This window comes from Pseudoxanthomonas sp. CF385 (genome assembly GCF_900104255.1).
GTDB lineage: Bacteria > Pseudomonadota > Gammaproteobacteria > Xanthomonadales > Xanthomonadaceae > Pseudoxanthomonas_A.
Window position 1 is genome coordinate 619462 of record NZ_FNKZ01000002.1, and the last position, 54038, is coordinate 673499.

A 54038-nucleotide genomic window follows, 5' to 3' on the forward strand; every position below is an offset into this window, starting at 1 on the left:
ACCCACGCCCGCGCCCTCGAAGCCGGCGATACCGAGCACGGCGCCAGCGTCCATTTCGTCGTCCCTGAACTCGATGCCGGCGCGGTCATCGGCCAGGTCCGCATCCCCGTCGTCGCCGGCGACACCCCGGAAACCCTCGCCGCTCGCCTGCTGCCGCGTGAACATGCCCTGCTGGTGGCCGCCCTGCGGCTGGCCGTCGCCGGGGAGTTAGCTGAACAGGGAGATACGGCGTACCGTCATGGTCAGGCGCTATTAAATCCCCTGTCTCTAGATTCAGCCGACCGTTTGGTTCCCTGACGCTTCGCCTCCCCCGGATGTCCCTCAACCTACGTCTCCCGATGCTTGGCCTGATCCTGGCCGGACTGGCAGCGCCCGCCCTGGCGCTGGAGCCGTTCGTCGCCAGCTATCAGGCTTACAACGAGGGAAAGCTCGCCGGCAGCGCGAGCATGAAGGTGGCGCCGCGGGGCGGGGAGCAGTGGCAGATCGACCTCAACGTGAAGGGCACGCGCGGCTTTGCCCGTCTGGCCGGCCTGAACATCGAACAGAGCACCGTCTTCGATGTGGAAGGCGACCTGCTCCGCCCGCGCAGCCAGGCTACCGTCCGGCACGCGCTGTTCATGGGCAAGAAGATGGTCGGTACTTACGACTGGAACTCCCATACGGCGCAGTGGCAGGGCGACATCAAGAAGAACAGGAAGGCTCCGCTTTCCCTGCAGACCGGCGACCTGAGCGCGCTGCTGATGAACCTGGCGGTCATCCGCGACGCGGCGCCGGGCCGCCAGCTCAGCTATCGCGTGGTCGACAACGGACGCGTGCGCGAATACGCGTACGCCGTATCCGCCGAACCGGAGACGGTCGAAGTGGATGAACTGAGCTACAGTGCCCTGCGCGTCAGCCGCATCAATGGCGGCAACGACGAAACCATTTTCTGGGTCGCCGACGGCGTCCCCACCCCCGTGCGCATCCTGCAGCGGGAAGACGGTCAGGACGGCATCGATCTGCGCCTGGTCGAATACCAAGGAGTGCCCTGAGCATGACGAAGAACGCCTTCCACACCCCGCGCCTGCTGCTGGCCGCCGCCCTGTTCGGCGCAGCGTCCGCACCGGCGCTCGCCGTCGAAGCCTTCACCGCGCAGTACAACGCCAGTGCTCTGGGCATGGTGGGCGAAGGCCAGATGGTCGTCGCGCCGCAACCGGGCAACCGCTGGCAGTACACGCTGACCGTGCGCAACCAGGCCGTCGACCTCAGCCAGAAGACCGTGTTCGACGAGCAGGACGGCCGCATGCGTCCGTTGAACAGCAGCGACAGCTCGCGCCTGCTGATCAAGAAAAAGAACGTCAACACCACCTACGACTGGTCGAAGGCCCAGGCCACCTGGACCGGCGACATCAAGCCCGATCGCGCCGGTCCGGTGAAGCTGCAGGCGGGCGACATGGACGCGCTGTTGGTCAACCTGGCCATCGTGCGCGACGTCGCCGCCGGCAAGCCGCTGACCTACCGCATGGTCGAGAACGGTCGCGCCAAGGCGATGACCTACCAGGTCGCCGGCAAGGAGCGCATCACCGTCGGCGGCAAGGCGCAGGACGCCACCAAGGTCGTGCGCACCGACGGCGACAAGCAGACCATCGTGTGGGTCGTGGCCGACGCGCCCGTGCCCGCGCGCATCCTGCAGCGCGAGAACGGCCAGGACACCATCGACCTGACGCTGAAATCCTGGCGCTGAAACACCGGTGGCCGCAAAGAAAAAGCCCGGCGATGCCGGGCTTTTTTCATTCCTTGGTCGCTGCCGCGTCGGCCTGGAACACCGTCTTGCAATCCATCCGGATCGTGCCGGCGCCGCTGCGCCAGGCAAAGGTGTTGCACTGCCGGTTGCCGTCCTGCTTCTGCTCGACGACGACCGAGAAGACCGCCTGCGCGATCTCGCCCTGCGTCACCGTGCCATCGCCGTTCCAGTCCATGTCCCGGGTGGTGATGCCATGGGTGGCGGCCGATCCGGTGTAGTGGAGCCCGGCCACCAACGCCAGCAGCGCGACGACGATGCCGAGCAGGATCTTGCGCCGCAGCGGGAACCGCGGACGGACGCCCGACAGCTTCGGGTCGTGCCGGCTCACGAGACGCGCCTGATCTTCGCGCCCAGCCCGCCGAGCTTCTCTTCGATGTTCTCGTAGCCGCGGTCGAGGTGGTAGATGCGGTCGATGGTGGTTTCGCCGTCGGCCACCAGGCCCGCGAGGATCAGCGAGGCCGATGCGCGCAGGTCGGTCGCCATCACCGGCGCGCCGCCCAACCGCTCCACGCCGCGCACGATGGCGGTGTGGCCCTCGACGCGGATGTCCGCGCCCAGGCGCAGCAGTTCGTTGACGTGCATGAAACGGTTTTCGAAGATCGTCTCGTTGATCACGCCCACGCCGTCGGCCACGCAGTTGAGCGCCATGAATTGCGCCTGCATGTCGGTGGGGAACGCGGGGTACGGCGCGGTCGTCAGGCTGACGGCCTTCGGACGCTTGCCCTGCATGTCCAGGGTGATGGTATCGGCCGTGGTCTCGATCTTCGCGCCGGCCTCGGTCAGCTTGTCGAGCACGGCTTCAAGGGTATCGGGGCGGGCGTTGCGGGCGATCACCTTCCCCCCCGTCATCGCGCCCGCGACGAGGAACGTGCCGGTCTCGATGCGGTCCGCCACCACCGAGTGGCGTCCGCCGCCCAGGCGTTCGACACCATGGATAACGATGCGCGAGGTGCCGGCGCCTTCGATCTTCGCCCCCAGCGCATTGAGGCATTCGGCCAGGTCGGTGACCTCCGGCTCCATCGCGGCGTTTTCCAGCACCGTGGTGCCTTCGGCCAGCGTGGCGGCGGCCATCACGTTCTCGGTGCCGGTCACGGTGACCATGTCGAACACGAAGCGGGCACCCTTCAAGCGTGCGGCGCGCGCCTTTATGTAGCCGTTCTCGACGGTGATTTCCGCACCGAGCGCCTGCAGGCCCTTGATGTGCTGGTCCACCGGACGCGAGCCGATCGCGCAGCCGCCCGGCAGCGACACCACCGCGGCGCCGTGGCGCGCGAGCAGCGGGCCCAGCACGAGGATGGAGGCGCGCATCGTCTTGACCAGTTCGTACGGCGCGACGAAGCGGCTGACCGTGGTCGGGTCGACGGTGATGCCGCGTCCCTTCGCCAGCGTGCCCTCGTCGATGGTGATGCCGGCGCCCAGCTCGCCCAACAGCTTCACGGTGGTCACCACGTCGTGCAGGTGCGGCACGTTGGTGATCTCCACCGGCGCATCCGCCAGCAGGGTCGCGCACAGGATGGGGAGCACGGCGTTCTTGGCGCCGGAGATGGTGACTTCGCCGTTGAGTGCGTTGCCACCGGTGACGATGATCTTCTGCATGGACGTCCGGAAGGAAAGGTCGGAAAGGGGAAGTGGGGACGGAAGGGCCGGGGCGTCAATGCGCCGCGGCGGCTTCCTCGGGCGTCAGCGTGCGCAGCTGCAGGGCGTGGATCTCCCCGCCCATGCGCTCGCCCAGGGTCGCGTACACCAGGCGGTGGCGGGCCAGCGGCAGCTTGCCGCGGAACGCATCGGCCACCACGGTGGCCTCGAAATGGACGCCATCGTCGCCCTGGACGTCGGCCTGGGCGCCCGGCAGGCCGGATTCGATCAGTTTACGGATGGTTTCGGCGTCCAACGGGCTTTCCTAATAAAATACCCGGCCATTCTAACCGTCGGCGCCCCGTCCGCATGTCCCAGCCGAACCCCCTGCCCCGGTCCGTTCCGCCCGCCAGCCTGGCGGCCAGCGGGCGTCGGGTCATCGAGATCGAGGCGCGCGCGCTGGACGCCCTGGCGGCCCGCATCGACGGTTCGTTCTCCGCCGCCTGCCAGGCGATCCTCGCCAGCCAGGGGCGCGTGGTCTGCACCGGCATGGGCAAGTCCGGCCATGTGGCGCGCAAGATCGCGGCCACGCTGGCGTCCACGGGAACGCCCGCCTTCTACGTCCATCCGGGCGAAGCCGGCCATGGCGACCTCGGCATGATCACCGACGCCGACGTGGTGCTGGCCCTGTCGTATTCCGGCGAGTCGGACGAAGTGCTGATGCTGCTGCCGGTGCTGAAGCGCCAGGGCAACACCGTCATCGCCATGACCGGCCGGCCGCAGTCGACGCTGGCCCGGGAAAGCGACCTGCACCTGGACGTCAGCGTCCCGGCCGAAGCCTGTCCGCTCGACCTCGCCCCGACCAGCAGCACCACCGCCTCGCTGGCGATGGGCGATGCGCTGGCCGTGGCCCTGCTCGATGCCCGCGGCTTCACCGCCGACGACTTCGCGCGCTCGCATCCGGCCGGCAGCCTCGGCCGCCGCCTGCTGCTGCACATCACCGACGTGATGCACGCCGGCGAGGACGTGCCCCGCGTGGACGTCGGCGCGACCCTCAGCGAAGCGCTTGTCGAAATGAGCCGCAAGCGCCTGGGCATGACCGCCGTGGTCGATGCGGACGGCCGCCTGGCAGGGCTCTTCACCGACGGTGACCTGCGCCGCACGCTCGACAATCCGGCCCTGGACCTGCGCAGCGCGCGCATCGCGGACGTGATGACGCGCCAGCCCAAGACCATCGGTGCCGACCAACTCGCCGCAGAAGCCGCGCGCCTGATGGAGACCCACAAGATCAGCGGCCTGCTGGTCGTGGACGATGAACAACGGCCCGTCGGTGCGCTCAACATTCACGACTTGTTGCGCGCCCGCGTGGTGTAACCGCGTATCGATCCGGCGGCCGGCTTGCCGTGCCCTCCTCCCCACCCCATCCTTTGCCCATGCCCCTGCGCCATCTCCATGACCTGACCGACGATGTGCTGGCCCGCGCCACGCGCATCCGTCTGGCGTGCTTCGACGTGGACGGGACGCTGACCGATGGCCGCATCTTTCTGGACGGCGAAGGCCGCGAGCAGAAGGCGTTCCACGTGCAGGACGGCCAGGGGCTGGTGCTGCTGAAGCGCGCCGGCATCGAGGTCGCCTTCATCACCGCCCGCGGCGGCACCGTCGCCATCGCCCGCGGACGCGAGCTCGGCGTGCAGGTCTTCACCGGCACCAAAGACAAGCTGGCCAAGGTGCGCGAGCTCTGCGCGACGCTGGCGATCGGGCTGGACGAAGTGGCATTCATGGGCGACGACCTGCCGGATGTGCCGCCGTTCGACGCCGTGGGCCTGGCCATCGCGCCGGCCGATGCGCATCCGTGGACCGCCCGCCGCGCGCACTGGCGGACCCGCCGGTCCGCCGGCCTCGGCGCCGCACGCGAGGCCTGCGACCTGCTGCTGGGGGCCCAGGGCCACGCACCGGTGTTCGAAGGAGGCATGGCATGAGCTGGCGCGCCGTCCTCGGCCTGGTCCTGCTGCTGGCCGCCATCGTCAGCGGCTGGTCGGCCTGGAAGAACCGCGACATCCCGCCGCCGAACCGCGTACTGGCGGACCGCTCCGACTACGTGATGCGCGACTTCGAGATGATCGCGCTCAATGGCGAAGGCAAGGAGGCGGTGGCGGTCCGCGCCCCGCTGATGACCCGCGATCCGCGCGACGAGACCTACACGATCACCACCCCGCTGTTCCTGCTGCCGGAGGAACAGGGCCGCTCGTGGGAGCTGCGCTCGAAGACCGGCTGGCTCAGCGCCAAGGGCGAGGAACTGCGCCTGCGCGGCGATGTGCACGGGACATCGCCGGCCGGCAGCGCGCGGCAGGCGGATTTCCGCACCGCATCGCTGAACGTCTTCCCCGACCGCGACCTCGCCCAGACCGACGACGAGGTGACGGTCACCCAGCCCGGCTCTAGACTGACCGGGCGTGGTTTCGAGACCAATCTCAAGACCAAGGCCTACGAATTCAAATCCCAGGTGAAATCCATCTATGAACCGCGTTCTGCTCGCTAGCGCCGCACTGCTGCTCCTGCTGCCTGCCGCAGGCGCGGCGGCCAAGTCCACGGACCGCAACCAGGCCATGGCGATCGATGCCGGTGGCCAGTCCGGCAATCTCGAAGGGGATGGCAAGACCGTGCTGTCGGGCGGGGTCGTTGTCACCCAGGGCTCGCTGGAAATCCGCTCGAGCGCGGCCGAGATCTACATGGCCGGCGGCGAGATCTCGCGTTCGGTGTTCACCGGCAAGCAGGTGAAGATGAAGCAGCAGATGGACAACGGCAGCTGGATGGATGCCCAGGCCGACCGTGTCGAGTACGACATGAAGACCGAGACCATCACCTTCATCGGCAACTACACCGTCAAGTCGGACCGCGGCTCCAACAGCGGCCAGCGCATGGTCTACAACACCAAGACCGGCAACGTGCAGGCGGGCGGCGACGGTTCGCGCATCAAGACCGTGATCCAGCCCAAGACCGCCGCACCGGCACAGGGCAAGAACTGATGTTGATCGCGAAGGGACTGCGCAAGCGCTACAAGCAACGCGAGGTCGTCGCCGACTTCGGCCTGACCCTGCAACCCGGCGAAGTGGTCGGCGTGCTGGGCCCGAACGGTGCCGGCAAGACCACCTGCTTCTACATGATCGTGGGCCTGGTGGCGGCCGACGCGGGCACTATCGAGCTCGACGGCAAGGACATCACCGCCGAGCCGATGTACCGCCGCGCCAAGCTCGGCGTGGGCTACCTGCCGCAGGAACCTTCGGTGTTCCGCAAGCTGTCGGTCGCCGACAACATCCGCTTGGTGCTGGAACTGCGCGAGGACCTGGACGCCGCCGGCATCGACCGCGAACTGGCCTCGCTGCTGGACGAGCTGCAGGTCACCCACGTGGCCGATCAGCTCGGCGCCAGCCTCTCCGGCGGCGAACGCCGCCGCGTGGAAATCGCACGCGCCCTGGCGGCCCGGCCGCGCCTGATGCTGCTCGACGAACCCTTCGCCGGCGTGGACCCCATCTCGGTCGGCGAGATCCAGCGCATCGTGAAACACCTCAAGGATCGCGGCATCGGCGTCCTCATCACCGACCACAACGTGCGCGAAACCTTGGGAATCTGCGACCGGGCGTATATCCTCAATGCCGGTAGCGTTCTGGCGCAGGGGGCCCCGGACGCATTGCTGGCCAATCCGGACGTACGCCGGGTCTATCTGGGCGAGACCTTCCGCCTGTGATCCCCGTCGGCGGCCCCTGGCCGCCACGGGTTTCCAAGGTCGGGAATGAAGCCACGCCTTCAGACATCGCTGGGACAGCATCTGGTCATGACGCCGCAGTTGCGTCAGGCCATCCGGCTGCTGCAGATGTCGACGACCGAACTCGAAGTCGAACTGACCGAGGCCGTCGAGACCAATCCTCTCCTCGACTGGGAGGAATCCGAGCAGGAACCCGGTGCGCCGGGCGGCAATGGCGACGACAGTCCGCCCGCCGAACGCACGCGCAACGAAGACGGCGATGGCGAGGGGGGCGACGCGCCCGATGACTGGTCCCCCGACGACGGACCGTGGACCTCCTCCGGCGGCGGCGGCTCTTTCGACGATGACGAGAACGGCAGCCCGGCCGAACGCGTGGTCGAAGCCGACACCCTGCACGGCCACCTGCTGTGGCAATTGCACCTGTCCCACCTGTCCCCCCGCGACCGCACGATCGGCGCGGCACTGATCGACGCGCTGGAAGACGACGGCTACCTGCGCGAGCCGCTCACCGGTATCGCCGAGGCGCTGCGCCCCGAGATCGAGGCGGCGGAAGACGACATCCTCGTCGTGCTGCACCAGGTGCAGCGCTTCGATCCCGTCGGCGTGGCTGCGCGTTCGCTGGGCGAATGCCTGCAGCTGCAGCTGGCGGTGCTCAGCGACGACACGCCGGGCAGGGCGCTGGCGATCAGGATCGCCGAGACCGCGCTGGAACGCCTGCCCCGCAGCGGCGTGGCGGGCATCGCCCAGGAAATGAAGCGGCCCGTCGCCGAGGTCGAGGAAGCCGTGCAGCTCCTGCGCACGCTCGATCCCAAGCCCGGCGCGCAGGTCGGCGACCTTTCGCACGACACCTACGTGGTGCCCGACTGCGTCGTCTGGCGCCAGCGCGGCGTCTGGCGCGCGGCGCTGGCCGGCAACACCCTGCCGCGCATCACGATCCATCGCGGTTACGAACAGATGATCCGCCAGTGCGGCGACAGCGACGCCGGCTATCTCAAGGCGCAGCTGCAGGAAGCGCGCTGGCTGTTGAAGAGCGTCGAGGCGCGCGGCGAGACGCTGCTCAAGGTGATGCGCTGCCTGCTGCACCAGCAGGCGGGCTTCCTGGAATTCGGCGAGCAGGCGTTGCGACCGCTCACCCTGCGCGACGTGGCCGAAGACGTCGGCCTGCACGAATCGACGGTATCGCGCGCCATCGCGCGCAAGTACGTGCGCACGCCGCGCGGCACCCTGGCGATGCGCGCGTTCTTCGCGTCGGGCATCGATACCGAAGGCGGGGGCGAGGCGTCCAGCACCGCCATCCAGGCCATGATCCGGCGACTGGTGGACGCGGAGAACCCGCGCAAGCCCCTTTCCGACGCCAAGCTCGCCGACCTCCTCAAGGCCTCCGGCATCCCGGTGGCGCGCCGCACCGTGGCCAAGTACCGCGAAGCCCTGAACATCCTGTCTTCACACGAACGCGTGCGCATCGGCTGAACCGTCGACCCGCGCAAGCCGTTTTCGTGACCGCGTCCCGGACGCGGAAAACACTTTTCTAACACCTCGTCACGCGCTGCGAAAAAAAGCACGTGGACGGTTGATAGTTGCCGCCAAGGGGTCCATCTTGTCCCTGAAGGCACCGCTTTCCATCGACCCCAGAAGGAGGATTTGCAGGAACCCCAGAACCGCCGCGTTGTCAGTTCCTCTGACACGCGTTCCGCGCAACCGCGCGGCTCTACAGACCCGAAGGAGGCACACATGCGTATCGAGACTTACGGCCATGAAATCGAAGTCACCCCCGCCTTGCGCGAATACGTCGAGACCAAGCTGAAGCGGCTGGAACGCCACTTCGATCAACCCTTCGAAGTCCGTACGCAACTGGGGACCCGCAAGCCCGATTACCTGGCCGAAGCCACGATCAACGTCGCCGGCCGCACCCTGCACGCCGATGCCGGCGCCCAGACGATGTATGCCGCCATCGACGTCCTGGCCGACAAGCTCGATCGCCTGCTGGTCAAGCACAAGGAAAAACGCGCCGACGTCCAGCGCACTCCCGCGCGCGGCGAACTGATCGGCTGATCCTGCACGCGGCAACGGCCGCGTGCGTCCGGGCCGCTCCGCGACGGAGCGGCCCTTCGCGGTCGCGGAGGCCGCACCGGCCCTTTACACTGGGCACCGCCGCTTCCGCCCATCCCGCCCCAGGCATCGCCCCGGGTGCCCGCGCGCGAACCGGCGCCCTCTTCCTGCCGGCCGCCTCCGCATGATGAATACCAGCATCACCGCCCGCGAACTGTTCGATCACCAGAAGGACAAGCTGGGCCTGCGCTGGCTGGCGGGCCAGAAGGGCGAGAAGCGGGTGCTGGAAGCCGGCGATACGCTGTCGCGCCGTCCGTCGCTGGCGGGCTATCTCAACGCGGTGTATCCGAACAAGGTGCAGATCCTCGGCACCGAGGAACTGACCTGGCTCGATTCGCTGGACTCGCGCCAGCGTTGGGAAACCATCGAGAAGATCGTGCAGGCCAAGCCGCTGGCGCTGGTCATCAGCAAGAACCAGTCCTGCCCCGAGGACCTGCGCGAAGCCGCCAACGAGAACGACACGCCGCTGTGGGGTTCGCCCAAGCGCGGCCATGAACTGCTCAACCACATTTCCTACCACCTTGCGCGCACGCTGGCGCCGCGGGTGACGCTGCATGGCGTCTTCATGGAGATCTACTCGATCGGCGTGCTGATCACCGGCGAGGCCGGTTCGGGCAAGAGCGAGCTCGCGCTGGAACTGCTCAGCCGCGGCCACCGCCTGGTCGCCGACGACGCGCCTGAGTTCACCCAGATCGCCCCTGACGTGCTGGACGGCACCTGTCCCGAACTGCTGCAGGACCTGCTGGAAGTGCGCGGACTCGGCGTGCTCAACGTGCGCGAGATGTTCGGCGACACCGCGGTGAAGAAGAACAAGTACCTACGCCTGATCGTCCACCTGACGCGCCCGATGACCGAGCCCAACCCGCATGGCTACGAGCGCCTGACCGGCGATTCGGGCACGCGCCACGTGCTCGACCTCGATGTGCCCCTGATCACCCTGCCGGTGATGCCCGGCCGCAACCTGGCCGTGCTGACCGAAGCGGCGACGCGCCTGCACATCCTGCGCACCAAGGGGATCGACCCCGCCGCGATGTTCATCGCGCGCCACAGCAACCTGCTCGAGCGCAGCACGCCATGACGGACCCGATCGCCCTGCAGGCCGATCCGGCGCACGAGGACAACGGCACGCCGGTTCCGTCGGCGCCGACGGTCGTCATCGTCAGCGGCCTGTCCGGCTCGGGGAAGTCGGTCGCCCTGAAGACCTTCGAGGACCTGGACTACTACTGCGTCGACAACCTGCCGGTCGACCTGCTGCCCTCGTTCGTGCGCAGCCTGATGCGCGAGGACGAACTGCCCCCGAAGATCGCCGTCGGCATCGACGTGCGCAGCCGCCAGAGCGACCTCACCCGCCTGGCCCAATGGCGCGCCGCCCTGGCGCAACTCGGCCTGGAAGGCCGGCTGATCTTCTTCGACGCCAGCGACGAGGTCCTGCTGCGGCGCTATTCCGATACCCGCCGCCGGCATCCGCTGGGCCACGGCGGCCTGTCGCTGCAGGAGGCGATCCGGCAGGAGCGCACCATCGTCGAAGCGCTGCGCGCGGAAGCGGACGTCATCATCGACACCAGCCAGCTCAACGTCCACCAGTTGCGGCGGCGGATCATCGCCGAGTTCGCCTTCAACAAAGGGGCGCAGCTCTCGCTGCTGTTCGAATCCTTCGCCTACAAACGTGGCGTGCCGGCGGACGCGGACTTCGTGTTCGACGCGCGCGTGCTGCCCAACCCGCACTGGAACCCGGACCTGCGTCCCTACGCCGGCCGCGACCCGAAGGTCCGGGCCTTCCTGGACGCGCAGCCGGAAGTCGCCGAGTACGTCGGCCAGGTGAGCGGCTTCCTGGACACCTGGCTGCCCCGCCTGCGCGGCGAAACCCGCAGTTACGTGACCATCGCCTTCGGCTGCACCGGCGGCAAGCATCGCTCCGTGTACCTGGCCGAGACCCTCGCCCGCCACGCGCGCGAGCAGGGCTGGGAGGAAGTGGCCACCTTCCATCGGGAACTGGACTGACGAAAGCGGGACTGACGAAATCGGGATTGACGAGCGCGGGACCTCCGCCCGTCCGGGGCGCCGCATCGTTCCATCCACGCCGCTTCCAGCGTGTCATGCCGGTCTGTTAACGTTCCGGCATGGCCTGTGGCATTCTTCTTGTGACTCATCCCGGCGTGGGTGCGGCGATCCTCGCCGTCGCCACGGCGCTGTTGCGGCAACTGCCCCTGAAGGCGGAGGCCTTCGAGGTACCGTTCGACGCCGACCTGGAGGCGCTGCTTCCGCAGGCTTCCGCCGCGCTACGGCGCGTGGACGATGGCGACGGCGTGCTGGTGCTGACCGACCTGTACGGCGCCAGCCCCAGCAACCTGGCGGGCAAGCTCGCCCGTCTGGGCACGCCGGTGCGGCGCGTCTCGGCGCTGAGCCTGCCGATGCTGCTGCGCGTGATGAATTATTCGGAACAGGGACTGGACGAACTGCCGGCGACTGCTGCCGCCGGCGCCCGCAATGGAGTCATTCACGACGATGCTTGAGCGCGAACTCACCATTTCCAACCGCCTGGGCCTGCACGCGCGCGCCACCGCCAAGCTCGTGCAGACGCTGGCCGGCTTCCGCTGCAACGCCACGCTGGCGGCCAAGGGCCGCGAGGTGAATGCCAAGAGCATCATGGGCGTCATGCTGCTGGCCGCCGGCCAGGGCACCCCGGTCATCGTCCGCATCGAGGGCGAGGACGAAGCCGCCGCGATGCAGGAAATCGTCTCGCTGTTCGAGCGACGATTCGACGAGGACGCCTGATGCGGGCGCTGCTGCCGGGCCACGGAGCGTCGCGCGGCAGCGCGCTGGGACGCGCCCGGGTCCGGCTGCCGCACGTCCTGGAGGTCGCCGAGCAGCACATCCGCCAGGACCAGATCGACGATGAACTGACCCGGCTGCACGAAGCCGTCGATGCCACCCGCCGCGAGATGCACAGCCTGCGTGCACGCCTGCACGGCGCGCTGGCGAAGGAGGTCGGCGAATTCCTCGACCTGCACGCCCTGCTGCTGGACGACCCCGAACTGCTGCACGGCCTGGACGAACTGATCCGCGCCGGCCGCTACACCGCCGACTACGCGCTGCGGTTGCAGCGCGACCGCCTCGCCGCGGTGTTCGACGGGATGGACGACGCGTATCTCAAGAGCCGCATGGACGATCTCGACCATGTGATCGGGCGCATCCACGCGCACCTGCACCAGCGCGCGGCCGATACGCCCGGCGTGGCCGGCGAGATCCTGGTCAGCGACAACGTCGCGCCGTCGGAACTGGCCGAGCTGCAGACCCAGGGCGTCGTGGCCGTGGTCACCGCGGCGGGCAGCGCGCTGTCGCACAGCGCCATCCTGGCGCGCAGCCTGCACCTGCCACTGGTGGTGGGCAATGCGCAGGCCCTGCAGCGCATCAACGACGGCGACGTGCTGCTGGTGGACGGCAGCACCGGCGAAGTCGTGGTCAATCCGGACCCGGACGACCTGCGCCGCTACCGCGAACGGCTGCGTGACGCCGCCCGCGAGCAGCGCGAACTCGGCCGCCTGCGCTCCAAGCCCAGCCGCACCCGCGACGGCGTCGACATCGCTCTGTGGGCCAATGCGGAATCCCTCGAGGACGTCGCCAACGCGCATGCGCTCGGTGCCGCCGGCGTCGGCCTGTACCGCACCGAGTTCCTGTTCCTGCAGCGCCGCGAACTGCCGAGCGAGGACGAACAGTTCCAGGTCTACCGCGACCTCACCCTGGGCATGAGCGGCCGCCCTGTGACGATCCGCACGCTCGACCTCGGCGCCGACAAGGCCGACCGCACCGGCCTGGTCGTCAGCGACGAGGACAACCCCGCGCTCGGCCTGCGTGGCGTGCGCTTGTCGCTCGCCCACGCGGATGTCTTCGATACCCAGCTGCGGGCGATCCTGCGCGCCTCGGCGTACGGCCCCGTGCGCATCCTCGTGCCGATGGTCAGCGGCCGCGAGGAGCTTCTGGAAGTCCGTCGCCGCCTGCGCCGCGTCGGCCTGCAGCTGCGCAAGCAGGGCCACGAATTCGCCGAGCGCGTCGAACTGGGCGCGATGATCGAAGTCCCCGCGGCGGCGATCGCGTTCCATGGCTTCGTGGACGTGGTGGACTTCGTGTCGATCGGCACCAACGACCTGGTCCAGTACCTGCTCGCGGCCGACCGCAACAACGAAGCGCTGGGCGAACTCTATTCGCCGCTGCACCCGGGCGTGCTGCGCCTGCTCCGCCATGTCATCAGCATCGGCGCGGAGCACAAGGTGCCGGTGGCGATGTGCGGGGAGATCGCCGGCGACGCCACCCTCGCACCGATGCTGCTGGCCCTGGGCCTGCGCGAGTTCAGCCTGCATCCGGCGACGTTGCTGGAAGTGCGCAAGGCGATCCGCGACAGCGACCACGCGGACCTGCAGGTCCGCACGACGAAACTGTTGCAGGCGCGCGACCGCACGGGCATCGAGCGCTGGTTGAAGGCGGCGGCCGGCCTCTGAGATAGCTCATGTGGGAGCGACGTAAGTCGCGATGAAGCTTTCCCGATAGCCCATCGCGACTTACGTCGCTCCCACAATCAACACCCTGGCGCCGGCATCCACCACTCCTGCCTATGCCGCTTCCCTAGGGTGTCCATAAATCGCAGACCGGGCGATAATGGCCGCATGAACGCCTGATGCCCCGGTCGCATCCGCCCGACGGATCGACCCCATTCCGGAGTACCGAATGGTCGAGACGATCCGCCACGACAAGACCGCACGCCAGTTGCGCCTGCTCTCCGACGCGCTCGACAGCGGTCGGCTGGGGCCCGTGCGCCGGCTGGTCAACACCTTGTCGCCCGCGGAGATCGGCAACCTGCTGGAATCGCTGCCGCCGGGCAAGCGCGAAGTCGTCTGGGGCCTGGTCGATCCGGAAGACGACGGCGAGGTGCTGGTGCACGTCGGCGACGAAGTGCGCGAAAGCCTGCTGGCGGACATGGACACCGACGAGATCGTCGCCGCGGTCGAAGACCTCGACATCGACGATCTCGCCGACCTGGTCGAGGACCTGCCCGACACCGTCATCGACGAAGTCCTCAAGTCGATGGACCGCGAGAACCGCGAGCGCCTGGAGCAGGTGCTGTCGTACGCGGAAGACACCGCCGGCCGCCTGATGAATCCGGACGTCGTCACCGTGCGCGCCGACGTCAACGTCGACGTGGTGCTGCGCTACCTGCGCCTGCGCGGCGAACTGCCGGACCATACCGACCACCTGTACGTGGTCAGCCGTCGCCACCAGTACCTCGGCCGCGTGCCGCTGGCCGCCCTGGTCACCCACGAGGACACTACGCCCATCAACCGGCTCATCGACGACGAGCAGCCGGCCATCGACGTGGGCGAAAGCGCGCAGGAAGTGGCGCGCCAGTTCTCGGACCACGACTGGGTGTCGGCGCCGGTCGTGGACGACAACAACATCCTGCTCGGCCGCATCACCATCGACGACGTGGTCGACATCATCCGCGAACAGGCCGAGCACCAGGCGCTGGGCGCCGCCGGCCTGGACGAGGACGAGGACCTGTTCTCGCCGGTCAAGCGCGCCGTGCGCGGCCGCGTGGTGTGGCTGGGCATCAACCTGTTCACCGCGTTCATGGCCGCCAGCGTGATCGGCCAGTTCGAGATGACGCTGGAGAAGATCGTGGCGCTCGCCGTGCTGATGCCGATCGTCGCCGGCATCGGCGGCAACGCGGCCGTGCAGGTGCTGACGCTGATGGTGCGTGGCCTGGCGCTGGGCCAGGTGGGCGCCAGCAATGCGCGCATCCTGCTCTGGAAGGAAATCCGCGTCGCGCTGATCAACGGCGTGCTGATCGGCGGCATCGTCGGCGTGATCGCCTTCGTCTGGTTCCGCAGTCCGCTGTTGTCGCTGGTGATCGCGATGGCGCTGGTGCTGAACTTCTGCGCGGCCGCCACCGCAGGCGTGCTGCTGCCGCTGCTGCTCAAGCGGATGAACATCGACCCCGCCGTCGCCGGCACCGTCGTCGTCACCGCGGTCACCGACGTGATGGGTTTCTTCTGCTTCCTGGGCCTGGCGACACTGATCCTGCTGCACTGAGCCCCCATGGAGCGACTGGGCAAGGTCAGCGAATGGAACGACGATCGCGGCTTCGGCTTCATCGTAACCGTCGATGGCGAGCCCGCGCGCGTGTTCTTCCACGTGCGCGACTATCGGCTCGACGGTCGTCGTCCCGAGCTCGGTGAGCTGGTGAAGTTCACCGCGCAGCGCCAGCCCGATGGCAAGTGGCGCGCGCAGGCGGTACAGCGGACGGTTCCCGTCTCGCGCCAAGCGAAGCCCGCCGCACGTGCCGCCGCAGCGCCGCGCCCCGCGTCCCCACTCACCGGGGCGACGACGGTGGTGCTGTACGCGCTCCTCATCGGCTGGGCGATCCGCGGCGACAGGCTTCCGTTCGAAGCGGTGTTCGTCGTGCTGGGGCTCTCCGCGATTACCTTCGTGGCATATGCGCTGGACAAACATGCGGCGCAGACAGGTCGCTGGCGCACGCCGGAATCCACCCTGCACCTGCTCGAGCTCGCCGGCGGCTGGCCTGGCGCATGGGTCGCGCAGCAGCTGCTCCGCCACAAGTCGCGCAAGCCCGCCTATCGCGTGGCGTTCTGGGCGATGGTGGTGCTGCATGGCACGGCGCTCACGGCATGGTTGTGGACGCGCGGGTGAGCGCGAGGCGGTATCCTGCCCGCGTCGTCGCCATCGGATCCCGCCCGCCATGCGTCTTGCCGTCCGTTTCGCTTTCGCGTCCCTGTTGCTGATCCTGTTGAGCGCCTGCCAGACCATGCCCACCTCGACCACCGGTGAATTCGTCTCGCGCGAGGTCGCGCTGGACGGCAAGACCTACCGCTACCAGGTCTTCGTTCCCGCATCGCGCTTCCGCACCGGTGAGGTGCCGACGGTGCTCTTCCTCAACGGCTCCGGCGAGCGCGGCAGCGACGGCGTGAAGCAGACCATGGCCGGGCTGGGGCCTTACCTGCGCCAGCACGCGGCGGACTTCCCGGCGCTGGTGGTGTTCCCGCAGGCGCCCGAAGACACGGAATGGACCGAGGACGCCGGCCCGATCGCGTTCGCCACGCTGGCTGCCGCGATGCGCGAGTTCAAGGGCGACCCGGCGCGCGTTTACCTGACCGGCATGTCGATGGGCGGCTACGGCACCTGGGAACTCGCGCTCCAGCAGCCGACCCGCTTCGCCGCGCTGGTGCCGATCTGCGGCGGCGTCACCGTCGACTGGACGGATGCGCGGCCCGGCCTGCGCGCCCACACCGTCGCCAACGCGGCCGATCCGTTCGCCGCCACCGCGCAACGGCTGAAGGACGTGCCGGTGTGGATCTTCCACGGCGGCAAGGACGACGTGGTCCCGCCGTCGCAGTCGCGCCGCATGGACGCCGCCCTGAAGGCCGTCGGCGCACACGATGCGCGCTACACCGAGTTCCCCGACGCCAACCACAACAGCTGGGACGCGACCTACGCGTACGCCCCGATGTGGGACTGGCTGTTCGTCCAGCGCCGGGGCCGCTGACCATGGCCGAGCTGGTCGAGGACTATTTCGCCGACGGCTGGCGCGAGCGCTCGCTGGGCTGTCCCTGCGGCTGGGAAGGCGACAGCCGCGGCATGGCGATGGAGCTGCACGACGCGGTCACCGACTACGCCTGCCCGAGTTGCGGCAACCTGCTGCTGATCGTCAGCCACCCGGACCTCGCGCGGGTGCGCCAGGCGGCGGCCGCCGGCAATGCGGAAGCCGCGGGCCAACTGGCCATCATCGAAGAGGCCCTGGCGCGCTTCCCCACGCCCGACTGAGGCGCAGCCTCCGTCACGCTTCGCCACCGCCGTGGGGCCGGACCTCCATCGCGCCCTCAACCGCCGCCGATCCCGGCCGATAACCCGGCATCCCCTGGTGGCTGACGGGCATCCGCCCATGGCCGTGCGAGCGACTTCCGATGGCTGACGTGGCCGACGACAACTCCGGAAATTCTGGCGGCTTGCGCCGGTTTTGGTCGCGCCGGCGCGAGGCCACCCCGTCCACGTCGCACGAACTCGCCACAACGGGCGCGGCCAGGTCGCGGCCGGCGATCAGCAGCGCGCAGCTGCAGGCGCTGTTCGCGCATGCAGAAGAACCCGCAGCGCTCCTCTCCGCCTTCGCCCACGGCGTCGCCGGCCTGCCCGGCGAACTCCAGGGCATGGGCGAGCGCCTGCAGTCCGCGCACGCGGACAGCGACTGGCCGCGCTACGGCCGCGCGATGCGCCAGCTCGTCGACAAGTACATCCGCACGATCCAGGACGAGCCGCTGTCCGGGGAAGCCGGGCAGTTGCGCGACCTGCTCCACCAGCTCCTCGTCGGCGGCATCGAACACCTGTTGCGCGACGACGCCGCCCTGTTGCCGCAGGCGCACGCGCTGGCCGACCGGGTGCGCCAGTGGCAGCCGGCGCAGCCGCTGGAGCCGCTGGGCGCGGAGCTGAAGGAGCTCTGCGTCCAGGTCGGCCTGCGCACGCATGAGGTCAACGACGCGCAGGAACTGATGCGCAGCCTGTTCGACCTGCTGTTGGAGAACGTCGGCGAACTGATCGAGGACGGCAGCTGGCTGCAGGACCAGATCGGCGCGGTACGCCAGCTGCTGGCCGGTCCGCTGGACCGCACGTCGCTGGAACAGACCCGCGCCGGCCTGCGCGAGGTGATCTACAAGCAGGGCCTGCTGAAGCAGGGGCTGGCCGAATCGAAGGCCTCGATGAAGGAAATGATGGTCACCTTCGTCGAGCGCCTGGACGGCATGGCCAACAGCACCGGCGAATTCCACGACCGCATCAGCTTCCATGCCCAGGCCGTGCGCGAGAGCCGCAGCATCGCCGAGCTCGGCAAGCGGATGGAGGACATCCTGCAGGACACCGCCGAGGTGCAGGCGCAGGCGTTGCGGTCGCGCGACAGCCTGATCGAGGCCCGCCGCGAAGTGGAAGCCGCCGAGCAGCGCGTGGCCGACCTGGAAGTCGAACTGCAATCGGTGTCCGAGCTGGTCCGCGTCGACCAGCTGACGGATGCGCTGAACCGCCGTGGCTTCGACGAACTGTTCAAGCGCGAGTCGGTGCGCGCACTGCGCAGCGGCCAGACCCTGAGCCTGGCGATGCTGGACCTGGACGACTTCCGCCACATCAACGCCGCGCACGGCCATCTGGGCGGCGACGCCGCGCTGTGCCACGTGGTGGTGATGGCACGCGCCACGCTGCGCGCGAGCGACGCCATCGCGCGCTTCGGCGGCGAGGAATTCGTGCTGCTGCTGCCGGAGACCAGTTTCCTGGAAGCCACCGGCACGCTGGAACGGCTGCGCGGCCGGCTGTCGCACAAGCCGCTGATCTACGAAGGGCGCGGCATCATGGTGACCTTCAGCGCCGGCGTGGCGCGCTGGCGTCCAGGCGAATCGCAGGACGACCTGCTCGCGCGCGCGGACCGCGCCATGTACCAGGCCAAGCAGGCGGGCAAGGACCGCATCGTCGCCGCCGAGGAGTGAGCCCGGCGGCGCAGCCTCAGGCCAGCAGCGTCTCGAGCACGGCCATGCGCACGGCCACGCCGTTGCTCACCTGGCGCAACACCAGCGACTGCGGACCGTCGGCGACCTCGTCGGTGATCTCCACGCCGCGGTTGATCGGGCCGGGATGCAGCACCACGGCGTCCTTCGCCGCACGCGTCAGGCGGGTCGCGTCGAGGCCGTAGTCGCGGTGGTAGTCCTCCAGCGAGGCCACCAGGCCCTCCTCCATGCGCTCGCGCTGCAGGCGCAGCATCATCACCGCATCCACGCCCTCGAGCATGGCGTCGAAATCCTGGCCGACCTCGCAGCCTGCCAGCGTGCCGTCGTCCGGCAGCAGCGACTGCGGGCCGCAGACGCGGATCTCGCCTGCGCCCAGCGTGCGCAGCGCGTGCAGGTCCGAGCGTGCCACGCGCGAGTGCTTCACGTCGCCGACGATCAGCACCTTCATCTTCGAGAAATCCGGCCCCTTCGCCTGGCGCAGGGTCAGTACGTCCAGCAGGCCCTGGGTCGGGTGCGCGCTGCGGCCGTCGCCCGCGTTGATCAGTGCGGTGCCCTCGCCCGCCTCGGCGGCCAGCGCGGCGACGGCACCGTCGTCCGCGTGCCGGATGACGAAGCCGCGCACGCCCATCGCCTCGAGGTTACGCAGGGTGTCGCGCGCCGTCTCGCCCTTGCGGGTGGACGAGGTGGACGCGTCGAAGTTCAACACGTCCGCGCCCAGCCGCTGTGCGGCGATGTGGAACGAACTGCGGGTGCGCGTGGACGGTTCGAAGAACAACGTGCAGACCGTGGTGCCATCGAGCACCGTGCGCCGCGGCGTACGCCCCAGCGCCGCGTCGCGGATCTGGCCGGCGCGGTCGATCAACCGGCACAGGGTTTCGCGGGGCAATCCTTCCAGCGTCAGCAGGTGCCGCAGGCGTCCATCCGAATCGAGTTGTGGGGTCATGGGGCGTCGTATGGGAAGAGTCAGGTCAGCTGGGTCGCGTCGTGCGGCGCGGCCAGCCAGCGTTCGATGATCACGGCGGCGGCGACGGCATCCAGGGCGGCGGCATCGCGGCGGCGCTTGCGCCCTTCGGCGCGGTCCTGCGCGAACCGCTGCGAAGCCTCCACCGAACTGGTGCGCTCGTCCACCAGCACTACCGGCAGGTTGTAGCGCACGCGCAGTTCGCGGGCGAAGGCATGGGCACGCTTGCGGATCGGCTGGTCGCCGCCATCGAGGGTCATGGGGTCGCCGACCACCAGCCCGTCGGGCTTCCATTCGGCATGCAGCCTGTCGATGGCCGGCCAGTCGGGCCCGTGGCCATGTACGTCGATCACCGCCAGCGCGCGTGCGCCGGTGCCGAAGGCGCTGCCCACCGCCACGCCGATGCGGCGGGCGCCCACGTCGAATCCCAGTACGGTGCCGTCCAGCTTCATGCCCACTGCCTCCGTTCGGACATACGCATCCCATCCTGCACCGGCGGCCGTGGAGAACGCGTCTTCGACCGTGCGCGCAGGTTCATGCGTGGCCGCTGTAGTCGGTCAGTCGCGTCATGTCCACGCCGATCCGCTGGCCCGCCGCCTGCCAGCGCCGCTCCAGCGGCAGCGCGAACAGCAACTCGGCGTCCGCGGGCGCGGTCAGCCAGCTGTTCTCGCCCAGTTCGTATTCGAGTTGCCCGGCGCCCCAGCCCGCGCACCCCAGTGCGACGATCGCATGCGCCGGGCCGTCGCCGGCCGCCATCGCTTCGAGGATGTCGCGGGACGTCGTCAGATAGAGTCCGTCGGCCACTTCCATCGTGGATTCCCAGGCGCGGGCGCCGTCGTGCAGCACGAAGCCGCGCTCCGGATGCACCGGGCCGCCGGCGAGCACCACCTGCTCGGCCAGGCGCGGGTCCTGCGCTTCCAGGTGCATCTGCCGCAGCACTTCGCCCAGCGTGTACTCGGAAGGCCGGTTCACCACCACGCCCATCGCGCCTTCATCGTCGTGCTGGCAGATCAGCGCCACGCTGCGGGCGAAGGTCGGATCCGACAGCGCCGGCGACGCGATCAGCAGCTGGTTGGCCAGGGGCGTGGCGGCGTCTTGCATGGCCGTCATTCTAGCCCGGCACGCGCGGGCGCGCGCCTGCGGACGGGAACGGTCCGCGATGCCGCCTAGAATGGGGCGTCCCCCTCTTTGCCTTTTCCCATGTCCGGTTACTGCGATGCCGCCCCCGGCCACCCGCTGCATGGCCCCTACCACGACCACGAATACGGCTTCCCGCAGCGCGAGGAGTCGGTGCTGTTCGAACGCCTGCTGCTGGAGATCAACCAGGCAGGGCTGAGCTGGGAAACCATGCTGCGCAAGCGCGACGGCTTCCGTGCCGCCTACGGCGGCTTCGACGTGGACAAGGTCGCCCGCTACGGCGAGAAGGACCGCGCCCGCCTGCTGGCCGACCCCGGCATCATCCGCAACCGCTTGAAAGTGGACGCGGCGATCCACAACGCCCAGGTCATCCAGACACTACGCCGGAGCCATGGCGGCTTCGCGGCCTGGCTTGACGCGCACCATCCGTTGCCGAAGGCGGACTGGGTGAAGCTGTTCAAGAAGACCTTCCGCTTCACCGGTGGCGAGATCACCAACGAATTCCTGATGAGCCTGGGCTACCTGCCGGGCGCGCACCGCGAGGATTGCCCCGCGTTCAAGCGCGCCGCCAGGCAGCGGCCGCCGTGGATGGCACGCGCGGGGCATTGATCCGCCGCAATTCCCGCGTGCCACGATGGTCGTATGCTGGCGCCCGACCCCGGGCAGGATAATGCCCGTTTCGCGCCCATCGCCCGCCGCCATGTCCGAAGACCGCATCCGCCACGCCGCCCTGCGCGCCCGCCTGACCACGCCGGAGGCCGCCGCAGCGCTGATCCAGCCCGGCGAGACCGTCGCGATGAGCGGCTTCACCGGCTCGGGCTACCCGAAGGCCGTGCCGCTCGCCCTGGCCGCGCGCATCGAACAGGCGCACGCTGCCGGCCTTCCGTTCCAGATCAAGCTGATGACGGGCGCCTCCACCGCGCCCGAGCTGGACGGCGCGCTGGCCAAGGCGGACGCCATCGCCCTGCGCATGCCGTTCCAGAGCGACCCGGACGCGCGCAAGCGGATCAACGACGGCACCCTGGACTACATCGACATCCACCTCAGCCACGTGGCGCAACACGTGTGGTTCGGGTTCTACGGCGCCATCGACACCGCGGTGGTCGAGGTCTCAGCGATCCGCGAAGACGGGAAGCTCGTGCCCTCGACCTCGGTCGGCAACAACAAGACCTGGCTGGATCTGGCGAAGAAGGTGATCGTCGAGGTCAACGACTGGCAGCCCGCCGACCTGGAGGGCATGCACGACATCTACTACGGCACCGCGCTGCCGCCGCATCGCAAGCCGATCCCGCTGGAGCATGTGCAGGACCGCATCGGCGACACCGCCCTGCACTGCGACCCGGACAAGATCGTCGCCATCGTGCGCACGCACGGCCCGGACCGCAACAGCCCGTTCACGCCCATCGACGCGACCAGCGAACGCATCGCCGGGCACCTGATCGAATTCCTCAAGCACGAAGTCGCGCAGGGCCGCCTGCCACCGAGCCTGCTGCCGCTGCAATCCGGCGTGGGCAACATCCCCAACGCGGTGCTGGCCGGCCTGGCGAAGAGCGGCTTCCGCGGCCTGACCGCGTTCACCGAGGTGATCCAGGACGGCATGCTCGACCTGCTGCGCGACGGCGTGCTCGATGTCGCCTCGTGCACCGGCTTCGCGCTGAGTCCGGAAGCGAACGAGGTGTTCAAGCGCGACATCGCCTTCTATCGCGAGCGCATCATCCTGCGCACGCAGGAAATGTCGAACCATCCCGAACTGGTGCGCCGCCTCGGCTGCATCGGCATGAACGGGATGATCGAGGCCGACCTCTACGGCAACGTCAATTCCACCCACGTGATGGGCAGCCGGATCCAGAACGGCATCGGCGGCTCGGGCGATTTCGCCCGCAACGGGTTCATGTCGGTCTTCCTCAGCCCCAGCACCGCCAAGGGCGGCAGCATCTCGGCGCTGGTGCCGATGGTCAGCCACGTCGACCACACCGAGCACGACGTGTCCGTCATCGTCACCGAGCAGGGCCTGGCCGACCTGCGCGGCCTCACCCCGAAGCAGCGCGCGCGCACGCTCATCGACAACTGCAGCCACCCCGACTACCGCGACGCGCTGCAAGACTACTTCGACCGCGCCCTGCACCACAGCTACGGCAAGCACACCCCGCACCTGCTGCCGGAAGCGCTGTCGTGGCACCAGCGGTGGTTGGATACGGGTAGCATGAAGGCATAACCCACGCCCCAGGATGGATACATGCGCGCACTGGAAGCCGAGCACTACGTCCTGGACGTGAAGCTGAAGCGCGACAAGGTCCCGTCCTTCGACAGCTACCCGTTCTCGCTCCCGGTCGTCCGTAACCTGGGTACGCTGGAGCTGCACCCGAAGGTCACCTTCATCGTAGGTGAGAATGGCAGTGGAAAGTCCACGTTGCTCGAAGGCATGGCGATCGCCTGGGGCTTCAATCCCGAAGGTGGCAGCAAGAACTTCAACTTCCAGACGCACGCATCGCACTCTTCATTGCACGAGTGCCTGTTGCTGGTGAAGAGCACCAAGCGGGCGCGCGGGGGATATTTCCTGCGGGCCGAGAGCTTCTTCAATGTCGCGAGCGAGATCGACAAGCTCGACATCGCGGAGTACTACGGCGGAAATTCGCTGCACGCGCAATCTCATGGAGAGTCCTTCTTCTCGCTGATGACCCACCGTTTCAGCGGCAACGGCTTCTACATCCTGGACGAACCCGAGGCCGCCCTGTCACCCACCCGCCAGCTGGCGACGCTGACCCGCCTACATCAGCTGGTGCAGGAAGGTTCGCAGTTCGTCATTGCGACGCACTCCCCGATCCTGATGGCATACCCGGATGCTTGGATCTATCAGATTGGGGAAGACGGCCTGCAGCGCATCGCATACGAGCACACCGAGCATTACCTGGTGACCCGGGACTTCCTCGTCAACCCGAAGCGCAGGCTTGCGGATTTGCTGGACCCATAGCTTCCCGGAACCCGCTTCCCTCAGGCACCACGCTCCACCAGCCGCTGCGGCTTCATCACCGCCAGCACTCGCAGCGCACGCGCCATGAACATTCCGCTGAAGAGCCCGTACGTACCGGCGACCACAACGACCGCGGTTGTCGTCCCGAGCACGCCCGGGTTAGTGGCATGGACCACGGCCACCGCGTACTTGAAGAAGAAGATGCCCATCATCAGCGCCAGCGGCACCCAGCTGCCGGGCACGGTGAACTGCTTTGTCGAGGCGTCGTAGGCCGCACGGCGTGACGGAGCGCGCACGCTCGCGCTGGCCACCACGGCCACCCACGCGCAGGCCCAGGCGGCCAGCGCCGTGAGATGGGCATCGAAGGTCGACCAGACCGAGTACAGCGACCAGGCCAGCATGGCGAGCGGCAGCACGACGAGGCGGCCGCGAGAAACCTGGCGCGTCCTGCTCTGCAGATACCCCAGGTAGACCAGGCCGAAGAACAGGCCGAAGACCCAGAGGGGGGTGTGGCTGAGGATCTGCATCATCGCGGTCGTGTCCTTGCATGCCGACGCCGTGTCGGTTCATGACCATCTTCGGATCCACTCGCCCTCCCGTGAGGTGCCGGAAGTCAACACTTCCGGGTGTCGGAGGTCGTGCAGTTTCCCCCTCGCGGTCCGGCTCCGCTGGCACGGCGATGAGGGTCGCCGTCCCCGTCGCGGGACTCCCCTGTGCCATGACGACGTCGTCGTGTTCGCTGGCACGATCTTCCGAGTGCAATGAAAAAGAACATTTCTTCGATGCACACCTTTATGGTGCGACACCGAAGGAAAAAGCGTTGCCATCGATGAGATTCTCATCGTTTGCCGGGTTTCCGGCGTCGGCAGCCGATCAGATCGCGCAGCCGCGGCGGCTCATCGAGGCCATGATCGTGTCGGCGCTGGAGGGGCTTCTGCGCATGGCACGGCGAAGTTCTTCGCAGGTCACGTCCTTGAGGAACTGCTGGTAGCGGCCGACAAACGTGCTGTCGTGGAGGGTCACGTTGAGCCGCGACGGCGCCTCGAACGCGTGCTTGTCCTGGCGGGTGAAGAGATCACGCTCGCCCGCGCGCAGCGGCGCAGCCGGCAGCGAGAGCACCAGCGGCCCTGTACCGTGCGCGGGTAGCGGCTGCGCGTCGCGCGGCGTGGTCTCGGGGCCCGCGGCTGGCGCGCGTGGCGCGGGACGCGGACGTGCAGGCAGCGACGAAAGGTCCGGGGGCGAGGCCGCGGTGCGTAGAACCACGTTCGGGCGCGCGATGAAGCGAAGACGCAGGCGGTGGCTGTCCTCCGACATCCGACCCTGCCCCGGCGGGCGAGGGGCCAGCAGCACAACACCGACGAACGCATGCACCAACACCACCACGACGACGGCGACGATCCTGTCCCTGCGCATGCGTTCCATCCTGAGCGGGTGTGCGAATGGCTCGCCACCCTACCTGCATGGCCACCGCGCCACGCATCGCGGCGCGAACACGTTCAGAACGAAGTCAGCCCCATGTAAGGGACGGGTTAAACGCGCACGAAAAAGGGGCGGTCGCCCGCCCCTTCCGTGTACCGCATGGCGTTCGGGATCAGCGGACTTCCGCGATCTCCACGCCATCCAGGCCCTGCGCCAGCGTGCGGGCGTCGCCGCCCTGGGCCAGCTTGATGCGCAGGCGCACTTCGTTCTGCGAATCGGCGTAGCGCAACGCGTCTTCGTAGCTGATCTCGCCGGCCTGGTACAGCTCGAACAGGGCCTGGTCGAAGGTCTTCATGCCGAGGTTGGTCGACTCCTTCATCAACTCCTTCAGCTTGTGCACTTCGCCGTCGCGGATGTAGTCCTGCACCAGCGGCGTGCCCAGCAGGATCTCCATCGCCACGCGCCGGCCTTTGCCGTCCGGGGTGGGGATCAGTTGCTGCGCGACCACGCCCTTGAGGTTCAGCGACAGGTCCATCAGCAGCTGGGTGCGGCGGTCTTCCGGGAAGAAGTTGATGATGCGGTCCATCGCCTGGTTGGCGTTGTTCGCGTGCAGCGTGCACAGCACCAGGTGGCCCGTTTCGGCGAAGGCGATGGCGTGGTCCATGCCCTCGCGGGTGCGCACCTCGCCGATCATGATCACGTCGGGCGCCTGGCGCAGGGTGTTCTTCAGCGCCGCGTCCCAGCTGTCGGTGTCGATGCCCACTTCGCGCTGCGTGATGATGCAGCCCTCGTGCTTGTGCACGAACTCGATCGGGTCTTCGATCGTGATGATGTGGCCGGTCGAGTTCTGGTTGCGGTAGCCGATCATCGCCGCCAGCGACGTGGACTTGCCCGTGCCCGTCGCGCCGACGAAGATGATGATGCCGCGCTTGGTCATGGCCAGCGTCTTGATGACCGGCGGCAGGTTCAGCTCTTCGATGGTCGGGATGCGCGTCTCGATGCGACGCAGCACCATGCCCACCTGGTTGCGCTGGTAGAAGCAGCTCACGCGGAAGCGGCCCACGCCTGCCACGCCGATGGCGAAGTTGCACTCGTGCGTCTTTTCGAACTCTTCGCGCTGGGCGGGCGTCATCACGTTCAACACCAGGTCGCGCGACTGCTGCGACGTCAGCGGCGTCTGCGTGATCGGCGAGATCTTGCCGTGCACCTTGATGGACGGCGGCATGCCGGACGTGATGAACAGGTCCGACGCCTTCTGGTGCGCCATCAGCTTGAGGAAGGAGGTGAAGTCGATGGTGCTCATGGGTCTGCTCCGTAGGAGAGGCGGCGGTCAGGCGGCGCGGCGCCGCACAGGTCGAGCCGTCATTCGAACAACCGCTTGTCCTTCGCGTATTCCTTGGCCTGCTGGCGGGTGATCAGGGCGCGCTTCACCAGGTCCTGCAGGTGCTGGTCCAGGGTCATCATGCCGTTCTGCTGGCCGGTCTGGATGGCGGAGTACATCTGCGCCACCTTGTCCTCGCGGATCAGGTTGCGGATGGCGGGCGTGCCCACCATGATTTCCCACGCCGCGGTACGGCCGCCGCCGATCTTCTTCAGCAGCGCCTGCGAGATCACCGCGCGCAGCGATTCGGACAGCATCGAGCGCACCATCGGCTTCTCGCCGGCGGGGAACACGTCGATCACGCGGTCGATGGTCTTGGCCGCCGAGCTCGTGTGCAGGGTGGCGAACACCAGGTGGCCCGTCTCCGCGGCGGTCAGCGCCAGGCGGATGGTTTCCAGGTCGCGCAACTCGCCGACCAGGATGTAGTCCGGGTCTTCGCGCAGCGCCGAGCGCAGCGCTTCGTTGAAGCCGTGCGTGTCGCGGTGCACTTCGCGCTGGTTGATCAGGCACTTCTGCGAGGTGTGCACGAACTCGATCGGGTCTTCGACGCTGAGGATGTGCCCGTACTCGTTCTTGTTGATGTGGTCGATCATCGCAGCCAGCGTGGTCGACTTGCCCGAACCGGTCGGGCCGGTGACCAGGATCAGGCCCTGCGGCTGCTGGATCAGTTCGCGGAACAGCGGCGGGCAGCCCAGGTCTTCCAGGGTCAGCACTTCCGACGGAATCGTACGGAAGACGGCGCCGGCGCCGCGGTTCTGGTTGAAGGCGTTGACGCGGAAGCGCGCCAGCGACGGGATCTCGAACGAGAAGTCGACCTCGAGGAATTCCTCGAAGTCGCGCCGCTGCTTGTCCGACATGATGTCGTACACCAGCGCGTGCACCTGCTTGTGGTCCAGCGCCGGGATGTTGATGCGGCGCACGTCGCCATCCACGCGGATCATCGGCGGCAAGCCGGCCGACAGGTGGAGGTCCGAGGCCTTGTTCTTTACCGAGAACGCCAGAAGTTCGGCGATATCCATGACGCTGCTTCCCCAAGTTGCTGCGAACTGGAACGTTGATTCCCCGAAGGGCAGTATAGCGCCCTTGCCGTTCCCGCCAATGGTTGGATGAACATGCTCGCCGACACCCTCAGCGAGACCCTGCAACACCTTGAAAACGCAGCGAAAGCCGCACATCGGCCAACCCCTGCGCTGCTGGCCGTGTCCAAGCTGCAACCGGCCTCTGCCGTCGCGGAACTCGCCCGCGCCGGACAACGCGCTTTCGGCGAAAACTACGTGCAGGAAGCCCAGGCGAAGATCGGCGAACTGGCCGGCATGGGCCTGGAATGGCATCTCATCGGCCATCTCCAGTCGAACAAGGCCGAACTTGCCGCGCAGGTGTTCGACTGGGTGCAGACGGTAGACCGTCACAAATTGATTGGCGCTCTGTCACGCAATCGACCTGCGGACCGCGCGCCGTTGAACGTGCTCGTGCAGGTGAACATCGATGACGAAACCAGCAAGCACGGCTGCCGGCCCGAAGAGGTCGCCGCCCTCGCCGACGCCATTGCGGCCGAACCGCGGCTGCGCCTGCGCGGACTGATGGCCATCCCCGCACCCCACCCCGACGCCACCCGGCGCATCGCGGCCTTCCGCCGCATGCAGTCCCTGCAGGATGCGGTAGCCGCGCACCACCCGGGCGTGGACACCTTGTCGATGGGCATGAGCGCGGACTACCCGCTCGCCGTCGCGAATGGGGCCACGATGGTCCGCATCGGCACCGCGCTGTTCGGCGCGCGACCGCCGCGACCCGCCTGAGTCCTTCCTTTCTTTCCGAGACCGATGCCATGACGCCCACCACCCATCGCATGCTGACCCACCCGCTGGCCTTCATCGGCGGCGGCAACATGGCGCGCAGCCTGATCGGCGGCCTGATCCAGCGTGGCGCGGACCGGTCGCGCATCCGGGTGGCGGAACCCGCCGAACCGCTGCGCGCCGCGCTCGCCGCGGACTTCGGCGTGCAGGTCTTCTCCGCGTCCGGCGAAGCCGCACACGGCGCCGACACCTGGGTGTTCGCGGTGAAGCCGCAGGTCATGCGCACGGTGTGCGAACAACTCGCGCCGCTCGCACAGGCGCAGCGCCCGCTGGCCGTCTCCATCGCGGCCGGCATCACCGTCGCGCAGATGCAGCGCTGGTTGGGCGGCGGCCTGCCGGTCGTGCGCAGCATGCCCAACACGCCCGCGCTGCTGGGCGCGGGCGTCACCGGCCTGCATGCCAGCGGGGAAGTCGACGCGGCCGGCCGCGAGCGCGCGGAACTGCTGCTCTCCGCCGCAGGCCCGACCGTGTGGATCGATGCCGAAACGAAAATGGACGCGGTCACCGGCGTCTCCGGCAGCGGCCCGGCCTATGTGTTCCTGCTGGCCGAGGCGATGGAGGCCGCGGCCGTGGCCGAAGGCCTGTCGGCCGAGGCCGCGCGCACGCTGGTACTGCAGACGGTGCTCGGCGCGGCGCGCATGCTGACCGAGAGCGGCGAGACGGCCACGGAACTGCGCCGCCGCGTGACCTCGCCCAACGGCACTACCCAGGCAGCGATCGAAACCTTCCAGGCCGGCGGCTTCGAAGCCCTGGTCGCCCGGGCCGTGCATGCGGCCACGGTGCGCGGCGGCGAATTGTCGGCCGCCAACGACTGACCTCCATCCCCGCGACGATCGCCACGATGAAAATCCGACTGCTGCCCGCCCTCTTCCTCGCCCTGCTGACCGCCTGCTCCGGGGGCGAAGCGCCTCGTACCGCCGAGTTCGTACCGCCCGCACCCGCCGAGACCGACTTCGGCAGCTTGCGCGTGCGTTACAACGCGCTGCCGACGCTGGCCCTGAGCGAGGCGGTCGCCAAACAGTACGGCGTGCCCCGCGATGCCGGCACCGCGCTGGTGCTGGTCGCCCTGCGCGAAATGAAGGGCACCGAGGAGGTCGACGCCGATGGCGAGGTCAGCGTCAGCGCGCACGACCTGTCCGGCGCGCGCCAGGCGATCACGCTGCGCAAGGTGGAGGCCGGCGAGTACACCGACCTGATCGGCACGGCGCGCATCTCGCCACGCGATTCGTACCGCTTCGAAATCGTGGTGAAGACCGGCGGACGCACGGAGGCGGTGAAGTTCCAGCGGAACTTCTGAGACGAAGAGCATCTGTGGGAGCGACGTAAGTCGCGATGAAGCACCGCGGCGGCCCATCGCGACTTACGTCGCTTCCACACGTGGATCCGCCATCGCTCCCGGTTCAGGCGCGCCGCGACGCCCACGCCTGCACGATGGCCGCGATCGCCCGCACGCCGTCTGTCAGCGCGGCCGGTCCCGGCTGCAGGATCAAGGGCGATTTGATCTCGTGCAGTTCGCCGTCGCGCACGGCGGGTATTGCGTCCCAGCCGGGGCGTGCCGCGACCCGCTCGGGCCGGAATTTCTTGCCGCACCACGAGCCGAGGATGATGTCCGGCGCGCGCCGCACCACCTCGCTGCCATCGGCGAGGATCCGGTGCTTCGCCAGCGGCTCGCACGCCATTTCGGGAAAGACATCGTCGCCGCCCGCGAGGCCGATCAGCTCGGACACCCATCGGATGCCGGTGATCTGGGGTTCGTCCCATTCCTCGAAGTAGACCGTCGGCCTGCGCGGCAGCCGTGCCGCCTGCGCGCGGACGTCGTCCAGGCCGCGTTCCAGCGCATCGGCGTAGTCGTTGGCGCGGGCCGCCACGCCGACCAGCGCACCCAGGCGCCGCACGTAGTCGACGATGCCCTCCACGCTGCGATGGTTGCTGATCCACACTTCCACGCCGTGCCGCACCAGCTCGGCCGCGATGTCGGCCTGGATGTCGGAGAAGCCGATGGCCAGATCGGGGCGCAGCTTCAGGATTTCGTCGATCTTCGCGCTGGTGAACGCACTGACCTTGGGCTTCTCCTTGCGCGCCTCCGGCGGCCGCACGGTGAACCCGCTGATGCCGACGATGCGGTCCTGCTCGCCGAGCGCGTACAGCGTCTCGGTCGGCTCTTCGGTCAGGCAGACGATGCGGCGCGGCCCCATCATGGCAACAGACGCCGTGTGGGAGCGACGCAAGTCGCGAGTTTCTTGCGAAGCGCCCACCGTTCGCGACTCGCATCGGTCCTACGATGGTTGCCGAAGTCGCTCAAGGAAACAGCATCCGCTTGCTCCACGCGCCCGCGGCGTCGCAGGCATAGCGCCAGCGCTCGTGCAGACGGAACTGCGCGCCGTACCAGAACTCGATGGCATCCGGCGCGACGCGGTAGCCGCTCCAGCCTTCGGGGCGCGGCACGTCGCCACCGGCGAAGCGCGCTTCGACGTCGGCCATGCGGCTTTCGAACGCTTCGCGCGAGTCCAGCGTCTCGGACTGGATCGATGCCCAGGCACCCAGCTGGCTCTGCCGCGGGCGGGACGCGAAATAGGCATCGGCCTCGGCATCGCTGACCGGGGTCACCGAACCTTCGACGCGCACCTGGATGCCTGCCTCGCGCAGGCTGCGCCAGAGGAACAGCAGCGCCGCGCGCGGGTTTTCGTGAAGTTCGCGGCCCTTCTGGCTGTGCGTATGGGTGTAGAAGACGAAGCCGCGTTCGTCGAACGCCTTCAGCAACACGGTACGCGCGGAAGGATGGCCGTCGGACGTCGCCGTCGCGACGGTCATCGCGTTGGGCTCGATTTCGGTGCCCGCGGTCTTCGCTTCACCGAACAGCGCGGCGAACGTGGCGAGGGCTTCGGCATACAGATCGGTCATGGCATCACGACGGCAGCGCCCGCGTTCCGGGCATGCGCTATTGTCGCGCGATGACGACGACACCGCATCAAGGCGGATTTCCCGACCGGCTGGTAGCCGACGCCCTGGCCGCGGCACGCGCGGTGCCGGTGGCCACGCCGGTGTTCGCGATCACCGGCCTGCAGGGCAGCGGCAAATCGACGCTGGCGGACCAGGTGGCGGCCCGGGCGCGCGATGAAGGCCTGCGCGTGGCCGTGCTGTCGCTGGACGACCTGTACCTGACGCGCGCGCAACGCCAACGGCTCGCGACCGACGTGCATCCGCTGCTCGCCACCCGCGGCCCGCCCGGCACGCACGATGTGGCGCTGGGCTGCGAGGTGCTGGATGCGCTGCGCGAAGGCCGGGACACGGTACTGCCGCGGTTCGACAAGCTGGCGGACGATCGCGCGCCGGACGCCGCGTGGTCGCGCATCGACGGACAGGTGGACCTGGTGCTGTTCGAGGGCTGGTGCCTGAAGGCCCAACCCGAGGACGATGCCGCGTTGGCCACCCCACTCAACACGCTCGAACGCGAGGACGACGCGGACGGTCGCTGGCGCCGGCATTGCAACGATGCGCTGCGCCGCGACTATCCCGCGCTGTGGTCGCGCATCGACGCGCTGTGGTTCCTGCAGCCGCCGGGCTTCGAGATCGTGCCCACCTGGCGATGGCAGCAGGAGCAGGCGATGGCGGCGCGCGATCCCTCGCGTACCGGCATGGACCGCGCGCAGTTGGACCGCTTCATCCAGCACTACGAACGCACCAGCCATCACCTGCTGGCGACACTGCCGGCGACCGCCGAGCGCGTGGTCAGGCTGGATGAGCAGCGCAGGCCCGTCACCACCTAGCGGCGGGTTGTGGGAGCGACGCAAGTCGCGATGATGACATGCGGGCGCTTCATCGCGACTTACGTCGCTCCCACGACAGGCATTCGTCCAGCTCAGCGCCCCTCAGGTCACCACGAAGCTGATCCGCAAATTCACGCGCCACTCGGTGACGTTGCCGCCATCGTCGGTGACGACCTTGATCTCGTTCACCCAGGCGCCCTTGATGTTCTTGACGGTTTCGGAGGTCTTCTTCAGGCCGACCTTCACGGCATCTTCCATGCTGGTCTTGGACGAAGCGTTGACCTCGATGATCTTGGCGACGGACATGGTGCGTTCCTCCACGGGGCCGGCCCAGTGCCGGGCGGACACCGTAGTCCCGCCGGTGTTAAGGCCACGCCACGCGCGGGGCGGTGCTAGCATCTGCCCATCATGAATCCGGCCCCCAACCTGATCCTCGTCGGCCCTACCGGCGCGGGCAAGACCTCCATCGGCAGGCGCGTCGCCGAGCGCTTCGGGCTGGTCTTCGTCGATGCGGACCAGGCCATCGTGGACCGCACCGGCGCGAGCATCGCGACGCTGTTCGAGCACCTGGGCGAGGCCGGCTTCCGCGAGCGCGAAAAAGCCAGCCTGCACGAACTGCTCGCCGGCCATGGCCAACTGGTCTCCACCGGCGGTGGTGCGGTGCTGGACGCCGACAACCGGGCGCTGATGAAGCAACGCGGTTACGTGGTCTACCTGCAGGTCAGCGTGGAGGCGCAGTTGAAGCGGCTTGGCCGCTGCACGAACCGTCCGCTGCTGCAGCGCCCGGACCGCGAGCAGGTGCTGCAGGACATGGCCACGCTGCGCGAACCGTTGTACCGCGAGGTCGCCGACCTGGCCCTGGACACCGACGGCCTGACGCCGCCGGAGGCCACCGCCCGCCTGACCCAGTTGCTGGCGCACCGCTGGCAGCCCATCGAAGAGAACGCATGAACCACGCACGCACCGTCGATGTCGGCGGCGAGATCCCCTACACCATCACCATCGGGCCGGGCCTGCTGGGCGACGGCGCCGCGCTCGCGCGCCATGTGCGCGGCCGGCATGTGCTGCTGGTCAGCGACTCGGTGGTCGCGCCGCTCTACGCCGGCGCCGTGCGCGAGGCGCTGCATGCCGCGCGCCCGGACCTGGCCATCGGTACCTTCATCCTGCCCGCGGGCGAGGAATCGAAGACGCTGGCCCACTTCGGCCACGCGATCGAGGCGCTGGCACAGCTCGGCGCCACCCGAGACGCCTGTGTGGTCGCGCTCGGCGGCGGTGTGGTGGGCGACCTGGCCGGCTTCGCGGCGGCCTGCTGGATGCGTGGCGTGGATTGCGTGCAGGTGCCGACGACGCTGTTGTCGATGGTGGATTCCTCCGTGGGCGGCAAGACCGCGGTGGACATCCCGCAGGGCAAGAACCTGGTGGGCGCCTTCCATCCGCCGCGCGCGGTGTTCGCCGATACCGCGGCGCTGGCCACGCTGCCCCCGCGCGAACTGCGCGCCGGACTGGCCGAAGTGATCAAGTACGGCGCGATCCGCGATGCGCGCTTCTTCCAATGGCTGGAACAGGAGCGCGACGCCCTGCTGGCGATGGACGGCGAAGCGCTGGCGCTGGCGATCGCCGCCAGTTGCGAACACAAGGCCGAGATCGTGGCCCGCGATCCCCTGGAAAAGGGCGAGCGCGCGCTGTTGAACTTCGGCCACACCTTCGGCCACGCGATCGAGACCGAACAGGGCTACGGCGGCCTGGGCAACGACAACCTCAACCATGGCGAGGCGGTGGCGGTGGGCATGGTGCTCGCGGCGCGGCTGTCCGCCGACCTGGGCCTGGCCCCCGCCGCCGATACCGACCGCCTCGAAGCGCTGCTGGCGGCCTACGGCCTGCCGGTCCGGATCCCGGCCGGGCTGGCGCCGGAGGCCCTGCTGGCCCGCATGCGTCTGGACAAGAAGAACCTCGCCGGCCGCCTGCGGCTGGTGCTGTGGCGGGGCCTGGGCCGGGCCGAGGTGGTGCCGGACGTGGACGAAAGCCGCGTGCTGGGCGTGCTGTCCGGCTAAAATGGCGCCATGCGCGTCTTCCTCCAGCAACGCCCCGATGCGGGCGAAGCGCCCCGCTACGTCCAACTGACTCTCCAGCCCGATCTGTTCGGGGGCTGGGAACTGTTGCGCGAAACCGGCCAGATCGGCGGCCGCGCGACGCTCAAGCGCGAGCAGTACCTGCTGCAGGACGAGGCGAATGCAGCCTTCGAGAAAGCCCGCGACAGCCACCTCAAGCGCGGCTTCCAGCTGATGTTCGCCCGCGGCGCCGACGCGCCCAAGTAACCCCCCTCCCCCGGATTCCTGATGACAGCCTTGAAGAATGATCCTGCTTCCAACAGCAGATTTCTGCGCGCCCTGCGCCGCGAACCCGTGGATTGCACGCCCGTCTGGCTGATGCGCCAGGCCGGCCGCTACCTGCCGGAGTACCGCGCCACCCGCAAGGCCGCCGGCAGTTTCCTCGCCATGGCCAAGAACCCGGAGATCGCCTGCGAGGTCACCCTGCAGCCGCTGCGCCGCTACGACCTGGACGCGGCGATCCTGTTCTCCGACATCCTGACCGTGCCGGACGCGATGGGCCTGGGCCTGTACTTCGTCGAAGGCGAGGGCCCGAAGTTCGAGCGCACCGTGCGCAGCGCCGCCGATGCGGCCAAGCTCGGCGTGCCGGACATGGAGACCGAGCTGCGCTACGTGATGGACGCGGTGAGGGTGATCCGCCGCGAACTGGACGGCAAGGTGCCGCTGATTGGCTTCTCCGGCAGCCCCTGGACGCTGGCCTGCTACATGGTGGAAGGCGGCGGCAGCAAGGACTACGCCCGGATCAAGGCGATGGCGCTGAACGAACCGGCCGCGCTGCACCGCCTGCTGTCGGTCAACACCGACGCCGTGATCGCCTACCTGGCCGCGCAGCGCGCCGCCGGTGCGCAGGCGCTGCAGGTGTTCGACACCTGGGGCGGCGTGCTGAGCCCGGCGATGTACCGCGAGTTCTCCCTGCCCTACCTGCAGCGCATCGCCCAGGAACTGCAGCGTGGCGACGTCGCCGAGCGCACTCCGCTGATCCTGTTCGGCAAGGGCACGGCGGCCTACCTGAAAGACCTGGCCGCCAGCGGCGCCGAAGGCGTCGGCGTGGACTGGCTGATCGAACTGGGCGACGCCGCCCGCCGCACCGGCGGCAAGGTCGCGCTGCAGGGCAATCTGGACCCGGCCACGCTGTACGGCTCGCCCGACGCGATCCGCGCGGAAGTGAAGCGCACGCTGGACAGCTACCGCGACGGCAACGGCGGTTCGCGCGAAGGCCATGTGTTCAACCTGGGCCACGGCATGTCGCCGGACATGGATCCGGAGCACGTTACCGTCCTGGTCGACGCGGTCCATACGTTCAGTAGGCGATGATTCCCGCGCGGCACCGCCGCGCCCCACCCGGAGTGACGCAATGGAATGCCGCCACCTGCTTGCCCCCGCCGCTGCCGGCCTGCTGCTGGTCGCAGGCGCGCGGGCGCGCGCCGACGACGCGGTCGGCACGCGCACGCTGCAGGTGGCTGGGGGCGACTTCCCCGCCCTGGTGATGGTGGTGCCAGGCGAGCAAGCCGGCTTTGGTCCTGACGTCCTGCCCGGCTGCGACCGCATCCGCGCACGCCGGCTGGACGAACTCGCGCCCGGCTGGCGCACGCGCGTCGCCCGCGTCGAACTGGATTGCGAAGACACCCTGGCCGACGACGCGCGCGATGCGCTCACCGCCGTCACCGCGCGGGCGATGGTGGTTCCGGATCGCGTGCAGATGGCGGGCCAACCCGTCGCCGAAGTGCGGTTGATGGATTCGCAGCGCTGGGGCGACCACCAGTACGTCGTCGATGCGCCCTACGCGACGGCGGCACCCGCGCTGCGGCGTTTCATCGAAGACACCTGCCGGCAGCGCACGCTGGCCCAGGAAATGCCGCCCGGCAGCTGCACGATGGTGGAAGCGGACGCCGGCTTCTACCTGCCGCGCGACGATGCGGGCGGCATCTGGATCCACGCCGACCCGGACGACGCGAACCGCACCCTGTACGTCGAAGCGTGGGCCGACTGAGCCGCGCGCAAACGCCTCAGCCCAACCCGGAGCGCGGGCTCCTCAGGCGCGGCGTCGTGCCGTCGCCGCCGTCGCCCGGCAGGCGGTACTCGAAGCGGATCTCGCGCATCCCGTCCGGCACCATGATCTCCATCCTCTCCGGCGACACGCAGCGGCCCCGCAGCACGTCGCGGATGGACTGGGCTTCGTTCCGGAGCCGCGCCGCGTCGGCTTCGCGCGCGATCACGGCCGGCCGCAGGTAGACGGCGGCGTCGGCGATCCACATTTCCTCGTCCTGGCCGTCATTCGTGCTGGCCAGGATCGCCGCCGGCCGCGGGCCGTCCGCGGGCATGGGACGCACCTGCAGCGTCTGCCAGCACGCACCGGTATTCGACATGCGGACATCCGCCGCGAAACCCGCCAACAGCATCTCGGCCTGCCGCTGCGCGTCCTCGTCGGACACCGCGTCGGCCTCCACGCTGTAGCGGATCTTGATGAAGTACAGGTCGCGCACCGTCATCGCCAGCACCGAGCGGTAACGCGCATCGCGCATCGGCATTTCCATGGCGAAGGAGCGGGCCTTCAGGGCGAGGTGGCCCAGCATCCGTTCGCCCGCGATCGGCGCCGTCGCGAATGTGCGCGTCTCGCCGAGGCGGACTTCGCCGGCATTGCGCTGCTGGGCGATCTGCACGATCTCATCGACGCTCTGCCGGAACGCCCGCTCGAACACCGGGTCGAACATCACGCCAGCCGGATACAGGTACAGGTCCATCCAGCGATCGGGCTTGCGGGTGTCCTGATAACGGACCGCTACGCCCAACTCGGGCTGTTCGAAGCGCTTCTCGCCGACCGACTCCCAGTCGCCGACGCGGAGCGGATAGAGCGCGCGCGTGTCGGTGATGTAGTCGCCCAGCAGCGCGGGTTCGGGCGAATCGGCCCGGCCCTGGAGCGCGACCACCACCAGCGACAGTACGCCGAGCCAGCGCCATGCCGCCGTCACGGCGCGTCTCCCGGCGTCGCGGGCGGACTGCGCGCCAGCAGGGAGGCGATCACCGCGGCCAGCATGTCGCCGGTGACCGGCTTGCGGATGAAATCGTCGAAGCCCGCCTGCCGCGCGAGCGGTTCGGCCTCGGCATCGGTACGTGCGGTCAATGCGACCAGCGGTGTCGCGATGCCGCGCATCCGCAATTGCTGCGCCAGCGCCATGCCATCCAGCCCGGGCAGATCGAGGTCCAGGAAGGCCACGTCGAAGGTCGTGGCGGCGACTTCGGTCAGTGCCGCCAGGCCGTGCGGCGCATGCGTGACGCGATGCCCGCGCGCGCGCAGCAGGCCGGCCACGACATCCGCGACGTTCGCGTCGTCTTCGACCAGGAGGATCGCCCGCGATCCGGGATCGCTATGCGCCTGCGGCGCCTCGAGCGGAGACGGCGCGGCGGCCGCCTCGGCGCTCGTCGCCTGCAGGCCGGGCAGGTCGACGAAGAAACGCGTCCCCTTGCCCGGTGCGCTGTCCACGGTGATGCGGCCGCCCATCGCGACGGCGAGCTCCTGGCAGATCGCCAGGCCCAGGCCGCTGCCGCCGTAGCGCGCGGTGGTCTGCGCGCCTTCAGCCTGCTCGAAGCGGCGGAACAACCGTTCCTGCTGCTCGGCGTTGATGCCCGGACCGGTGTCGCCGACTTCCAGGCGCACGCCCTGTCCCGCCATCGGCAGCGCACGCAGCGACACGTGCCCGGCCTCGGTGAACTTGATCGCATTGCCGAGCAGGTTCAGCAGGATCTGCCGCAGCCGCAGCGGGTCGCCCCGCACGGTGCGCGGCACGCCGGCGGCGATGCCGTCGTGGAAGGCGAGCCCGCGCTTGCCGGCCACCGGACCCATCAACGCGACCACATCGCTGATCAGCGCGTGCAGATCGAACGCGACCTGCTGCAGTTCCAGCTTGCCCGCCTCGATCTTGGCCAGGTCGAGCGCATCGTTCACCAGGCGCAGCAGGTGCATGCCGGCGCGCTGGATCGCATCGGTATACCCCCTCTGCCGAGTGTCCAGCGGCGTGGCCTGCAGCAGTTCGGTCATGCCCAGCACGCCGGTCATGGGCGTGCGGATCTCATGTCCCAGCGTGGCGAGGAAGCGCGTCTTCGCCAGCGACGCCTGTTCGGCCACTTCCCGCTTGTGTTCGGCCAACTGCCATGCGCTGCGGCGGCGTACGCGACGGCGGTAGGCCGCGCCGAGCGCGAGCAGCAGCAGCACGCCCAGCACCGCGAACAGGGCCAAGCCCCACGCGCTGCGCCACCACGGCGGCAGCACGTGCACCGCGAGCACCCGCTCGCGCGCGGCGTTGCCGGCGGCGTCGAAGGCCTGGATGCGCAGGCGGTAGCGCCCCGGCGTGAGCGCGGAGAACACGCGTTCGCCGCTGGCGCCCTGGTCGACCCAACCGCTGTCGAAGCCTTCCAGCAACGAGCGGTAGCGATTGCCGAGCGGATTCTCGTAGCTGAGCAGGCGCGTGCCGACGAGCAGTTCGTGGTCCTCGGGACGCAGCTCGATGCCCGCGCCCGCCGGCAGGTGCAGCATCGTGTCGCCACGACTGACCTGCAGGCTGTCGAGCACGAGGTTCGGCGTGACCGGGCGCGGGTCCGGCAGATGCGTATCCAGCAGCGCGACCGAACCGTCGGCGGCCGTCGTGACCAGCAGGCCTTCGGCCGTCATCAACAGGCCACGGTCGTTGAGTTCCTGGCTCAGCAGGCCTTCGCGCACGCCGAAGTTGCGCAGCAGCGCGCGCGAACCGCGCAGGTTCGCATCGATCCGGAACAGGCCGCGCCGCGTGCCCAGCCAGACGCGGCGTTGCGGGTCCACGGCCAGGCCGGTGGACTCCACCGCCGGCAAGCCGTCTGCCGCGCCGATCAGGCGTTCGCGCACCCAGGTGCCGCCGTCGCGTCGCCACGCTTCCACGCCCGACATGCGATGCAGCCACAGGCGGTCGGCGTGTTCGAACGCGAACGCGTACACCCGGTCGGCGCCCATCTCGGTCACTGCCGAAAAGCGTTCCGCCGTCGGGTCCCACTGCAGCATGCCCTGGGCACCCCCGACCCACGCGCGACCGTCCGGCGCGACGGCGATGCCCTCGATATCGGGCAGGCCGGTGCCGTCATCGGGATCCTTCACGATCGTGCGCAACACGTGCCCGTCGGCATCGCGCTGCTGCACGCTGCCCATCTGCGTCACCAGCCAGAGACCGCCGTCCTTGCCTTCCACCAGCCAATCGATCGAGGTGGAATCGGGCACCGCATCCGCGCCGTCGTGCGCCCACTGCACGAGGGCGCCCGTCGCCGGATCGGTACGGATCAATCCGTTGCGATGACCGATCCACAGCTGCCCGCGCCGGTCCTGCAGGACCGAGGTCAGGCGCAGTTCCGCCAGGGGCGCCGCGTGGTGCGCCAGCGGCACGACGTGCCCGTTGCGCGTATCCAGTCGTTCGACCTTGCCGGTGCTGCTGGCCATCCACAGGCCACCGGCTCCGGCCTGGGAGAGACCGCGATACAGGCCGCCACCGAGGCCCTGCGCCGTGGAGAACGCCGCGATGCGGCGCCAGTCCGAGCGCAGGTAAGCCAGGCCGCGGGTCGGCACCGGCACCCACAAACCGCCATCGGGCAGCGCCAACACCGTCTGCAACACGCGGCCGATGCCGACCCCCTGCGCGTCGTAATTCACCGGCGCCGGCGCGCGATCGCCCCCGGTCCGCCACAAACCACCCTGGCTGGCCAACCAGTACTCGCCCTGACCGTCGCTGGCCATCGCGATGACCGCGTTGGGCCGGGCGAACATCGGCGACCACGGCGGCGATACCCAGCGCCCGTCCGCGAGGCGCCGGTGCACGCCATCGGAGGCGCCTACCCACAGCGTGTCGCCGTCGGCGGACACCGAATAGATGATCAGGCCATCGCCGCCCGGCAAGGCGACCCGCTGCACGCGTCCGCCCTCGACCTTCGCCAGCCCCGACATCGTGCCCGCCCACAGCACGCCCTTCGCATCGAACGCGAGCGACAGCACGTTGTCCGACGGCAGGCCCTGCACGTCGGCGGCATCGGCGGCGAAGCGCGTGATGCGTCCGTCGGCGGCCAGCCGGTGCAGGCCGCCCCCGAAGGTGCCGAACCAGACATCGTCGCCGCGGCTGGCGATCGCGAAGACATCGTCGCTGCCCATCTGCGGATGGTCGGCCTGCCGGTAATGGCGGAAGCCGCTGCGGTCGGCGCCCATGACGCTGAGTCCGCCGTTCTCGGTCGCCACCCAGATCCTGTCCGCCGCATCGATGTGCAGCGCCTGCACCACGTTGCCGGGCAGCGACGCGGCATCGGCCGGATCGTGGCGCCACACCTTGAAGCCGACGCCGTCGTAGCGCGCCAGGCCATCCCAGGTGGCGACCCACAGATAGCCGGAACGGTCGCGCGCGAGCGCGGGGATCGTGGTGGACGGCAGGCCGTCGCCGGCGCCGAGCAGGCGGAAGCGCGGGATCTCGGGCACCGTCGCCTGCACGGATGCGCAGACCAGCCACAACAGCAACAGCCACCCCGCACGCATCGCCATTCCTGCCCGCCCCTCGTTCCCTGGTGACCCTTCCGGCATCGTCGCAACGGACCGTTGCACGCGCAAGCGGGGTATCTTCATGGACCGGCCCCTAGAATCCGCCCCATGTCCGGATCGTCCGCCCGCCGCCTGCTGCTGAACGCCCTGTGCCTGCTGGCCCTGCTGCCCGCCGTCGCCGGCGCGCGCGACGCGCGGGCCGACTACCGCCTCGATCCGGTGCACACGCGGGTGATGTTCGCGATCTCGCACGCCGGGTTCTCCCGGGCGATCGGCACCGTGTCCGGCAGCACCGGCACACTGACGTTCGATCCGACCGACTGGACCCGCGCGAAGGTCGACGTGCGCGTGCCGATCGCCCGCGCGGACCTCGGCGATGCCGACTGGAACAAGGCCACGCTGGCGAAATCGTTGCTCGATGCGGAAGACCATCCGGAAGCGCGCTTCGTCTCCACCCGGGTCGAGCCCGTCGATGCGACCCACGCCCGCGTGCACGGCGAACTCACCCTGCGGGGCGTGACGCGCGAGGTCGTCCTCGACGTGACTCTCAACGCGGCCAAGCGCCACCCGATGCCGCCATTCCGGCGCACGGTGGGTTTTTCCGCCACCAGCACGCTCAGCCGCGCCGACTTCGGCATCACCGCCTGGAAATCGATGATCGGCGATGACGTCGAACTGCGCATCGAAGCCGAGGCCACCTACGACGGCAAGGCCGACGACGACGCGCCGGCCGAAGACACCCCGCCTTCCCCACCCCTTCAGACGGAGCCGACGCCATGACCCTGAAGAACACCGACGCGCGCTGGGGCGCCGTCAGCCAACTGTTCCACTGGGTGATCGTGGTGCTGATCCTGGTGATGGCCTACCTCGGCCTGACCATGGGCGATCTGCCCAACGGACCGCGCAAGATCAACATCTACGCGCTGCACAAGTCGATCGGCCTGACCATCCTGGCGCTGGTCGTGCTGCGCGTGCTGTGGCGCGCGTATGCGGGCGCACCGGCGCCGGTGCCGGGCACGCCCACGTGGCAGCAACGCATCGCGTCGGTGACGCACGTGCTGCTGTACGCGCTGCTGTTCGCGATCCCGCTGTCCGGGTGGGTGCTGAACTCGTCGGCGGGCTATCCGCTGCAGTGGTTCAAGCTGTTCAACCTGCCGGCCATCACCGGGCGCAACGACGGCGTGCACGAAGCCGCCGAAGGCGCGCACGAACTGCTGTTCTGGGTGCTGGTGGTGCTGGTGGTGGCCCATGCCGCTGCCGCGCTGTACCACCATCTGTTCCAGGGCGACGCCACGCTGACCCGCATGCTGCCGGGCCGCCGCAACGCTGTCGCGCTTGCACCCGCCGCTGTCGCCGCGCCGAGCCCCACTTCCCCCACCCCGCAGGATTCCCCCGATGAAAACCTCTGATCGCGCGCGCCTCGCGCTCGCCTCCCTGTTGCTGGCCGCCGCGCCGGCCATGGCCGCCGACTATGTGCAGGCGCCGGGCTCCACGTTGGTGTTCGCGAGCAATTACCAGGGCGAGACCTTCACCGGCAAGTTCGGCAGCTTCGCCACGACGATGAGCTTCGATCCCAAGCAGCTGGCCACCAGCAAGCTGGACGTCGCCATCCAGCTGACCGGCACGCAGACCGGCAACAAGGACCGCGACGACACGCTCGTGTCGGGCGACTTCTTCAATGTCGGCAAGTTCGCGCAGGCCCGCTACACGGCGAGCAAGTTCCGCGCGCTGGGCGGCAACCAGTACGCCGCCGACGGCACGCTCACGCTGCGCGGCGCCAGCAAGCCGGTGACGCTGACGTTCACCTGGACGCCCGGCGCACAGCCTGTGCTGAGCGGCAAGGCCACGGTGAAGCGCCTGGACTTCGGCGTCGGTGGTGGCGAGTGGGCCGACACGTCGACGATCCCGAACGAGGTCGCGATCAGTACGAAGGTCGTGCTGAAGCCGCGCTGATGCCCATGGGCCGGCAGAAGCGGCGGTCGGCCGCGTCCGCCGGCACGGCGATGCGACCGAGCCCGTAGCTGAGGGCGCCCAGTACATCGCCCTCGCGACGGTCGCGATGGCACGCCAGGCAGTCAGGGCGGGCGCGAATGGCGCCCATCGCGCGCTCGCCGCCCGGGCCGTCATGTATGACGATGCCCGCGCCGGCCACCAGCGTGGCCACGGCATCGCGTTCCCACGCGTGCAGACGGCGGGTGGGCATCGGAGGCGCGGGAAGGACGGCATCGTCGTCGCGGTGCTGGAAGCCCATGAAGCTCGCGCCATGGACGACGGGCGGATCGTGCCGGGCGACCCCCACCAGCTCCACATCGAGCACGCATCGGCCGTCCTCGTCGACGCCCTCGAACTGGTAGTGGCGCATCTTCGCCATCATCGGCGTCACCCGTCGCCTGCCGAAGCCCTGGCTGTCGATGAAGGCGTCGACGAATTCGCCGTGCATCCGCAGGAGCGCGGCAGCCTCGTCGTCGGCACCTCCCCCGCGGGCGGCCGGCGCAGCGGCCAGGACCGCGATGCACGCCAGCAGCAGCCACCGTATCCAGCCCATCGCGCACTCCCCGCACAGGATGGTCGCCAGCCTAGCGCGGCGTTCTCACGACGGGACTAGCGGTCCGCTGCCCGTTCCGCGAACGGACAGCTTCATCGCTGCAGGAACGCATCCAACGCGCCGGCGTCGAACGGCCAGTCCAGTTCCGCGCCGGTGTCGCTGCGATGCAGCACGGGCACGCGGATGCCATAACGCGCTTCCAGCGTGTCGTCATCGTCGATGAAAACGCTTTCGAAATCGGGAATCCGTGCATTCGCCAGCACGTCGAGGGCCAGGTCGCACAGGTGGCAGTCGTCGCGCTGGAAGAGGATCAGGGGCATCGCGGGCACGGGGTGAAAGGCGAACGGTGCGTACCTGCTTAGAATAGCCGCCTTCTCCGCGGCGGTTCGCAACATGGCAGTCAGTACGTTCGACCTGTTCAAGATCGGCATCGGCCCCAGCTCCTCGCATACGGTCGGACCGATGCGCGCCGCCGCGCGCTTCGTCGCGCGCTGGCTGGTCGACGCAGGCCGCCTGCAGGACGTGGCGCGGATCCGCGCGGAAGTGTTCGGTTCGCTGGCGCTGACCGGCCGCGGGCACGGCACCGACAAGGCGGTGTTGATGGGCCTGGAAGGCCACTACCCCAACGAAATCGACCCGGACATCATTCCGCCTGCGCTGGAGCGCATCCGCACCGGCAAGCGCATCCTGCTGAGCGGCACCCACGAGGTCGCCTTCGACGAGAAGCGCGATCTGCTGATGAACAAGCGGCAGAAGCTGCCGTACCACACCAACGGCATGCGCTTCACCGCCTTCGATGCGAACGACGAGGTCATCGCCACGCGCGACTATTACTCGGTGGGCGGCGGCTTCGTCGTCAACCAGGACGACGCGGCGGTCGATCGCATCGTCGCCGACGAGACGCCGCTGCCGTACCCGTTCAAGAGCGGCGACGAGTTGCTCGCGCAGTGCCAGCGCAGCGGATTGAGCATCGCGGCAATGATGTTCGAGAACGAAAAGGCCTGGCGCAGCGAAGACGATATCCGCGACGGCTTGCGGGCGATCTGGAACGCGATGCAGTCGTGCATGGCGCGCGGCATCCGCGAAGAAGGCACGTTGCCGGGCGGCCTGCACGTCTCGCGTCGCGCGCCCGCGCTGCACCGCGAACTGTCGAGCAAGCCGGAAGCCGCCATGCGGGATCCGCTGACGGTGCTGGACTGGGTGAACCTGTACGCGCTTGCGGTGAACGAAGAGAACGCCGCCGGCGGCCGCGTCGTCACCGCACCCACCAACGGCGCGGCCGGCATCATCCCGGCGGTGCTGCACTACTACGATCGTTTCTGCCCGGGTAACAGCGAACAGCGCGTGTTCGACTTCCTGCTCACCGCCGCGGCCATCGGCATCCTGTACAAGGAGAACGCCAGCATCAGCGGCGCCGAAGTCGGCTGCCAGGGCGAAGTGGGCGTGGCCTGCTCGATGGCGGCCGGCGGTCTGGTCGCGGCCCTGGGAGGCAGCCCCAGCCAGATCGAGAACGCCGCCGAGATAGGCATGGAGCACAACCTCGGCCTGACCTGCGACCCGATCGGCGGACTGGTGCAGATCCCGTGCATCGAGCGCAACGCGATGGGCGCGGTGAAGGCGATCAACGCCAGCCGCATGGCCATGCGCGGCGACGGCAAGCACAAGGTCAGCCTGGACAAGGTCATCAAGACCATGCGCGACACCGGCCGCGACATGCAGGACAAGTACAAGGAAACCAGCCGCGGCGGGCTGGCCGTCAACGTCATCGAGTGCTGACGAAGCCGTCGTCGGAGCGTTGGTTCGACAGGTCGCCACTAAGCAGGCAGCGCGAGAGTAGCCCGGGTAGAGCGCAGCGAAACCCGGGGAACCGACACGCCGGCGCTTCCCCGGGTGCGTCCGTTGGCATACCCGGGCTACGGCCTTCCCCATGAAGATTGCTACCCTTTAGACACGGGCTTGCGGGCCGATACGGTAGAGGTAAACAGACTTACCGGAGACGCGTCCTGTTCCAGCCCGTGGACAAGACCCGCCGCGGCTGGCCCTCCTGGCGACGCCGACTGGCGGTTTGGTGCCTGCCCTTGCTGGGCGGCATGGCGGCGCTGTGCCCGTCCGCCCACGCCCTGGACCCGTCCAAGTCGTTCCATCACTACGTCCGCAACCACTGGAGCCTGGAACAGGGCCTGCCGCAGCTCAGCGTGCTGGCGATCGCCCAGGACAAGCCGGGCTATCTCTGGTTCGGCACGCAGGCGGGCCTGAGCCGGTTCGATGGCGTGCGTTTCACCAACTTCGACCTGGACAACACGCCCGAGCTGCCCAGCACCTGGATCCAGGCATTGCGCACCGACCGCGAAGGCCGTCTGTGGATCGGCACGCCGCAGGGGCTGGCGGTGCGCGAAGGCAACCGCATCCGCGCCGTGCCGCTGGCGCCGGGCGAGCCGCCCGGTGTGGTGGACGTGTTCGCCCTGTCGTCCGATGCGGCGGGCCGCCTGCTGGTGGCCACCAGTCGCGGGGTCATGGTCGTCGCCGACGGCCGCCTGAAGCTGCTTCACGCGATCCCGGACGGCGGTGCGCTGGCATTGCACGTCGATGAGGACGGCACCCTGTGGGTGGGCGGTCGCGGACGCGTCCATCTGTTCGATGGCGGCGGCGAGCGCGCCCTGCCCTTGCCCGCCGCCGCCTCGCTGTCCACGATCACGTCGCTGGCGCGCCACGACGGCCGCGTATGGGCCGGCAGCGATGCCGGTCTGTTCGTCCTGATGGGCCGCCAGTGGCACCGCCATGGCGACCTCGCCACCGCCGGCAGCGGCATCCTCGCCCTGCACAACGACCGCGACGGCATCCTCTGGGCGAGCACCCGCGATACGGTCTACCGCCTGCGCGCGGGGCGCCTGCTGGAGCGCATCCGCGGCGACGGTCCGCTGGCCGAAGTCCGCGCGTTCTACGAAGACCGCGAATCCAACCTCTGGCTCGGCAGCAACAACGAAGGCGTCAGTCGCGCCTGGAACGGATGGACGCGCCGCTACAGCCGGGCCGAGGGCTTGCTGCAGCCGTTGCTCTGGGCGACGGCACAGGGCCCCGACGGCCGCATCTGGGTGGGCAGCGATGATGGTGTGAGCGTGCTCGAACACGGCCGCTTCCGCCTGCAGGTTCCCGGCCCCGCCCTGCCCCATCCCGCTGCGTACAGCCTGCTGCCGGAGAACGGGCAGACCTGGATCGGCACGCGCGACGGCGCGGCGCTCTATCGCGACGGTCGCCTGCAGCGGCCTCGCGCGCTCGCGGCGATGGATGCGGCGCAGGTGAACGGCATCGTGCGCGACAGGCAGGGGCGGCTGTGGTTCGCCACCAGTACGGGGCTGTACCGCTGGGACGGCGGCGACCGCATGCGTCGCTACGCGACGGACGCCGGCCTGCGCGACGTGCGCGTCCGCGTCCTGCTGGAAACCCGCGATGGCCGCTTGCTGGTGGGCACGCAGAGCGGTCTGTACGAGTTCGTCGACGAACATCTGGTACCGATCCCGCTCACCGGCACCGGCGTGGAGGCGCCGCACATCGTCGCCCTGCATGAGCTGGCCGGCGGCCAGTGGCTCGCCGGCGCGCTGTCGGAAGAAGTGATGCTGGTGTTCGACGGCCAGCGCTGGACGCGCCTGGACAAGGCGCGCGGCATTCCCGCGAACGCGCCGTTCTTCTTCGGCGAGGACGAGACCGGCTTCCTCTGGGTCGGAGGACTGCGTGGCATCTACCGGGTAGCCGTGGCCGACATCCTCACCGCCACGCAGGATCCCGCCTTCCGCGTCACGACCCGCACGCTGCTCAACGAACGCGGCGACCGCCACGGCGGCCAGAAGGGCGACTGCTGCAATGGCGCCGGCAACAGCCGCGGCTTCATGGTCGACAACGCGCTGTGGCTGCCGACCCGCGACGGCGTGGTGGTGATGGCGACCGACCAGCCGCTGGACAACGCATACGTTCCCGAGTCGGTGATCGAACGCGTGCAGGTCCAGGGCCGGTGGCGGCCCGCGGACGCGGCCGCGATATGGTCGCTGCCCAACGCCGCGCGCGACCTGCGTTTCGAGTTCACCACGCTCAGCTTCCAGGCCTCGGACCACATCGACATCCGCTACCGGCTGAAAGGCTACGACGAGGAATGGAAGCTGCTGGACGATCCGCACCAGCGCAGCGCGACCTACACCAACCTGCCGGCCGGGCACTACGTGTTCGAGGTGCTCGGCACCAACAACAGCGGGGTCTCCGGGCGCGCGGCCGCGACCCAGGCGTTCACCATCGCACCGTACTTCTACGAGAACCCCTGGTTCTACGTACTGCTGGCGATGGCCCTCGGCGTGCTGGTGCTGCTCTCCAACCGGTGGGTGCTGAGGCGGCACAACAACCGGAGCGCTGCGCTGGAGCGCCTGGTGCAGCAGCGCACGCTGGACCTGCAGCAGGCCAACCGCCAGTTGGAAGCGATCAGCCTCACCGACCCACTGACGGGGCTGCACAACCGACGCTATCTGACCCGGCAGCTGCCCGCCGACATCGCCTACTACGAACGCATGCCGAAGTTCGCCACGGGCGCGGACGTGCTGGCCTTCGTGTTGCTCGACATCGATCACTTCAAGTCGATCAACGACGGCCACGGCCACCAGGCGGGCGACCACGTGCTGCAGACGGTCGCGCACCGCCTGCGCACCCTGTCCCGCGACGGCGACTACGTGATCCGCTGGGGCGGCGAAGAGTTCCTGATGGTGTTCCGGCCGATGCCGCGACACGACCTGCACGCGCTCGGCCGCCGCATCTGCACCGCCATCGCGGCCGAACCCGTGGAGGTCGCCGGCACGCGCCTGCAGGTGACGGCCTCGCTCGGCGTGATCGGGTATCCGCCTTTCCCCGACGCGCCCAACCTGCTGGGCTGGGAACAACTCGTTTCGCTTGCCGATCGCGCGCTTTACGAGGTCAAGGCGCACGGGCGCAATGGCTGGGCGCTGTACGAAGCGACGTCGCCGTCTTCGCCGTTGCCCGATGCCGAGCATGTGCGTCGCGATCCCGGCGAACTGATCCGCCAGGGCCACTTGGTCCTGCGCGGCCCGCACCACCCCGCATCGCCGACGCCATCGGATTGACGGCATCGCAACATGTCCGCGTTACGCTGGCGCCCCACGTTGCGGATCCTTCCATGAAGATCGTGTCCCCGATGCTCGCCTTCGCGGCGATGGCTGTCGCCAGTGCGTCGATTGCCCAGCCCGCGCCCGCTGCCCGCTACGGCGCGCGGCTCGAAGGCTTCGACTATCCGCATCCGGTGCGGACCTTCGCGTTCGCCTCGCAGGACCAGCCGCTCGAGATGGCCTATCTCGATGTCGCCCCCGCCAGACCGAACGGCCGAACCGTCGTGCTGCTGCACGGCAAGAACTTCTGCGCGGCCACCTGGGGCGCGACGATCGCCGCGCTGGCCGGGGCGGGTTACCGGGTGATCGCACCGGACCAGATCGGCTTCTGCAAGTCGAGCAAGCCGCCGCGCTACCAGTACTCCTTCGCCCAGCTCGCCGGCAATACCCATGCCTTGCTCGAGCAGCTTGGCATCGAGCGCGCAACGATCGTCGGCCACTCGATGGGCGGCATGCTGGCGGCGCGCTATGCGCTGCAGTATCCGCAGGCGACCGAACGCCTGCTGCTGGTCAACCCGATCGGCCTGGAAGACTGGAACGCCGAAGGCGTGCCATGGCGGAGCCTGGACGCCTGGCATGCACGCGAGCAGAAAACGACGTTCGACAGCCTTCGCGACTACCAGCGCATCGTGTACTACGGCGGCGACTGGAAGCCGGCGTACGAGCAGTGGGTGCAGATGCTGGGCGGCATGTACGCCGGCGACGGCGGCACGGCCGTGGCCTGGAGCCAGGCACTGACCTCGGACATGGTGTTCAACCAGCCGGTGATCTACGAATTCCCGCGCATCACCGCACCGACCACATTGCTCATCGGCCAGAAGGACCGCACCGCCATCGGCAAGGACCTGGCGCCGCCGGACGTCGCGAAGCGCCTGGGCGACTATCCGGCGCTGGGCAAGCGCGCGGCGGCGGCGATACCGGGCGCGACGCTGGTGGAGTTCGAAGACCTGGGGCACTCGCCCCAGGTGGAAGCGCCGGCACGCTTCAACGCCGCGCTGGTGTCCGCGCTGGAGTAGGCGCGATCAGCGCGCCGCCGCGATGGCCAGCACGTCGTCCAGCAACGCGGCTGCGGTGATGCCGGCACCGGCCCCCGGACCCTGCACGACCAGCGGCTGTTCGTCGTAGCGGTCGCTGTAGATCGCCACGCGGTTGTCGGTGCCGCTACCGCCGCACAGCGGATGGTCCGCCGGCAGCACCTGCAACCCGACGCTCGCGCGTTCGGTATCGAAGCGGCCGACGAAACGCAGACGGCCGCCGTTGCGGTAGGCGTCCTTGAAGCGCACGGCCAGCGGCGCATCCAACTGGCCGAGGGCGGCGTCCACGCCCTCCAGCGGAAGCGCAGCGAGTTCGGCCGGCACCAGTGATTCCACGCGCACGTCCGACTGCTCCAGCGGCAGGCCCGCGGCGCGCGCGAGGATCAGCAGCTTGCGGCGCACGTCTTCGCCGGACAGGTCGATGCGCGGGTCGGGTTCGGTGTACCCGGCCTGCCGCGCCTGCCGCACGAAATTGGAGAACGGACGCATGCCGTCGTAGTGGTTGAACAACCAGGCCAGCGAACCGGAGAGCACGCCTTCCACGCGATGGATGCGGTCGCCACCGGCCACCAGCGCGCGCAGGCTGCGCAGCAGCGGCAGTCCCGCACCGACGGTGGCCGCCTCGCCATAGCGCGCACCGGCGTCCGCAGCGGCCTGCGCAATGGCCTGCGCACGCGACAACGTGCTGCCGGCGCCGAGTTTGTTGGCCGTCACGACGTGCACGCCGCGCGACAGCCACTCGGCATGCCAGCCCGCAACCGCATCGCTGGCGGTGGCATCGACGACGATGTCGCCGGCGTGCAGCGCCTCGGCCTCCGCCCACGGCGGCAGATCATCGGTCCGCGCCGCCGCGCGATTGGCGTCGTCCAGTGCGCGCTGCGGCGAGCCCGCGCAGTCGTGCAAGGCGCGCGAATTCGCCAGCCAGGCCAGCGATGGCAATGGACGCTCGGCAGCCTGCAGGCGCTCGTAGCGCGTGACGAGTGCACTGCCCACCACGCCGGTGCCGAGCAGCGCGAGCCGCGGTGCGCGACGCGCCGGTGTACGCAGCGGGACGACCGTGCTCATGCGTCGGCGAGCCTGCGTTTGGAGTCGGCCACCACCGCTTCGGCGCGTGCCAGGGCGGCACCGATGTCGGCCAACAGGTCGTCGGTGGCTTCGATGCCGACCGACAGGCGCAGCAGGCCATCGGAGATGCCGGCCTTGGCGCGCGCTTCCGGCGTCATGGCCGCGTGCGTCATCGTCGCCGGGTGCGCGACCAGGCTTTCCACGCCGCCCAGCGATTCGGCCAGGGTGAAGTAGCGCAGGCCCTCGACGAAGGCACGCACCGCCTCTTCGCCCCCCTCGAGTTCAACGCTCAGCATCGCGCCGAAGCCCTTCTGCTGGCGCGCGGCCACCGCGTGACCGGGGTGCGCCGCCAGGCCGGGGAAGTAGACCTTCGACACCGCCGGATGCGCGTCCAGCAGCGCGGCGATGGCATCGGCATTCTCCTGGTGCACGCGCAGGCGCGCGTCCAGCGTGCGCAGCCCGCGGAGGGTCAGGAAGCTGTCGAACGGCGAGCCGGTCAGGCCCAGCGCATTCGCCCACCACACCAGCTGCTGGTGGGTATCCGCATCGCGCGCCACCACGGCGCCACCGACCACGTCGCTGTGGCCGTTGATGTACTTCGTGGTGGAGTGCAGCACGACGTCGGCGCCGAAGGCGATCGGTGTCTGCAGGGCCGGCGACAGGAAGGTGTTGTCCACCACGGTGCGGGCGCCGGCCTTGTGCGCGGCTTCGATGACGAAGCGCAGGTCGGTGATGCGCAGCAGCGGATTCGACGGCGTCTCGATCAGCACCAGCTTGGGCGACTGCGCCAGCGCGTCGGCCAGCGAGCGCGGATCGGTGAGGTCGGCGGTGATCAGTTCGAAGTGGCCCTTCCTGGCCAGCGCGTTGAACAGGCGCCAGCTGCCGCCGTACGCGTCGTGCGGCACCACCAGGCGGTCGCCCGGCTCCAGCAGTGCGTTCAGCACCAGGGTGATGGCGCCCATGCCGGTCGCGGTGACGACGGCGCCGGCGCCGCCCTCGAGCTCGGCCAATGCCTCGCCCAAGAGGTCGCGCGTGGGATTGCCGCTGCGGGTGTAGTCGTACTCGCGCTTCTGCGCGAAGCCGGCGAAGCTGAAATTCGACGACAGCACGATCGGCGGCGTCACCGCGCCGTAGGCGGTGTCGCGGTCGATCCCGGCGCGCACGGCGGCGGTGGCAGGACGACAGGGCGCGTCGGCGTCGGTGGGGGTGTAGCTGCTCATGCGGAATCTCCGGCGGCGCGCAGGGCCGAGGTGAGGATGGAATCGATGCGGTCGGTTTCTTTCAGGAAGGCGTCGTGGCCGTAGGGCGAGCGCAGCACGCGCAGCTGGCCCAGTGTGCCGAGGCCTTCCACCAGCGCCACGGAATCGGACAACGGCACCAGGCGGTCGCCTTCCACGGCGACCACCAGGGTGGGCACGCGGACGTCGGCGGGATCGACGCGGTGCAGGTCGATGGATTCGGACAGGCGCACATAGGCGTTCACCGGCGTGCGCGCCACATACTGCGCGCCGGCGGCGTCCAGGTAGTCCTCGGCGGCCACGCGCACGCGGCCATTGACGATCTCCGGTGCCGTGTCGAAACGCTCGCCGAATTCCTCCGGCGTGCGGTAGCTCAGCATCGCGAACTGGCGCGCCAGCGACAGCCCTTGCGCGTCGGCGCACTGGAGCTGGCCCAGCGTCACCGCGCGGCGCTGCAGCGCGCGCCAGGCGGCGGCATAGGGATGGGCGCGGTGCGCACCGCTGACGGCGATCAGCTTCTCGACGCGTTCCGGATGGCGCACCGCGAACTGCAGGCCGACCAGCGCGCCGTAGGAATAGCCGACGAAGGCGTGCAGGCGCGCGATGCCCAGCGCGGACAGCAGCTTGGCGATGGCGTCGGCCTGGTCGGCGGTATCGATCGGGGCGTCGAGGCGGCCATCGGCGCCGACGAAGTCGAAGGCGAGCAATTGCCTGCGCGCAGGGTCCAGCGCGCGGTCCGCGCCGACCAGCTCATTGAGCCAACCGGCCTCGGCGAAGACCTCGCCGGCGGCGAGGTGGCGATGCGCCGAAATGCCGCCAGCCACGAACACCACCGGCGCGCCCACCACGCCCTGCAGCTCGTAGCGCAGCGTCACCGCACGGGTGCCGGCGTGGCGCATCTGCAGCTCGACCACGACCTCGCCCCGTACGGCGCGCGGCACGTCATCCTGGAACGAGGGAATCGCGACGCCGTCGATGGACGACGGTTCGACGAGGCGGTTCAGTGCGGGACTGGCGTAACTCATGGCGGCTTCCGGTGGGCATCCCTCGCGGGACGGGACTGCACCACCGAGCTTCGCGGAGCTCGCGTTCGCCGTGCGAGGCACGGTACGAACCATCTTCCGGCAGACGCTGAGGTCCCCGCAGGATTTGGCACCACCACGGCGCTTGCGCGTCGCTGGCTGCCCCGGCTTCTTCGGGCCTGTCCCTCTGCCGGTCTCGATGGTGAGAGTACTTTGCCCCGCCCCTGGACGGATGTCAATCGCTTTATTCGGATGAAGCGATGAACTTTGAAGCCGGTCACCCTGCCCGGCATCCGCGGGTATCCCGCATAATTCGCGCCATGATCCGGAAATGCCTCATCGGCGGTCTCTGCGCGGTGCTCCTGGCCGCCTGCTCCACCGCCCCCCTGCACACCTCCACCCCCCCTGCGCCCGCCCCCAAGACCGCGGCCGACGCCATCGTCCCGGAGGCCTGGGTCTCCGAACCGGTGCCCGGCGACGAACTCGACTCCCTGGTCGCCTGGCCGACCGAGGACGGCACGGTCTGGCTGATCGCCACCGCCAAGGCCACCCACCACCTGGCCCTGTACGACGCCGACACCGGCCAGCGCCTGCGCACCGTCGGCGGTCCCGGCACGGCCGTGGGCCAGTTCAACCGCCCCAACGGCATCGCCGTGTTCGGCGACCTGCTGTTCGTCGCCGAACGCGACAACCATCGCGTCCAGGCGTTCCGCCTGCCCGAATTCGCGCCGCTGGGCGCGTTCGGCGCCGACGTGCTGCGTGCGCCCTATGGCCTCTGGGTGCACGAAACCGCGCCCGGCGAACTGGAGCTGCTGGTGACGGACAGCTTCATGGCCGATTTCCGCACGATGACCCTGCCGCCGATGGCCGAACTTGCCGGGCGCGTGAAGCGCTTCCGCGTCAGCGTGGAGGACGGCGGCAAGCTGGAGGCTTCGCTGCTCGGCCAGTTCGGCGACACCGGTCCGGCCGGCGCGTTGCGCATGGTGGAGTCGATCGCCGGCGACCCCGTGCACGCGCGCCTGCTGATCGCCGAGGAAGACCGCCGCGTGGGTTCGACGC

Annotated in this window: 58 protein-coding genes, 1 pseudogene and 1 riboswitch (2 of these 60 only partly in view); of the genes and pseudogenes, 39 read left to right on the forward strand and 20 right to left on the reverse strand. The window is 69.2% G+C overall.

All coding sequences use genetic code 11. The features are described 5' to 3' along the window. The 3 genes in view from purN to BLT45_RS13120 are tightly spaced (at most 41 nt apart) and all read left to right on the forward strand, a layout consistent with a single transcriptional unit that may run on beyond the window. Window positions 1–297, forward strand: the end of a protein-coding gene (gene purN / locus BLT45_RS13110) for a phosphoribosylglycinamide formyltransferase (protein WP_093300756.1). The gene continues 357 nt to the left of window position 1, outside the view; 297 of the gene's 654 nt are visible here — the last part of the coding sequence; its start codon lies off the left edge, out of view; the stop codon is at window positions 295–297. 41 nt (window positions 298–338) lie between these two features. Then, window positions 339–1031 carry a DUF3108 domain-containing protein gene (locus BLT45_RS13115; protein WP_254771885.1) on the forward strand — a complete coding sequence of 231 codons (693 nt, stop codon included), beginning with the start codon at window positions 339–341 and terminating at the stop codon, window positions 1029–1031. A 2-nt stretch (window positions 1032–1033) separates the two neighbouring features. Beyond that, window positions 1034–1723 (forward strand): DUF3108 domain-containing protein, encoded by a 690-nt coding sequence (locus tag BLT45_RS13120; protein WP_093300762.1) that lies wholly within the window; start codon window positions 1034–1036, stop codon window positions 1721–1723. A 46-nt stretch (window positions 1724–1769) separates the two neighbouring features. Here the strand turns inward: BLT45_RS13120 and BLT45_RS13125 are convergent, their stop codons facing one another. The 3 genes from BLT45_RS13125 to BLT45_RS13135 are packed head-to-tail and all read right to left on the reverse strand — an operon-like array spanning window position 1770 to window position 3674. Beyond that, window positions 1770–2111 (reverse strand): EF-hand domain-containing protein, encoded by a 342-nt coding sequence (locus BLT45_RS13125; protein WP_254771886.1) that lies wholly within the window; start codon window positions 2109–2111, stop codon window positions 1770–1772. After that, entirely contained in the window at window positions 2108–3379 is a 1272-nt protein-coding gene (murA, locus tag BLT45_RS13130) for a UDP-N-acetylglucosamine 1-carboxyvinyltransferase (protein WP_093300765.1), read from the reverse strand. Before murA ends, BLT45_RS13125 begins: the two co-directional genes overlap by 4 nt. Before the next feature lie 55 nt (window positions 3380–3434). Continuing rightward, on the reverse strand, window positions 3435–3674 hold the full coding sequence (locus tag BLT45_RS13135) for a BolA family protein (RefSeq protein WP_093300768.1): 240 nt from the start codon (window positions 3672–3674) through the stop codon (window positions 3435–3437). Between the two features lie 53 nt (window positions 3675–3727). Here BLT45_RS13135 and BLT45_RS13140 point away from each other — a divergent pair, with 53 nt between their 5' ends. The 17 genes from BLT45_RS13140 (at window position 3728) to BLT45_RS13220 (ending at window position 18763) form a co-directional block, all read left to right on the forward strand. Beyond that, on the forward strand, window positions 3728–4732 hold the full coding sequence (locus BLT45_RS13140; protein WP_093300771.1) for a KpsF/GutQ family sugar-phosphate isomerase: 1005 nt from the start codon (window positions 3728–3730) through the stop codon (window positions 4730–4732). A 59-nt stretch (window positions 4733–4791) separates the two neighbouring features. Then, window positions 4792–5337 carry a KdsC family phosphatase gene (locus BLT45_RS13145; RefSeq protein ID WP_093300774.1) on the forward strand — a complete coding sequence of 182 codons (546 nt, stop codon included), beginning with the start codon at window positions 4792–4794 and terminating at the stop codon, window positions 5335–5337. After that, window positions 5334–5897 carry an LPS export ABC transporter periplasmic protein LptC gene (gene lptC / locus BLT45_RS13150; protein ID WP_093300777.1) on the forward strand — a complete coding sequence of 188 codons (564 nt, stop codon included), beginning with the start codon at window positions 5334–5336 and terminating at the stop codon, window positions 5895–5897. The genes BLT45_RS13145 and lptC overlap by 4 nt, the downstream gene beginning before the upstream one ends. Next, a complete protein-coding gene (lptA, locus tag BLT45_RS13155; protein ID WP_093300780.1) occupies window positions 5875–6384 on the forward strand; it encodes a lipopolysaccharide transport periplasmic protein LptA in 510 nt (169 codons plus the stop codon). Before lptC ends, lptA begins: the two co-directional genes overlap by 23 nt. After that, window positions 6384–7103 (forward strand): LPS export ABC transporter ATP-binding protein, encoded by a 720-nt coding sequence (gene lptB / locus BLT45_RS13160; RefSeq protein WP_093300783.1) that lies wholly within the window; start codon window positions 6384–6386, stop codon window positions 7101–7103. Before lptA ends, lptB begins: the two co-directional genes overlap by 1 nt. A gap of 45 nt (window positions 7104–7148) precedes the next feature. Next, window positions 7149–8591 carry an RNA polymerase factor sigma-54 gene (locus BLT45_RS13165; protein WP_093300786.1) on the forward strand — a complete coding sequence of 481 codons (1443 nt, stop codon included), beginning with the start codon at window positions 7149–7151 and terminating at the stop codon, window positions 8589–8591. Window positions 8592–8852: 261 nt separating this feature from the next. Continuing rightward, on the forward strand, window positions 8853–9173 hold the full coding sequence (raiA, locus tag BLT45_RS13170) for a ribosome hibernation-promoting factor, HPF/YfiA family (protein WP_093300789.1): 321 nt from the start codon (window positions 8853–8855) through the stop codon (window positions 9171–9173). 184 nt (window positions 9174–9357) lie between these two features. Next, on the forward strand, window positions 9358–10308 hold the full coding sequence (gene hprK / locus BLT45_RS13175) for an HPr(Ser) kinase/phosphatase (RefSeq protein WP_093302053.1): 951 nt from the start codon (window positions 9358–9360) through the stop codon (window positions 10306–10308). Further along, the gene (rapZ, locus tag BLT45_RS13180; protein WP_093300792.1) at window positions 10305–11231 is read left to right on the forward strand and encodes an RNase adapter RapZ; all 927 of its coding nucleotides are present in this window, start codon (window positions 10305–10307) and stop codon (window positions 11229–11231) included. The genes hprK and rapZ overlap by 4 nt, the downstream gene beginning before the upstream one ends. A gap of 119 nt (window positions 11232–11350) precedes the next feature. Then, the gene (locus BLT45_RS13185; RefSeq protein ID WP_093300794.1) at window positions 11351–11743 is read left to right on the forward strand and encodes a PTS sugar transporter subunit IIA; all 393 of its coding nucleotides are present in this window, start codon (window positions 11351–11353) and stop codon (window positions 11741–11743) included. Next, the gene (locus BLT45_RS13190) at window positions 11736–12005 is read left to right on the forward strand and encodes an HPr family phosphocarrier protein (protein ID WP_093300796.1); all 270 of its coding nucleotides are present in this window, start codon (window positions 11736–11738) and stop codon (window positions 12003–12005) included. The genes BLT45_RS13185 and BLT45_RS13190 overlap by 8 nt, the downstream gene beginning before the upstream one ends. Next, a complete protein-coding gene (gene ptsP / locus BLT45_RS13195) occupies window positions 12005–13726 on the forward strand; it encodes a phosphoenolpyruvate--protein phosphotransferase (RefSeq protein ID WP_093300798.1) in 1722 nt (573 codons plus the stop codon). The genes BLT45_RS13190 and ptsP overlap by 1 nt, the downstream gene beginning before the upstream one ends. Before the next feature lie 226 nt (window positions 13727–13952). Beyond that, on the forward strand, window positions 13953–15314 hold the full coding sequence (gene mgtE / locus BLT45_RS13200; protein ID WP_093300800.1) for a magnesium transporter: 1362 nt from the start codon (window positions 13953–13955) through the stop codon (window positions 15312–15314). A gap of 6 nt (window positions 15315–15320) precedes the next feature. Further along, complete coding sequence (locus tag BLT45_RS13205; RefSeq protein ID WP_093300803.1) at window positions 15321–15932, forward strand: DUF1294 domain-containing protein; 612 nt, start codon at window positions 15321–15323, stop codon at window positions 15930–15932. Window positions 15933–15981: 49 nt separating this feature from the next. After that, entirely contained in the window at window positions 15982–16785 is an 804-nt protein-coding gene (locus BLT45_RS13210) for a carboxylesterase family protein (RefSeq protein WP_093300806.1), read from the forward strand. 2 nt (window positions 16786–16787) lie between these two features. Beyond that, on the forward strand, window positions 16788–17063 hold the full coding sequence (locus BLT45_RS13215; protein WP_093300809.1) for a hypothetical protein: 276 nt from the start codon (window positions 16788–16790) through the stop codon (window positions 17061–17063). Window positions 17064–17203: 140 nt separating this feature from the next. Beyond that, a complete protein-coding gene (locus BLT45_RS13220) occupies window positions 17204–18763 on the forward strand; it encodes a GGDEF domain-containing protein (RefSeq protein ID WP_093300812.1) in 1560 nt (519 codons plus the stop codon). A 16-nt stretch (window positions 18764–18779) separates the two neighbouring features. Here BLT45_RS13220 and BLT45_RS13225 read toward each other — a convergent pair whose 3' ends face one another. From BLT45_RS13225 to BLT45_RS13235, 3 genes are all read right to left on the reverse strand, one after another. Then, window positions 18780–19724: an aspartate carbamoyltransferase catalytic subunit gene (locus BLT45_RS13225; RefSeq protein WP_093300815.1), complete on the reverse strand. Its 945-nt coding sequence runs from the start codon at window positions 19722–19724 to the stop codon at window positions 18780–18782. A 20-nt stretch (window positions 19725–19744) separates the two neighbouring features. Then, complete coding sequence (gene ruvX, locus BLT45_RS13230; protein WP_093300818.1) at window positions 19745–20194, reverse strand: Holliday junction resolvase RuvX; 450 nt, start codon at window positions 20192–20194, stop codon at window positions 19745–19747. 82 nt (window positions 20195–20276) lie between these two features. Then, window positions 20277–20843: a YqgE/AlgH family protein gene (locus BLT45_RS13235; protein ID WP_093300821.1), complete on the reverse strand. Its 567-nt coding sequence runs from the start codon at window positions 20841–20843 to the stop codon at window positions 20277–20279. 99 nt (window positions 20844–20942) lie between these two features. On the opposite strand from BLT45_RS13235, the gene BLT45_RS13240 reads away from it, so the two are divergent. The 3 genes from BLT45_RS13240 (at window position 20943) to BLT45_RS13250 (ending at window position 23850) form a co-directional block, all read left to right on the forward strand. Then, window positions 20943–21488, forward strand: coding sequence for a DNA-3-methyladenine glycosylase I (locus BLT45_RS13240; protein WP_093300825.1), 546 nt, complete (start codon window positions 20943–20945; stop codon window positions 21486–21488). A 91-nt stretch (window positions 21489–21579) separates the two neighbouring features. Continuing rightward, window positions 21580–23094, forward strand: coding sequence for an acetyl-CoA hydrolase/transferase family protein (locus tag BLT45_RS13245; protein WP_093300828.1), 1515 nt, complete (start codon window positions 21580–21582; stop codon window positions 23092–23094). A 21-nt stretch (window positions 23095–23115) separates the two neighbouring features. Next, window positions 23116–23850: an AAA family ATPase gene (locus BLT45_RS13250; protein ID WP_217629565.1), complete on the forward strand. Its 735-nt coding sequence runs from the start codon at window positions 23116–23118 to the stop codon at window positions 23848–23850. Window positions 23851–23870: 20 nt separating this feature from the next. On the opposite strand, the pseudogene BLT45_RS13255 reads toward BLT45_RS13250, so the two are convergent. The 4 genes and pseudogenes from BLT45_RS13255 to BLT45_RS13270 form a co-directional block, all read right to left on the reverse strand. Continuing rightward, window positions 23871–24383, reverse strand: a pseudogene (locus tag BLT45_RS13255) (DUF6622 family protein); the annotation flags it as partial. A 340-nt stretch (window positions 24384–24723) separates the two neighbouring features. Next, window positions 24724–25263 carry a hypothetical protein gene (locus BLT45_RS13260; protein WP_139188017.1) on the reverse strand — a complete coding sequence of 180 codons (540 nt, stop codon included), beginning with the start codon at window positions 25261–25263 and terminating at the stop codon, window positions 24724–24726. A 178-nt stretch (window positions 25264–25441) separates the two neighbouring features. Next, a complete protein-coding gene (locus tag BLT45_RS13265; protein ID WP_093300837.1) occupies window positions 25442–26572 on the reverse strand; it encodes a PilT/PilU family type 4a pilus ATPase in 1131 nt (376 codons plus the stop codon). Window positions 26573–26631: 59 nt separating this feature from the next. Further along, a complete protein-coding gene (locus tag BLT45_RS13270) occupies window positions 26632–27669 on the reverse strand; it encodes a type IV pilus twitching motility protein PilT (protein ID WP_093300840.1) in 1038 nt (345 codons plus the stop codon). A 93-nt stretch (window positions 27670–27762) separates the two neighbouring features. Between BLT45_RS13270 and BLT45_RS13275 the strand changes: the two genes are divergently transcribed. Genes BLT45_RS13275 through BLT45_RS13285 form a run of 3 tightly spaced genes read left to right on the forward strand, consistent with a single transcriptional unit; the run spans window position 27763 to window position 29800 of the window. After that, window positions 27763–28446, forward strand: coding sequence for a YggS family pyridoxal phosphate-dependent enzyme (locus BLT45_RS13275; RefSeq protein WP_093302061.1), 684 nt, complete (start codon window positions 27763–27765; stop codon window positions 28444–28446). A gap of 29 nt (window positions 28447–28475) precedes the next feature. Then, entirely contained in the window at window positions 28476–29318 is an 843-nt protein-coding gene (gene proC, locus BLT45_RS13280) for a pyrroline-5-carboxylate reductase (protein ID WP_093300843.1), read from the forward strand. Window positions 29319–29344: 26 nt separating this feature from the next. Further along, window positions 29345–29800, forward strand: coding sequence for a DUF4426 domain-containing protein (locus BLT45_RS13285; RefSeq protein WP_254771887.1), 456 nt, complete (start codon window positions 29345–29347; stop codon window positions 29798–29800). 103 nt (window positions 29801–29903) lie between these two features. Here the strand turns inward: BLT45_RS13285 and BLT45_RS13290 are convergent, their stop codons facing one another. Both BLT45_RS13290 and pdxH read right to left on the reverse strand, forming a co-directional pair. Further along, complete coding sequence (locus BLT45_RS13290) at window positions 29904–30698, reverse strand: cobalamin-binding protein (protein ID WP_093302070.1); 795 nt, start codon at window positions 30696–30698, stop codon at window positions 29904–29906. Window positions 30699–30801: 103 nt separating this feature from the next. Beyond that, entirely contained in the window at window positions 30802–31404 is a 603-nt protein-coding gene (gene pdxH, locus BLT45_RS13295) for a pyridoxamine 5'-phosphate oxidase (RefSeq protein ID WP_093300846.1), read from the reverse strand. Window positions 31405–31436: 32 nt separating this feature from the next. Between pdxH and BLT45_RS13300 the strand changes: the two genes are divergently transcribed. Then, window positions 31437–32270, forward strand: a complete 834-nt coding sequence (locus BLT45_RS13300) for a kinase (RefSeq protein WP_254771888.1) — start codon at window positions 31437–31439, stop codon at window positions 32268–32270. Between the two features lie 102 nt (window positions 32271–32372). Here the strand turns inward: BLT45_RS13300 and BLT45_RS13305 are convergent, their stop codons facing one another. After that, window positions 32373–32576 (reverse strand): dodecin family protein, encoded by a 204-nt coding sequence (locus BLT45_RS13305; RefSeq protein WP_056878080.1) that lies wholly within the window; start codon window positions 32574–32576, stop codon window positions 32373–32375. A gap of 102 nt (window positions 32577–32678) precedes the next feature. Between BLT45_RS13305 and BLT45_RS13310 the strand changes: the two genes are divergently transcribed. The 5 genes from BLT45_RS13310 to BLT45_RS13330 are packed head-to-tail and all read left to right on the forward strand — an operon-like array spanning window position 32679 to window position 36368. Continuing rightward, entirely contained in the window at window positions 32679–33221 is a 543-nt protein-coding gene (locus BLT45_RS13310; RefSeq protein WP_093300851.1) for a shikimate kinase, read from the forward strand. Next, on the forward strand, window positions 33218–34321 hold the full coding sequence (gene aroB, locus BLT45_RS13315; protein WP_093300853.1) for a 3-dehydroquinate synthase: 1104 nt from the start codon (window positions 33218–33220) through the stop codon (window positions 34319–34321). Before BLT45_RS13310 ends, aroB begins: the two co-directional genes overlap by 4 nt. A gap of 9 nt (window positions 34322–34330) precedes the next feature. After that, window positions 34331–34585 carry a WGR domain-containing protein gene (locus BLT45_RS13320; RefSeq protein WP_093300856.1) on the forward strand — a complete coding sequence of 85 codons (255 nt, stop codon included), beginning with the start codon at window positions 34331–34333 and terminating at the stop codon, window positions 34583–34585. Window positions 34586–34606: 21 nt separating this feature from the next. Beyond that, window positions 34607–35692, forward strand: coding sequence for a uroporphyrinogen decarboxylase (gene hemE, locus BLT45_RS13325; protein ID WP_093300859.1), 1086 nt, complete (start codon window positions 34607–34609; stop codon window positions 35690–35692). A 40-nt stretch (window positions 35693–35732) separates the two neighbouring features. Continuing rightward, a complete protein-coding gene (locus tag BLT45_RS13330; RefSeq protein WP_093300861.1) occupies window positions 35733–36368 on the forward strand; it encodes a hypothetical protein in 636 nt (211 codons plus the stop codon). 16 nt (window positions 36369–36384) lie between these two features. Here BLT45_RS13330 and BLT45_RS13335 read toward each other — a convergent pair whose 3' ends face one another. Further along, complete coding sequence (locus tag BLT45_RS13335) at window positions 36385–37347, reverse strand: hypothetical protein (protein ID WP_093300864.1); 963 nt, start codon at window positions 37345–37347, stop codon at window positions 36385–36387. Continuing rightward, entirely contained in the window at window positions 37344–40913 is a 3570-nt protein-coding gene (locus BLT45_RS13340) for a hybrid sensor histidine kinase/response regulator (protein WP_093302074.1), read from the reverse strand. The genes BLT45_RS13335 and BLT45_RS13340 overlap by 4 nt, the downstream gene beginning before the upstream one ends. A 111-nt stretch (window positions 40914–41024) precedes the next feature. Here BLT45_RS13340 and BLT45_RS13345 point away from each other — a divergent pair, with 111 nt between their 5' ends. From BLT45_RS13345 to BLT45_RS13355, 3 genes are read left to right on the forward strand one after another with little or no spacing between them, the layout of a single operon-like run. Then, window positions 41025–41696, forward strand: coding sequence for a YceI family protein (locus tag BLT45_RS13345; protein WP_093300866.1), 672 nt, complete (start codon window positions 41025–41027; stop codon window positions 41694–41696). Continuing rightward, a complete protein-coding gene (locus BLT45_RS13350; RefSeq protein WP_093300869.1) occupies window positions 41693–42325 on the forward strand; it encodes a cytochrome b in 633 nt (210 codons plus the stop codon). Before BLT45_RS13345 ends, BLT45_RS13350 begins: the two co-directional genes overlap by 4 nt. Next, on the forward strand, window positions 42312–42869 hold the full coding sequence (locus tag BLT45_RS13355; protein ID WP_093300872.1) for a YceI family protein: 558 nt from the start codon (window positions 42312–42314) through the stop codon (window positions 42867–42869). Before BLT45_RS13350 ends, BLT45_RS13355 begins: the two co-directional genes overlap by 14 nt. Here the strand turns inward: BLT45_RS13355 and BLT45_RS13360 are convergent. Beyond that, a complete protein-coding gene (locus BLT45_RS13360; protein ID WP_093300874.1) occupies window positions 42838–43461 on the reverse strand; it encodes a hypothetical protein in 624 nt (207 codons plus the stop codon). The two genes, BLT45_RS13355 and BLT45_RS13360, sit on opposite strands and share 32 nt — an antisense overlap. A gap of 92 nt (window positions 43462–43553) precedes the next feature. Next, entirely contained in the window at window positions 43554–43781 is a 228-nt protein-coding gene (locus BLT45_RS13365; RefSeq protein WP_093300877.1) for a glutaredoxin family protein, read from the reverse strand. A 73-nt stretch (window positions 43782–43854) separates the two neighbouring features. Between BLT45_RS13365 and BLT45_RS13370 the strand changes: the two genes are divergently transcribed. From BLT45_RS13370 to BLT45_RS13380, 3 genes are all read left to right on the forward strand, one after another. Continuing rightward, window positions 43855–45237, forward strand: coding sequence for an L-serine ammonia-lyase (locus BLT45_RS13370; RefSeq protein ID WP_093300879.1), 1383 nt, complete (start codon window positions 43855–43857; stop codon window positions 45235–45237). 239 nt (window positions 45238–45476) lie between these two features. Further along, complete coding sequence (locus BLT45_RS13375) at window positions 45477–48578, forward strand: ligand-binding sensor domain-containing diguanylate cyclase (RefSeq protein ID WP_139188018.1); 3102 nt, start codon at window positions 45477–45479, stop codon at window positions 48576–48578. Window positions 48579–48667: 89 nt separating this feature from the next. Next, window positions 48668–49636 (forward strand): alpha/beta fold hydrolase, encoded by a 969-nt coding sequence (locus tag BLT45_RS13380; RefSeq protein WP_254771912.1) that lies wholly within the window; start codon window positions 48668–48670, stop codon window positions 49634–49636. A 6-nt stretch (window positions 49637–49642) separates the two neighbouring features. Here the strand turns inward: BLT45_RS13380 and BLT45_RS13385 are convergent, their stop codons facing one another. From BLT45_RS13385 to BLT45_RS13395, 3 genes are read right to left on the reverse strand one after another with little or no spacing between them, the layout of a single operon-like run. After that, complete coding sequence (locus BLT45_RS13385) at window positions 49643–50719, reverse strand: homoserine dehydrogenase family protein (protein ID WP_093300887.1); 1077 nt, start codon at window positions 50717–50719, stop codon at window positions 49643–49645. Next, a complete protein-coding gene (locus BLT45_RS13390) occupies window positions 50716–51939 on the reverse strand; it encodes an O-succinylhomoserine (thiol)-lyase (RefSeq protein ID WP_093300889.1) in 1224 nt (407 codons plus the stop codon). The genes BLT45_RS13385 and BLT45_RS13390 overlap by 4 nt, the downstream gene beginning before the upstream one ends. After that, window positions 51936–52982 carry a homoserine O-succinyltransferase MetX gene (locus BLT45_RS13395; protein WP_093300892.1) on the reverse strand — a complete coding sequence of 349 codons (1047 nt, stop codon included), beginning with the start codon at window positions 52980–52982 and terminating at the stop codon, window positions 51936–51938. The genes BLT45_RS13390 and BLT45_RS13395 overlap by 4 nt, the downstream gene beginning before the upstream one ends. A gap of 86 nt (window positions 52983–53068) precedes the next feature. Then, window positions 53069–53185, reverse strand: a riboswitch (SAM riboswitch). 114 nt (window positions 53186–53299) lie between these two features. On the opposite strand from BLT45_RS13395, the gene BLT45_RS13400 reads away from it, so the two are divergent. Further along, window positions 53300–54038: the 5' portion of an NHL repeat-containing protein gene (locus BLT45_RS13400; RefSeq protein WP_175455848.1), read on the forward strand. The gene runs 353 nt beyond the window's last position; only the first 739 of its 1092 coding nucleotides appear in the window; its start codon is at window positions 53300–53302; the stop codon falls past the right edge of the window.

What these genes read in the sequence shown, in the direction of transcription:
- BLT45_RS13115 (WP_254771885.1), top strand. Translation starts at nt 339, where the DNA reads ATGCTTGGCCTGATCCTGGCCGGACTGGCAGCGCCCGCCCTGGCGCTG.
- BLT45_RS13120 (WP_093300762.1), top strand. Translation starts at nt 1,034, where the DNA reads ATGACGAAGAACGCCTTCCACACCCCGCGCCTGCTGCTGGCCGCCGCC.
- murA (WP_093300765.1), bottom strand. Translation starts at nt 3,379, where the DNA reads ATGCAGAAGATCATCGTCACCGGTGGCAACGCACTCAACGGCGAAGTC.
- BLT45_RS13140 (WP_093300771.1), top strand. Translation starts at nt 3,728, where the DNA reads ATGTCCCAGCCGAACCCCCTGCCCCGGTCCGTTCCGCCCGCCAGCCTG.
- BLT45_RS13145 (WP_093300774.1), top strand. Translation starts at nt 4,792, where the DNA reads ATGCCCCTGCGCCATCTCCATGACCTGACCGACGATGTGCTGGCCCGC.
- lptC (WP_093300777.1), top strand. Translation starts at nt 5,334, where the DNA reads ATGAGCTGGCGCGCCGTCCTCGGCCTGGTCCTGCTGCTGGCCGCCATC.
- lptA (WP_093300780.1), top strand. Translation starts at nt 5,875, where the DNA reads ATGAACCGCGTTCTGCTCGCTAGCGCCGCACTGCTGCTCCTGCTGCCT.
- lptB (WP_093300783.1), top strand. Translation starts at nt 6,384, where the DNA reads ATGTTGATCGCGAAGGGACTGCGCAAGCGCTACAAGCAACGCGAGGTC.
- BLT45_RS13165 (WP_093300786.1), top strand. Translation starts at nt 7,149, where the DNA reads ATGAAGCCACGCCTTCAGACATCGCTGGGACAGCATCTGGTCATGACG.
- raiA (WP_093300789.1), top strand. Translation starts at nt 8,853, where the DNA reads ATGCGTATCGAGACTTACGGCCATGAAATCGAAGTCACCCCCGCCTTG.
- hprK (WP_093302053.1), top strand. Translation starts at nt 9,358, where the DNA reads ATGAATACCAGCATCACCGCCCGCGAACTGTTCGATCACCAGAAGGAC.
- rapZ (WP_093300792.1), top strand. Translation starts at nt 10,305, where the DNA reads ATGACGGACCCGATCGCCCTGCAGGCCGATCCGGCGCACGAGGACAAC.
- BLT45_RS13185 (WP_093300794.1), top strand. Translation starts at nt 11,351, where the DNA reads ATGGCCTGTGGCATTCTTCTTGTGACTCATCCCGGCGTGGGTGCGGCG.
- BLT45_RS13190 (WP_093300796.1), top strand. Translation starts at nt 11,736, where the DNA reads ATGCTTGAGCGCGAACTCACCATTTCCAACCGCCTGGGCCTGCACGCG.
- ptsP (WP_093300798.1), top strand. Translation starts at nt 12,005, where the DNA reads ATGCGGGCGCTGCTGCCGGGCCACGGAGCGTCGCGCGGCAGCGCGCTG.
- mgtE (WP_093300800.1), top strand. Translation starts at nt 13,953, where the DNA reads ATGGTCGAGACGATCCGCCACGACAAGACCGCACGCCAGTTGCGCCTG.
- BLT45_RS13205 (WP_093300803.1), top strand. Translation starts at nt 15,321, where the DNA reads ATGGAGCGACTGGGCAAGGTCAGCGAATGGAACGACGATCGCGGCTTC.
- BLT45_RS13210 (WP_093300806.1), top strand. Translation starts at nt 15,982, where the DNA reads ATGCGTCTTGCCGTCCGTTTCGCTTTCGCGTCCCTGTTGCTGATCCTG.
- BLT45_RS13215 (WP_093300809.1), top strand. Translation starts at nt 16,788, where the DNA reads ATGGCCGAGCTGGTCGAGGACTATTTCGCCGACGGCTGGCGCGAGCGC.
- BLT45_RS13220 (WP_093300812.1), top strand. Translation starts at nt 17,204, where the DNA reads ATGGCTGACGTGGCCGACGACAACTCCGGAAATTCTGGCGGCTTGCGC.
- BLT45_RS13225 (WP_093300815.1), bottom strand. Translation starts at nt 19,724, where the DNA reads ATGACCCCACAACTCGATTCGGATGGACGCCTGCGGCACCTGCTGACG.
- ruvX (WP_093300818.1), bottom strand. Translation starts at nt 20,194, where the DNA reads ATGAAGCTGGACGGCACCGTACTGGGATTCGACGTGGGCGCCCGCCGC.
- BLT45_RS13235 (WP_093300821.1), bottom strand. Translation starts at nt 20,843, where the DNA reads ATGCAAGACGCCGCCACGCCCCTGGCCAACCAGCTGCTGATCGCGTCG.
- BLT45_RS13240 (WP_093300825.1), top strand. Translation starts at nt 20,943, where the DNA reads ATGTCCGGTTACTGCGATGCCGCCCCCGGCCACCCGCTGCATGGCCCC.
- BLT45_RS13245 (WP_093300828.1), top strand. Translation starts at nt 21,580, where the DNA reads ATGTCCGAAGACCGCATCCGCCACGCCGCCCTGCGCGCCCGCCTGACC.
- BLT45_RS13250 (WP_217629565.1), top strand. Translation starts at nt 23,116, where the DNA reads ATGCGCGCACTGGAAGCCGAGCACTACGTCCTGGACGTGAAGCTGAAG.
- BLT45_RS13260 (WP_139188017.1), bottom strand. Translation starts at nt 25,263, where the DNA reads ATGCGCAGGGACAGGATCGTCGCCGTCGTCGTGGTGGTGTTGGTGCAT.
- BLT45_RS13265 (WP_093300837.1), bottom strand. Translation starts at nt 26,572, where the DNA reads ATGAGCACCATCGACTTCACCTCCTTCCTCAAGCTGATGGCGCACCAG.
- BLT45_RS13270 (WP_093300840.1), bottom strand. Translation starts at nt 27,669, where the DNA reads ATGGATATCGCCGAACTTCTGGCGTTCTCGGTAAAGAACAAGGCCTCG.
- BLT45_RS13275 (WP_093302061.1), top strand. Translation starts at nt 27,763, where the DNA reads ATGCTCGCCGACACCCTCAGCGAGACCCTGCAACACCTTGAAAACGCA.
- proC (WP_093300843.1), top strand. Translation starts at nt 28,476, where the DNA reads ATGACGCCCACCACCCATCGCATGCTGACCCACCCGCTGGCCTTCATC.
- BLT45_RS13285 (WP_254771887.1), top strand. Translation starts at nt 29,345, where the DNA reads ATGAAAATCCGACTGCTGCCCGCCCTCTTCCTCGCCCTGCTGACCGCC.
- BLT45_RS13290 (WP_093302070.1), bottom strand. Translation starts at nt 30,698, where the DNA reads ATGGGGCCGCGCCGCATCGTCTGCCTGACCGAAGAGCCGACCGAGACG.
- pdxH (WP_093300846.1), bottom strand. Translation starts at nt 31,404, where the DNA reads ATGACCGATCTGTATGCCGAAGCCCTCGCCACGTTCGCCGCGCTGTTC.
- BLT45_RS13300 (WP_254771888.1), top strand. Translation starts at nt 31,437, where the DNA reads ATGCGCTATTGTCGCGCGATGACGACGACACCGCATCAAGGCGGATTT.
- BLT45_RS13305 (WP_056878080.1), bottom strand. Translation starts at nt 32,576, where the DNA reads ATGTCCGTCGCCAAGATCATCGAGGTCAACGCTTCGTCCAAGACCAGC.
- BLT45_RS13310 (WP_093300851.1), top strand. Translation starts at nt 32,679, where the DNA reads ATGAATCCGGCCCCCAACCTGATCCTCGTCGGCCCTACCGGCGCGGGC.
- aroB (WP_093300853.1), top strand. Translation starts at nt 33,218, where the DNA reads ATGAACCACGCACGCACCGTCGATGTCGGCGGCGAGATCCCCTACACC.
- BLT45_RS13320 (WP_093300856.1), top strand. Translation starts at nt 34,331, where the DNA reads ATGCGCGTCTTCCTCCAGCAACGCCCCGATGCGGGCGAAGCGCCCCGC.
- hemE (WP_093300859.1), top strand. Translation starts at nt 34,607, where the DNA reads ATGACAGCCTTGAAGAATGATCCTGCTTCCAACAGCAGATTTCTGCGC.
- BLT45_RS13330 (WP_093300861.1), top strand. Translation starts at nt 35,733, where the DNA reads ATGGAATGCCGCCACCTGCTTGCCCCCGCCGCTGCCGGCCTGCTGCTG.
- BLT45_RS13340 (WP_093302074.1), bottom strand. Translation starts at nt 40,913, where the DNA reads ATGCGTGCGGGGTGGCTGTTGCTGTTGTGGCTGGTCTGCGCATCCGTG.
- BLT45_RS13345 (WP_093300866.1), top strand. Translation starts at nt 41,025, where the DNA reads ATGTCCGGATCGTCCGCCCGCCGCCTGCTGCTGAACGCCCTGTGCCTG.
- BLT45_RS13350 (WP_093300869.1), top strand. Translation starts at nt 41,693, where the DNA reads ATGACCCTGAAGAACACCGACGCGCGCTGGGGCGCCGTCAGCCAACTG.
- BLT45_RS13355 (WP_093300872.1), top strand. Translation starts at nt 42,312, where the DNA reads ATGAAAACCTCTGATCGCGCGCGCCTCGCGCTCGCCTCCCTGTTGCTG.
- BLT45_RS13360 (WP_093300874.1), bottom strand. Translation starts at nt 43,461, where the DNA reads ATGGGCTGGATACGGTGGCTGCTGCTGGCGTGCATCGCGGTCCTGGCC.
- BLT45_RS13365 (WP_093300877.1), bottom strand. Translation starts at nt 43,781, where the DNA reads ATGCCCCTGATCCTCTTCCAGCGCGACGACTGCCACCTGTGCGACCTG.
- BLT45_RS13370 (WP_093300879.1), top strand. Translation starts at nt 43,855, where the DNA reads ATGGCAGTCAGTACGTTCGACCTGTTCAAGATCGGCATCGGCCCCAGC.
- BLT45_RS13380 (WP_254771912.1), top strand. Translation starts at nt 48,668, where the DNA reads ATGGCTGTCGCCAGTGCGTCGATTGCCCAGCCCGCGCCCGCTGCCCGC.
- BLT45_RS13385 (WP_093300887.1), bottom strand. Translation starts at nt 50,719, where the DNA reads ATGAGCACGGTCGTCCCGCTGCGTACACCGGCGCGTCGCGCACCGCGG.
- BLT45_RS13390 (WP_093300889.1), bottom strand. Translation starts at nt 51,939, where the DNA reads ATGAGCAGCTACACCCCCACCGACGCCGACGCGCCCTGTCGTCCTGCC.
- BLT45_RS13395 (WP_093300892.1), bottom strand. Translation starts at nt 52,982, where the DNA reads ATGAGTTACGCCAGTCCCGCACTGAACCGCCTCGTCGAACCGTCGTCC.